Origin of the sequence: Streptomyces sp. NPDC005017 (assembly GCF_042873115.1) — a bacterium.
Taxonomy (GTDB): domain Bacteria; phylum Actinomycetota; class Actinomycetes; order Streptomycetales; family Streptomycetaceae; genus Streptomyces.
In genome coordinates this window covers 173,015-229,017 of the sequence record NZ_JBIALD010000006.1, presented here as the reverse complement: position 1 = coordinate 229,017, position 56,003 = coordinate 173,015, and the positions used below count along the sequence as shown (strand labels likewise).

The following is a 56,003-nucleotide window of genomic DNA, read 5'->3' as shown; positions in this document are numbered from 1 at the left end:
GGCGGGCGTGGACGTCACGTCCGTCCGGGTGGCCGGCATGGTCCACGACTTCCTGCTCCTGGACAGCCTGCGCGACACCCGCGCCGCCAACGTCGCCCGCAAGCTCGCCGTCGACTTCCTCAGGACGGCACTCGAGGACGGCTGAGCCGTACGAGTGCGCACACTCGCGTGCGCTGGGACGATGCCGGGTCCGCCCGCGCCCTGCACGGCGCGGGCGGACCCGGCTCGTGGCCGGTGAAGCGGCGCTCTGTACGGCGCGGGTGGCCTCGGCTCGTGGCCGGCGACGTGGCGACCGGCACCACAGCCGCCTGCGGTCGGGCAGGGGCCCGGGGCGGCGGGCGGTCGCGGGACTACGCGGTCTCCCGGGTGGGCAGCCACGCACGGTAGCGGCGCAGGGCCCTGCGCTGCCTCCGCTGCTCGGCGAGCAGGGCGATGGCCGGGTGGGTGCCCGGCCTGGTCCTGCCGCCGCGGGCGAGGCGGCGCAGCTGGTGGCGGACCTGGGCCATGCTCGCGGCTGACGCGAGGGCCTTGTCCGACCAGGTCACGGGCCGCATCCGCCCCTCGGCCTCCCGCCCCTCGCGCCAGCGGTCGGGCAGGTCGGGGGTGACGGCCAGGGCGGTTCCCATCCCGATGATCGCCACGTCGCTGTCCAGGACCCGCTCCGCGGTCTCGCGACGGGTGATGCCGCCGGTCAGCATCAGCGGCAGCGGGCTGGTCCTGACCAGGTCCTTCGCCAGGTCCAGGAAGTACGCCTCGCGGGCCTGGGTGCGCGAGTCGGTGCGGCGGCCGGTCATCGCCGGGCTCTCGTAACTGCCGCCGGAGAGTTCGACCAGGTCGACGCCGAGCGGTTCGAGCATTCCGATGACCTGCCGTGCGTCGTCGGCGTCGAAGCCGCCGCGCTGGAAGTCGGCGGAGTTGAGCTTGACCGCGACGGCGAAGTACGGGGAGACGGCGGCGCGGACGGCCCGGACGACGTCCAGCAGCATCCGGGCCCGGTTCTCCAGCGAGCCGCCCCAGGCGTCGGTGCGCTTGTTGACCAGGGGCGACAGGAACTGCGACAGCAGATAGCCGTGCGCGGCGTGGATCTCCACCCCGTCGAAGCCCGCCTCCTGCGCACGCTGGGCGGTGACCGCGTACCGGGCCACGGTGGCGGAGATCTGCTCGGGGGACATGGCGACCGGGCGGCCGAAGCGGCTGCTGTGCCTGCCGAGGTCGACGCCGACGTCGGAGGGGCCCCACACGACGCCGGGCATGTCGGATCCGATCTGCCGGCCGGGGTGGTTGATCTGCATCCAGATCGCCCCGCCGCCGGCCTTGCCGGCCTCGGCCCACTCGGTGAACGGCTGCAGCGGCGCCTTCTCGTCGAGCACGACGCCCGCGGGGCCGGTCAGGGCCTCGGCGTGGACCATGACGTTGCCCGTGATCAGCAGTCCGGTGCCGCCGGCGGCCCAGCGCCGGTACAGGCCGAAGAGCTCCTGCCCCGGGAGTTGGCCGTCGGCGGCCATGTTCTCCTCCATGGCCGCCTTGGCGATCCGGTTGCGCAGCACCTGCCCGGAGCGCAGGGCCAACGGCGAGAACAGCTCGCTGGTCATCCGAGTTTCCCTCTCGATCTCGCACCACTTACGATGTGTGCGGTGTCTACATCGGGGTCCACGTTAGGGCAAAGATGTAATCACTGTAAACATGGGAGGGTGTGTTCCGTGGCACAGAGACTCGGCTGCTTTCGGAGGCGTTCTGCGTGAGGGTGCGCCCGCGCGCTGGGCGCCAGGCGGGGGAAGGAGGTCCAGAGGCGCACGTCCGACGCGTCACGGCCGTCGCGCCGCGCAGCGCGTAGGGGACGGTCTCAGGCCAGGGGGCTGCGTGCCAGTGCGGCGAGCAGGTCGGCCGGGTCCTCGAACACGGCGTCGGCACCCGCCTCTTCCAGGTCCGCGCGGGCGATGCCACCGCACAGCAGCGCCACGCACCGAACGCCGGCCCGGGTACCCGCCAGCATGTCCCACACCGTGTCCCCGACGAACACGGCCCGTTCCGCCGGTACGCCGGCCAACTCCAGTGCTCGTTCGACGGGTTCGGGCGCCGGCTTGCCCTCGTCGACGTCGTCGGCGCTCGCCGTCGCCGTGATGGCCTCGTCCGCGTCGATCGCACGACGCAGCGCGGACAGTTCGTCGTCCCCGGCCGAGGTGGCCAGCACGACCGTCCAGCCGTCGTCGGCCAGTCGGCGCAGCAGGCGTCCCGCGTCCGGCAGCGCGGTGAGCCGCTCGAAGTACTGGGCGTACAGGGTCTTGTGGGCGGCGCTGAGGGCTTCCGTGTCGCCGACGTTCGGGGCCTGCTCGCCGTCGCCGGTGAGCAGGCGGGCGACAAGGTCCTCGGAGGCGAGCCCGATCGCCCGGTGGATCGCATGCGTGGTCACCGTGTGCCCGGCCCGGCGGAACGCCTCCCACCAGGTGACCACGTGCAGATGGTTGGTGTCGACGAGGGTTCCGTCCACATCGAACACGGCGGCCCGTTCCATGGTCCTCAGTCCTCTCGCCTCTCCAGCGGGTGGACCGCGGGGCCTTGGACACTGCGGCCGTCCGGAGCGACGTGGGAGCCGTGGCACGGGCACTCCCGGATCCGGCCCGCCTCCAGCGCGGCGACCTGATACCCGCGCTGGGAGAGCTCCCATACCGTGCCGGGGCCCGCCATCCCGACGTCGACGGTGGCCTCGGGCGAGAGCGGGCCGACGGGCTCACCGCCCGGCGCGGCCTCGATCCGGTACGGCCCCCGGGGCGGTTCCTGCGCAGCGTTCATGGTCGCCGGGTTCCCGTCCCGCGCGATCGCACGCGCACCGAGACCGATCCCTTATGCGGTGTTTCGTGCGCCTCGGGCATGGGACCCGTCCAGCACGGCACCAGCGCGCGCTGAGGGCGGAGCGGCCATGGAGGCCGTCCACGAGCCCGCTCCGGCGTACAGCGGGGCGCCGGACCGACGCACCACCGGACCCGCCGAGCGAAGGAAGCCGCCATGAACGTTCCGACACGCCACCAGGCGCCGGCCCGGCACGTCAGCTCCTCCCTCCTGGGCATCTACCTCAACGATCACCTCGCGGGCGCCACCGGCGGCACCGAGCGCGCACGCCATATGACGCGGTCGTACGGCCGCACCCAACTCGCCGCGACGCTGGAGCCGATCGCCACCGAGATCGCCGAGGACCGGGCCACACTGCTCGCCCTCATGGACCGCCTCGACATCCCCGCGCGCTCCTACAAGGTCTATGCGAGCCGCGTCGCCGAGCGGCTGGGACGGCTGAAGAGCAACGGCCGCCTCGTACGGCGTTCCCCGCTGAGCCCGCTGCTCGAACTGGAGGCCCTGCGGGTGGGCGTCGAGGGCAAGACGGCCCTGTGGCAGACGCTGCGTGACCTCGCCGACCACGAGAAGCGCCTCGACCCCGACCTGCTCGACCACCTCGTCGCACGTGCCCGGCGGCAGCAGGACGTACTGGAGAAGCTGCGACGCCGCCAACTGGGGACAGCGCTGCTGACGAAGTGAAGCCGCTCCCTCACACATCGGGCGGCGCCTGCCTCCGAGGGCTGCCTATGCCCGGCCCTCCGCGGAAGCCCCGTCGGCCTTCTTTTCCGAGACGAGCGTTCCCACCTTGTCGATGCGGTGCTCGGGATTGTTCCGGTCGTCCCGCCAGTGGTTCCCCGCCGCGTTGTCCTCGGGGGTGGCGCAGGTCGAGATCGTGATCATGGCCTGGGTGGGAGTCTCCCCGGGCTTTCCGGGCACCGCGGCCCGCTGCTCCTCGAGCGAGCGCTCCGACCGGAACGACGTCCACCGCGACTCCGTGATCCGGTAGGTGTAGACCGTGTCGCCGAGGCGGATGCGCACGGTGTCGCCCTTGTCCAGATCGGGCAGGTCGCGCAGAGGTCCGCCCGCGCTCAGCCGGTGGGCGGTGACCAGGTAGTTGCCCTTCTCGCCGGGGCCGACACCGCCTCGCTCCCCGTGGGGACTCGCGGCCACACCGAGGTCCTGGATCCGTGTTCCGGGCCAGTCGTCGGTCGTCCCCTCGTACGGCACGACCTTCAGGTCACGCACGCCGATGTCGGGGATGGTCAGGGATGCCGGTGTGGTGCGCGGGTCGACCGCGGGCCGCGGAGCGGGGGAGGGGAGGGACGGGGTGGCCTGCGCGCTGTGCCGCGGAATCCCGTCAGGGGGCGGCGCCGACGCCGGCGACGTGTGAGCCCGTTCCGCGTGCGGCGTGGGCGCGGCGGTGTCCGAGTCTTTCGCCGCGCATCCCACGACGAGGCCGAGCAGACCGGTGGCCAAGGCTGCGAAAGAAGCGCGTGTGCTGATCATGGGGCTCCCGACCGGCGGCCGGATCTGGAACGGGGTGCGAGGAACCGGCTGCCTCTCAGGAAGAACGTACGGGCCGCCACCCGTGTTCCCCGCCCGCCGGAACCCTTGCCCGGGCAGGGCGGGGAACGGGCAGGTCAGCGGCGTCCGGACCGCTTGGTCAGGCGCTCGAGGACCGCGCTCGCCGAAGCCTCCATGCCCTTGGCGTTGGGGTGCGCGGGGGCGGCGGGCGCGGCGGGCTGGAGGGGCTCGACCCAGCGGTCGGCGGGCGCCTTGCACATGTCGTGTCCGACGGACGGACCGTAGGTGTCGACGAACTCGGCCCGGTTCAGCCACGCCACCAGGCGGAGCATCTGGTTCAGACGCCTGCCCGTGTCCCGGAGGTAGGGGAAGTCCTTCGCGGCGAAGGGTACCGAGGGGTAGCAGCCGCTGCCGTCGTCGGGCAGCAGAGCGGGATAGCCGACGACGATCACGCGTGCGTGCGGTGACCGTTCGTGCACCGCGCGCAGCACACGGGCGACCTTCGGGGCCGTCTCGAGGATGTTCAGTGCGAGGCGGTCGATCCCGGAGGACGTGTAGTGCTGCCGGCACGGGTCGCCCGTGAGGTCCTTGGAGCTGAGCGTGGCGCAGGTGCCGATGATGGGGCCGAACCCGATGTCGTTGCCGCCGATCTGGAGGGTCACCACGTCGGTGGTCCGCTTCAGGGCGTCCAGCTGGGGCCCGTTGGTCCCCTGGGCCTTCCACATCTCGTCGGTCTTGGCGCCGCCGCAGCTGACGTCCGTGAAGGAGGCGACCTTGTACCGGGCCGCCACGAGCGAGGGGTAATTGTGGTCCGAGCGTGCGCAGTTGGCGTCGACCTGCCGCGGAATCAGCGGGCCGGACGTGTACGAGTCGCCCAGCGCCACGTAGTCCACCGGACGCGGGGAATGCTCCTCCCCGGCAGTGGCGGGAGCCGAGGCGCCGACGCCGGCGACGAGCGCGCAGCTGCTCAGCGCCGCGCCCAGCGCCATGGTGCGGCGCCGTCTCGAGACGTCACCCTCCGGACGCGTGTGATGGTTCATCATGCCCCTCTCCGCTGACGCCCGGACGGCCCGTGGCGCCGGACCGACCGTCGAGGCGCACGGGGGGACGGCGACACCAGGACAACCGGACACGCTCCTGTCCCACAGGTTCGACATCGCTTGTATACCGGCCAGTAGGCTCGCGGAACAGACTCTGGTCGACGCGGACTTGTTCAACTTTCGCCCAACGGGCCGGGCTGTCGGGGCGACCGCATGTCCGTTCCGACGCGCTTGTCGTTTTCGGCGGGGTGCGGTCGTGGCTGGACGGCTGTGGAGCGCTACGGACCTACGTGGACATAGCAGGCCCAGTTCAGGGGCGAGGCCTGGGTGGGGTCCCGGCGGAGGCGTTGGACGGCGTCGTGGAGCGCGCGGGCGCTGTCGCCCGTGCCCTGGTCCGAGGCCTTCAGGGCCTGGTAGAAGTCGCGCGTGACGCCGGGCGCCGGTCCGTCGGCGAGGCTCCAGAGCGTGCCGACGACATGCTGGAACCCGGCGAGCTGGAAAGCGGCGGCGAGATGGATCGCCTCGTCGGCGAGGGCGCTGGTGCCGCGGGCGGTGTGACATGCGGAGAGGAAGGCGAGCTCGGCGCCGGAGAGGTCCTGCTCGGCGATGCCGGTCACGGAGAGGGGGCCGTCGCGCAGGAGCAGGTGGCTGTCGGCGGGGTCGTCCGGGTCGTGCGTGCCGTGGCAGGCGAAGTGGACCCAGGGATGCGAGGGCAGAGCGGACAGGACGGCGGGCAGGACGGCCTGGTCTCCTGCCCGGAGGGTGTGGCGGTCGCCGAAGAGGTCGCCCAGCATGGACAGTTCGGCCCGGACGCCGGGCAGGTCGGCCAAGGGTGCGGTGTCTTCCGGTGCGTCGGCGACTCCTACCGCGAGGAGTCGCGGCTGCCGGGAGGGTCGGTGCGATCTGGCCCTGATGAGTGAGCCCAGGGTCGGGGTGTAGGAGGAGATCACCCGGTCGATGACCCGCGGGCCGTTCGGGGGTCCGGCGGCGTGCAGCGGGAGGAGCGCCAGTGGGCCGGTGGGGCACCACCACAGGCGTGGCAATGTCGGGCCGGGCTGGTCCAGCCGTGGCGCCGTCGGGCCGGGCTGGTCCAGGCCGAGCACGGAGAGGACGGGTTCGGCGATGTCCCTCCACAGCCGGTGAAGGGTGTCGGTGATCCGGGTCGCCAGAGCGTGGGCTTCGAGGGGGCCGAGAGTGAGTCCGGGCTGGTTGAGCCGGCTGATGGCGTCGAGGAAGCCGGCGGTGGCGAGTTCGATGTCCTCGGCGGTGACGCGGGGCAGCCTGACGAGTCTGATCGGGTCCTCGCCCGGGGTGCACGTGAGCAGGAGGGCGTCACAGCGGTGGCTGCTGATGTTGACGATGGCGACCGGACCGTCGTCGGCGGCGTGGTGCAGGTGTTCGAACGACGGCGGCTCGAGGAAGTCGGCGAAGCCGGGGAGACTACGGATCCGGGCCAGGACGTCGTCGAATCTCTTGCTGAGCCCCCAGCGCCGCGAGGCGTTTCCGGCCGACCCGGTGTTCTCACCGTCCAGGCCCGGTCGTCCGCCTTCCATGCCCGGTCGTGCGCCGTCCAGGCCTGGTCGTCCGCCTTCCAGGTCGGCGCAGATCGCGTCGAACTCCGAGGCCAGGGCCGGGTGTTCGGCGCGCAGTGCACCGCGGTCGGTGCGGGTCTGCATCAGCTGGGACCAGATCACCGAGCGCCCCTGCTCCAACAGCCGGACGGCACCCGGCAGGTCGCCGGCCGCGATCGCGGCCGCTGCGGCATCCCCGGCCAGCAGGGGCAGTTGCGCGATCTGGGCCAGCCGGGATGTCCGGGGGATGCCTCGGTCCGCCAGCCGGGGCAGCAGGTCCTCGATCGCCGTACGGTAGCTGGCGAGCGCGCCCTCGGCGTCGCCGGTCAGCATGCTCAGCTTGCCCGAGTAGAACGCCGAGAACAGGCGGGTTCGTGTCGTGGCGGCCGGGCTGGCGGTGGCGGCTCGGAAGGCCGCCAGAGCCTCGTGGGCGGTCTCGGCCGAGCCTCCGGCCTCCAACCGTCTGACGAGGGTGGTTCCGAGCTCCGACTGCAGGTGGGCCAGGTTGGCGTCGTCGGGACTGTGGGCGCGCAGCTCGCGGGCGGTCTGGCGGAGGATGTCGGCGGAGGCGTCGAGGTCGGCCGGGTTGCCGCTGTCGCGAAGCGCCGCGGCGAGTTTGAGCCGCATGACGGGGTGGTCGACGTGGGTGGGCGGGGTGGCGGCGGTCGCCGCGCGGAGGGCGGTGATCGCACCGTCGAGATCCTCCCGCCGCCCGAAGACGCCGTGGCGGGAGTGCAGGGCGGCGGCCAGGTGGGTCAGCGCGCGGCCGGTCTCGGCGCCGGGCGGTGCGATGCCCACCGCCGTGCGGGCGGCGGCGACGGCGTTGTCGATGTCCTCGCGGTGTCTCAGAGTGACGAACCGGGCGAGCAGGAGGCCGCTGAGGACGGTCGGTGCCGTGTGCTCGGCGGCACCTCGGAGGTCGGCGAGGCCGACAGCGTCCTCGGCCGCCTTGATCGCGGCGGTGAGGTCCTCCAGGTCTCCCACGGTCTCGAATCGGACGCGCAGGACGAACGCGAGGGCGGCCAGCCGGTCGACGCGGGCGGGATCGTCGTCGGGGGTGGCCGCGAGCGCGGCGGAGGCGGTGTCGAACGCCTCGGCCAGGTCGACCGGGTCGGCCTTGAGGCGAAAGCGGTGGAACAGCGCGGCGGACTGTGCGGACAGGGCGGGTGCATGCCCGGGGATCGCCTCGAGCGCCTCACGGGCCAGCCGCAGCGCCGCCTCCATGTCGTCGGAGTCTCCGAGCCGGACGAACTGGCCCAGCAGACTCGTGGCGAGGGCGACGAGGACGTCCGGCTCGGGCTGCTCGATGCCCAACCCGTCTGCCTTGGGCTGGGGTTGGCCACTCAGGGCCAGCGCGTAGCGTTGCCGCAGGGCGTGCACGTTCTGGTGCAGCGCCGCCCGCTGCGGATCGTCGGGTGGCGCGATGCGTTCGCCCTCGGCCGTGGCGGCAAGGGCTGCCGTCAGGTCGTCGAGGTTGCCGGTGAGGGTGTGGCGGGCGAGGAGCATGTTCCCGAGGCTGCCCAGCACTCCGGGCAGGCCCGGGTGCTCGCTGGGCATGATCTTCGCCTCGTGGGCGGCCGCGTCGATCGCCTCGTCGAGATACTTCTCGATCCGGGTGTACTGGTACCGCTTCCAGTGCAGAACCGCGAGCTGGAACCACCAACCGGCCTCGGGGGAAGTTGCGTTCACCGACTCCCGACGGGCGCTGATCGCCCGGTCGAGGTGGACGATGTCATGCTGGTGGTCGAACAGCGTGTCCTGGACGTTCGCGAGGCGGTCCCACATCCGCGGTCTTTCCGGATTGCCTTCCGCCGCGTTCGCCGCCAGTTCCATGTGGTGGGCGGCGATCTTGAGCCCGTCCGGTGCGCCCACGGCCTCGGCCAGCTGCATCCAGGAACTGCCCAGGTTGAACCGGAGCGCAGGCTGCTCCTCCTCGGGAGCGGTCCGCAGCGCGGCTTCGAGCAGGGCGATGGCGGTACCGGGGACCTCGGGGTCGTCGCTCCGTCCGCAGGCGTCGAGCAACAGCATGCCCATCGAGCTGAGCAGGTCGTGCGGTTGCGGCACCGGGGGAGGCGCGGCGGCGAACGCCTCGGCGAGGCCCTCGTGAACGGCCGTGGGGGCGATCGTGTGCAGGAGGCCGAACACGGACAGCCATGCGTGGTAGTCGAACGGGCCCTGTGCCCCGCCGAGCGCCTGGAGTCGAATGTCGAGCAGTGCGGCTACCAGGCGGGCGAGCGTCATGTCGTCCTCGGCCACGGAGTCCGCGTAGAGCCGCTCGCCGATCTCATGGATCAGTGAGCCCGCGGCGCACAACGGAGCAATGTCAAGCGCGAGTTGTGGGTCCCGCGCGTCGAAGTAGGCCTGGATGCAGTGCTGTAGCAGCCCGGCAGGTCCCACCGAATCCTCGTCCGGTAAGCCCTCGGTGCCTGCCTGACCTGCTTCCACCGGTTCTCCCGCCCCCGAGGCCGCGTCCTCCGGCTCAGGCTAGCCAGGAGACGGCAGGAGAGGGGCCGATTGCGGCAATGGCCCGACGCCGGTGGCGGCCCGGTGCGACGATGGCCGCCGGCAGGGGACGGGGAGGCCGGATTGACGGGCAGGGACGCGGCGGGGCTGGCGTATGTGTGCGCCCACTACGAGGAGTTGCGGGCACTGCTCGGCGACGACGGCACCGATCCGTCGACGCCTCTGGCACGGCTGCGCTCGGCCTGCGGCGGCGAAGTGGCATCGCTCGTAAGGCTGTTGGGTGAAGTCGACGCGGCGCTCAGGGCCGCGACCGGCGATTTCGTGAGCATCCGCGGTGTCGGTGAGAGCCGTCCCGGACAATCGAGCGGGCTGGAACCGCTGGAGCACGTCTTCCGGTGCCCCCTGCGACAGTGCACCGGACGGCACGGCAGCGAGGTGGCTGAAGCCCGGCCGGTCTGCTCGCTCAGCCGACGGGAACTCATCCGGGAACGGCTGGTCTGAGATGGGCGGCCTCTGGGTCGAACTGGGCAAGAAGCTCGCCGACCGCTGGGTGTCACTGCTGGTCCTGCCCGGGCTGCTCTACCTCGGCGTGGCCGCTGCCGCGTACACCCTGGGCCAGCGACACGCCCTCGATGCCGGGAGACTGATCCAGGAGGTCACGGCCGCCGCCGCGCAGCCGGCCGTGACCGGAGTCGGCGGGCAGATCGTGCTGGTGGGGGCGATCATGGTCGCCGCAGCCGCTGCGGGACTCGTCGCCGAGGCGATCGGCGCGCTGGTCGAACGACTGGTGCTGGCCGTCGGCTGGGCGGCATGGCCCCTGGGTCTGCCGGTCCTGGCCGGTGGGCGGGTACGGCGCCGGCAGGAGCGCTGGGACGACGCCCACAGCGTCTACCACGAGCAACGGCGACTCTCCCTCGCGCCCGAACCCGCCGACCGGCCCAGTCCCGCGGTGGGACGCGTCGCCCTCGCGCGGCGCGCCCGTATCGCCCTGGAACGGCCCGAGCGTCCGACCTGGAGCGGGGACCGCGTCCACGCCGTCGCCCTGCGTCTGGACCGAGAGTTCCGCCTGGACCTGGCCACCCTGTGGCCCTACCTGGAATCCGTCCTCCCCGAGGCCCTGGGTGCCCGGATCACCGAGACTCGAGCCGCGCTGGCCCGCGCCACCACCCTCGCCGGCTGGGCCGCGCTGTACGCGCCGCTCACCCTGTGGTGGTGGCCCGCCGCCCCGGTGACGCTGGTCCTGGCAGTGGCCGTCCGGCACCGCACCCGCAGCTGCGTGGACGCATACGCCGGCCTCCTCGACGTCGCCGCCCGCCTCCACACCGCCGACCTGGCCACCCAGCTCGGGTTCGACCACACCGGCCCCCTCACCCCGGAGCTCGGCGCCCGCCTCACCCACCACCTCCGTACCGAGCCCCCGCCACCGCCCGCCTCGGTCGGCGGCTGACGAGGCCGATCGCGCTCGACGGCCGGGGGCATCCGAGGCCCGCCGCGCTCGACGCCTCAGAGATCGGTCTGGTGCGTCACCGCTGATGCGCCACCGCGTCCCTGTGCAGTTCCACGGCAGCCAGCAGGCTCAGCCCGCGTTCCGCCTTCCGCAGGGCCTTCACCGCGGCGACCGAGGTGATGTCCCCGGTGAAGCCGACGGCGTCCAGCCGGGTACGGACCCAGCGGGCGCGCAGCTCGGACTCGGTGGCGGCGGCGCCGGTCTCGACGAGGGCGACGGCGCGCTCCAGGCCGGGGCGCTCCTCCGGGGGTGCGGCGGCGAGTGCCCGGCGCAACGCGGCGGCGACCACGTCCGCGTCACGGACGAGGATCACGTGGTGTTTCGTCATGCGCTTCACCTTGATCGCCAAGGCCTGTGCGGGACAAGCGACTTGAGGAGGCTCAGAGGGTGGGGTCGTGGGGGTCCAGTTCCTCGGCGGGCTCCCCTCCGCCCGGAGCCGGGCACCCGCTCAGTGCGGTGGCGGTAGCGGGTCCAGGGCGTTGCCGACGGAGCAGCCGCCCTCCCCGGGCATCCGCTGGATCCGAGGCGGCACCCACACCTCGGTGGCGCCGGGGCCCACGCGTGCGAGAAGGCAGTCCTGCGCGTCGTAGCCGTTGCCCTTCACCGACAGGAGAACGCCGACCTGTCCGCCGTCCGCCTTCACCTCCGTACGGATCGCCGGATCCAGGTCCAGGGCGGTCAGCGCGCGGCGCACCTCGGCCTCGTCCGCCCGGCCGCCCTCCGGCACCCGCGGCAGCTTCTTGCGGAGCTCCTCGTAGGGCAGTTCGGGCGGTTCGGGTGGCGGGGCGAAGGTCATCGGAGGGCCGTCCGGGCAGTCCACGTCACGGGGAGGCTCACCCCACTCCGACTTGGGCGAGACCCGCGCCTCGAAACAGCGCTGGACGACGACCTCCTGCGGGTCGAGCCAGTCGCTGTACGCTGAGCCGGACGTGCGGATGACCACGTCGATGCCGTCACCGTCGTGTGTCGAGGTCCCGGTCACCCGCAGTACCTCCACCCCGTCGATACCGGCGGCGGAGCGTCCTACCTCCTCCGCCGTGCGCGGACGCTGGCCGTAGAGCCGCTCGCCGGCCGTCCTGGCCCTGTCCCGTGCGGAGTCCGCCGCCTCGTCCTCGGAGGACTGCACCACGCCGCAGCCGACGGTGAGCAGCAACAGCGGTGGGAGTAGCAGCAGTTGGCGCATGCGCCCACCCTTTCCGGCGCCGCGCGGCACGGGCGACCGCTCACCTACTCAGACCGGCGTAGGCGATCGTACTCAGGCGGTGCGGTGATCGTCTCCCGCGGCCCCACTCAGCCGTCGAGCCCCTGGGCGGGTGCCGAGTCGCTGGGCGCGTCGCGGGCGTGCGTGACACGGAATCGCAGATGCGTGACGTGCGGCGAGGCGAGGAGCCTGGTCCGTTCCAGCTCGATGTGTTCCGTCCCCAGCTGGTCGAACAGCCGCCGGCCTTCGCCCATCAGCACCGGCGCGATCTGCAGGTTGATCTCGTCCAGGAGTCCGGCCCTGAGCGCCTGCCGGGCGATGTCCGCACCCATCAGCGTGACGTCCTTCCCGTCCGCCGCCGCTTGTGCCTCCCGAAGTGCGCTGCTGACATCACCGGTGAGGAACGTGAAGGACCCGCTTTTCATGGCCAGTCGGCTGCGGGGGGTGTGGGTCAGTACGAAGCACGGCACCGGGAAGGGCGTGTCCTGCCATACCCCGACGCCGACGTCGAATGTTCTTCTGCCCAGGACGACGGCCCCGGTCGAAGCCGAGACCTCCCGCGCCACCGCGGTGTCGACGTCGTTCGTCGATGCGTTGAAGATCCATTCGTGCAGCCGCAGACCGCCCCGGCCCATGGGGTGTTCGACGCCGATGTCCGGACCGGCCATGAAACCGTCGAGCGACATTGTGCAGTTGAGGACCACCCTGCTCATGGACGAGCACCTCTCTCCGGGGATTGTTGCCTGGCATCCACCGAAGTCGGACCGCTCGACGGAGCCGAACTCATCGGCCTCCAGACGCCGAACTCATCGAGCTGCAGAATCCGAACTCATCGGCCTCCCCCAGGGCGGCCCGGACCCTCGGCCCACGAGTCCCGATCCACCCTGGTGAGCGACCCGCCCGGCACTTCCCGGTCCTACCCGTGCTGTCCGTATCCCGGGCGGGCCGCGGCCGGCGGGACGGCGAGGCCTGTCGGTGTGTTGAGGCCGGTGAAGGCGAGGGTCACCTGTCCACCGCCGGTCTCGCGGACGCGCACGACCCGGTTGTTGAAGCCGTCGGCCACGTACAGGTTGCCGGTGCCGTCGAGCGCGAGCCCGAGCGGGGAGTTGAGGCCTGTGGTGGGTACGACGCTCTGCCGGCCCGTGCCCGCGGCCAGCTTCACCACTCGGTTGTTGCCGCTGTCGGCGACGTAGAGGTCGCCTGTGGTGCTCAGGGCCAGTCCGGTCGGCTGGGAGAGGCCCGTGGTGGGCACGGTGCTCTGGCCGCTCCCGTCCGCGGCCACCCTGACGACCCGGTCGTTGACGAAGTCGGAGACGTACAGATGCCCGTCGGGCGCCCACGCCAGCCCCCACGGGTGCAGAAGTCCCTGTGTGGTGACGGTCGTCTGGCCCCCGCCGTCGGCGGCCACTCTCACGATCCGGTCGTTGAAGCTGTCGGCGATGTACAGGTTCCCGACCGGGTCGACGGCGAGTCCCAGCGGGCGCGACAGGTCGCTCGTCGGTACGACGGACTGTTCCCCGCCGTCCGGGGGCAGGACGACGACCCTGTTGTTGCCGGTGTCGGAGACGTAGAGCCGGCTCGCGGCGTCCCAGACCATGCCGCTCGGCCGTACCAGGCCCGTCAGCGGGACGGTGATCTGCTCGCCGCCGTCCCTCGACAGGGTGATTACCCGGTTGTTGCCGTAGTCGGACACGTACGGGGGTGAGCCGAGGGGTGACCGTGCGTCACCGGGCTGCGGGGCGCTGGTCGCCCCCGCGGGGAGGGCGCAGAGCAGCACCAGACCCACCGCGGCGCCCAGCCGCCGGGTCCACCTCCGGGCCGCCGGACCGCGGTCGCCCGCGACGGGGGGATCGATCGTGGTCGACTCGGCCGGCATCCCTGCCATGACTCACCTGCCTGTGCGCTGGACGGTCGGCCCCGTGCCGTACCCCCGCCGACCCTAGGAAGCGCGGCCCGTCCGCACGGGAGCCACGCCACCGGGCCGCGTGCCCGCCACTCCAATGCCCCGCGGAGCGCGTCGGGCCGTCGCGGCCGAAGCCGGAGCGGCCGGTGTGCTACGAGCCGACGGGCGCCGATCCGTCGTTGCACGCGCGTGGACGCTGCCACGTCCGCGAGCGGCGGAGAGCGGGGTACGGACCGAGAGGGCCGGGCGGAGGCGCCCAGGTCACGGCGCCCCGGAGGCGGCGTTCCGGCCGCCTCCGGGGCGTCGCGTGTCAGGCGATGCCGGTGTCAGGCGATGCCGGGGATACCCCGTCCCTGGAACGCGGCGCGGACCGCGTCCGCCGCGCCCTTGCCGTACATCTTCCGGGCCGTCTCGACCGTCGTGTTCGCGGCCGCCGCGAAGCCGGTGTCGGCGGCGAAGCCGAACTGGGCGTTGACGATGATCCGGTCGGCGACGCGCGGGCCGAGTGCGGTGCGGATGTCGAGCAGCGCGCGGGACCAGATCTCGCCGTCGGCGTGGACCTCGCCGACCCGGTCCGCGTACGTCTTGTCGGAGTCGATGCGGCGCAGACAGTGCGGGGCGTCGCTGTACGTCACGGAGTCCCAGTCGGCGACGCAGGCGGCGTCGGCCTTCAGCGGCCAGCCGTACCGTGCTGCGGCGTGCTCGCCGACGGCGACGGCCAGGTAGTCGCCGAACGCCTCGCCGATGGAGCCGGCCTCCACGGAGGTGCCGAAGCCGGGCACCTGGGCGTGGTGCACGGCGTGGCCGTACTCGTGCACGACGACCTCGGCGTCCTCGGCGTCGTCCACGCCGCCCTTGCCGAAGCGGATCTCGGCCTTCTTGTCGGTGAAGAAGGAGTTGTCGGCGCCCCACTGGTTGATGCGGACCGGCTGCACCCTGTCGTTGGCGCCGGGCAGCTCGCTGCCGAAGCCGAGGCCTTGCAGGTACTCCTGTGCCTCGTTGACCCAGAAGTACGCCATGACCTGCTCGAACTGGTCGTCGTGCCGGTCGTACGAGGCGGTGTCGGTGAGTCGTGCGGAGGCGCCGGTGTCGGAGCGGACCGAGGCCCAGCGGCCGGAGAGCCCTCCGCTGCCGTCCAGGTTGCGCAGCGCGACGGTGGCGTAGGCGGTGGCGGGCACCGCGTCGGCGGCGTCCTTGCCGTCGGTGAGGGTCTGGTCACCCGAGGACTGGACGGGGTTGACCATGAAGACGCGGGCCTGCGGGCCGGGCGCGGCGGGGGCGGCGCCCGTGGCGGTGGCCTGGCCGGCCGTGACGATCAGGGCCACGGTGGCGGTGGCCCCGGCGATCAGTCCGCGGGGTGTGCGGCGAGCCATGTACATCCTTCCGTTGCGGATGGCGTCAAGCGGCGGTGTGGTGCGGGCGTGATCTTCGCGCACTGTCCCGCTTTTGACCAGGTGCATGGCAGGCCGCGTGCCCCGCGGGGGTGTCCGGCTGGTCGGGCCCGGCGACGCGGGCCCGGGAACGGCCGGGTGTCCTCACTCTCCGAGCGTGGCGACGGCCTCCTCGTACCCGCCCGTCGGTGGTGCGGTGTCGGGCCCGTACACGAGGTTCAGCACGCCCGTGGCGAAGGTCTCCGACGTGAGCAGCTTCAGCGGGATCGACGGCTCGCCCTCGTCGAACAGGCGCATGCCCTTGCGTACGGCGACGGGGTGGACCAGGAGATGCAGCTCGTCGAGGAGGCCTGCGGTCAGCAGCTGTCGGACGACGGAGACCGAGCCGCTCAGCGAGATGTCGCCGCCCGGTTCGCTCCTGAGCGCGGCGGCGACCTCGGCGACGTCACCCGACGCCTGTTCGGAGTTGCGCCATGGCAGGTCGAGCTGCCGGCGTGAGAACACGATCTTGCGCATGTCGCCGAGCTGCTTGGCGAAGCCCGCTTCCTGACCGCCCGCGGCCTCCCGCTCGGGCCAGGCGCCGACGAAGCTGTCGTACGTCCTGCGGCCGAAGAGCAGGATCTCCGTGCTGTTCATGCCCGCGCTGACGGCGGCGCCCATCTCGTCGTTGAAATAGGGGAAATGCCACTGGTCGGGCGCTTCGACGACGCCGTCGAGCGAGATGAACAGGCTGGCGGTGATCTTCCGTGACATGGTGTCCTCCGTATCCGGGTGCCGGTACCGGATACGACCGTGCCACCCGCCGGAAGTCATCGGCGGGCGGCACGCTGGTGACGACCCCGACGGCGGGTGTGGTCACCCGCCGTCGGTGCCTGGACTCGTCGGCGTCAGCAGTAGAGGTTTCCGCCGGGGCCCACGCCGAGGATCTGCGTGAACTGCTGGTACTTGCTGACGCGGCTCTGGACCTGCGCGGGGTTCTTCCCGTCGCACTCCAGGGAGCCGTTGATGGAGCGGATGGTCTGGCCGAAGCCCGCGCCGTTGACCATCGCGTTGTGCGGGGTCATGGAGCCCGGGCCGGACTGGGTGTTCCAGTACCACAGGGCCGTCTTCCAGGCCACGGCGGCGTCGTTCTGCACCAGCCACGGGTTGCGCAGCAGGTCGATGCCCAACGCGTCGCCCGCCGCCTTGTAGTTGAAGTTCCAGCTGAGCTGGATCGGACCGCGTCCGTAGTAGGCGGCCTGACCGGCCGGACAGCCGTAGGGCTGGCTCCAGTCGCAGTAGTGCGGGTAGTTGGCGGTGTTCTGCTCGACCACGTGCACCAGTCCGCCGGTCTCGTGGCTGACGTTGGCCAGGAAGGCGGCGGCCTCCTGCTTCTTGGTCGTGTCGCTGCCGGTCTGCGCGAAGCCGGGGTAGGCGCTGAGCGCGGCGGTCAGACCGCTGTAGGTGTAGAAGCCGTTCCGGTTCGGGAACATCTGGTTGAACTGCGCCTCGGTCACCACGAAGGTGCCGACGGGAGTGCCGGGCCCGTTGTCGCAGGCGTACGGCTCCCAGTACCAGGTGCTGATGATCGGGTCGTAGCCCGGGTTGTCGTGCTCGGCGATGTACGCCCTGCCGTCCGTGTAGCGGACGATGTCGCCGGTGCGGTACGCCTTGCCGGCCACCCAGCTGGGATAGCTGGAGCAGGAAGCCGCGGAGGCGGTCGCGGCGGGCAGCAGCATCGGCGCCGCACCGGCTATCAGGAGGGCGGTCACGGCGGCGGCCAGGGGGCGTCTTGACATGGAGTCAGCTCCTTCGTGCGGCACGGCCGCCCTCCGGCAAGGAGAGACGGAGCAGACCTTGCACGCACGTACCGACGAAGCCGGACCGGCGTGGGGGGCCGCCGTGGTGGGGGGTGTGAGGGACACTCAACCGCTTTGGTCTGTACCAGTCAAGGGTGTAGACCAATTCGGTCCCCACGGCGAGTGCCGGTGAACTCGCCTGCAGGTGAACGGAGTCGGGCCGCAGCGATCGCCTCGACGGCGAGGGACGCATCGGGCGAGGCGCCCCTCCAAGTCCGTCAGTCCGGCGTCGGCAGCACCCTCGCCACCATGGCGGTCTGTCCGTGGCGGTTGAAGTGCGGGAGTTGTCCGGGTCCGTTGACCACGACGACGCCCTCCACCCGGTGTTGGTCGCCCAGGGCGTCGCGGCACCGGGCCCTGGCGAGGGATGCCAGGGCCCTTCTCCCGCTCACGCGGGCCTGGACGCCGATACGGCCGTCGAGGGCTGCGCCGCCTCGGATGTGTCGGCCGACCGGATCGCGGGGGTCCGAGGCGGCTGTGTCTTCCTGAGCCCGGCGAGGGCGACGAGGGCGACGAGGACGAAGGCGGCTCCGGCGATGGCGAAGCTCAGGGTGAACTGGCTCTCCCGGGGGAGGGCGGGCATACCGGCGGGCAGTTCGACGGTTCGCGACGCCAGCAGCGAGGTGACCACCGCGCTCGCGACCGCGCTGCCGACGGAACGGGAGATGGAGTTGATGCCGTTGGCGATGCCGGTCTGCTCGGCCGGGACGCTGGCGACGATCAGCGCCGGCATGGAGGCGTAGCCGAAGCTGATCGCCAGACCGATGAGCATGCCCGCGCCGATCACGGAGGCGCTGGTGTCGTGCGCGAGCGTCAGCCAGGTGAAACCGAGCACGCCGAAGCAGGCGCCCGCGGCCAGCGTGACGCGCGCGCCGAGCCTGCCCACCAGGACGCCACCCGCCTGCGCGCCCGCGAGGGAGACGATCGTGGTCGGCAGCAGATAGACGACCGACGCGGCGAGTACCGAAGCGCCGAAGCCGTAGCCGACGAGGTCCTCCGGCATCTGCACGAGGTACGAGACGCCGATGAAGTGGGTGAACATCGCGAAGCCCAGCAGCAGGCCCGCCAGGTTGGTGAGCAGCACGGACCGGTGCGTGAACATCCGCATGTCCACCATCGGCTCCTTGACCCGCTTCTCGGTGAGGACCCAGACACCGGTCATGACGACGGCGCCGGCGAAGGAGCCGAGCGTACGTCCGGACGTCCAGCCCCACTCGTGCCCCTGGGAGAGGGGCAGCAGCACGAGCACCAGCAGCATGCCCAGGGTCAGTGCGCCCAGCCAGTCCGTGCGGCCGCCCGTCTTCGACCTGGAGGCGGGCACCACGAACAGGACACCCGCCAGCGCCACCACGGCGAGCACGGCCGCCAGCCAGAAGACCCGGTGGTAGTCGGGGTGGGAACCCTGGGTGAGGAGCCCGGCCCCGACCAGGGCGAGCCCACTGCCGAACGCGAGTGTGCCGCTGACCAGGGCCATCGCCCCGTGCAGCTTCTCCGGCCTGATCTCCTCGCGCAGCACGGAGAGGGCGAGCGGGAAGATCGCGGTCGCCGCGCCCTGCAGCACCCGCCCGACGATCAGCCAGGTCAGCGAGGTGGTGGTGGCGGCGAGCACCGAACCGGCGATCATCACGAGCAGTACGCCCACGAGCGTGGGCTTCTTGCCGTGCTGGTCGCCGAACCGGCCGAGCAGGGGAGTGAACACGGCGGCCGACAGCAGTGTCGCCGTGGTCACCCAGCTGACGCCGGCCGTGGTGGCCTTCAGGTCGCTCTGGATGATCCCCAGGATCGGCACGACCAGGGTCTGCATCATCGAGACGACCATGGCGGCGAGTCCGAGTACCAGGACCGTCCCGGTCTGTCCGGAGGATCTCGACGACGCCACGGTCTGTGAGTGAGACACGGAAGTTCTGCCCTAACTACTTGAGGATCGCGATACTTGAGAACGTCAAGCAACTCGGCAGACGGTAGACCTCAATATTTGAGATGGTCAAGCTTCCTGGCGTAGGGTGATTCACATGACAGCAACCCGCGGTACCGGAACGGCTCGGCTCATGGAGCTGCTCTCGGTGTCGCTCGCTGCCTACTACGGCGACTTCACGGCGGCCGCGGCGGGCGAGAACCTCACGGCCAGCCAGGGCAAGACGCTCAACGTGCTGCGCCGGGGCCCCGCCGCCATGCGCGTCCTCGCCACCGTCCTGTCCTGCGACGCCTCCAACATGACGGGGATCGTGGACCGCCTGGAGAAGCGCGGCCTGGTACGGCGCGAGCCCAGTCCCACCGACCGCCGCGTGAAGAACGTGGTCCTCACCGCCGAGGGCGAACGTGTCATCGACGTGATCCGCGGCAAGATGCACACCACACGCGCCGGGCTGGACAGGCTCAGCGACCAGGAGCAGGCCACGCTCTACGAGCTCCTGGAGCGCGCTTTCTCGCCCGATCCCGCGGTGGCGCCGGCCGAACCCCAGGGGGACGCTTCCGCCGCTCAGGCGTGAGAGGCCGACCGGCCCGGAGCGCCGGCTGCCCCGTACTCGGGCCGTTGTCGGCCGGGACGCCGTGGAGGGCGGGTGCCGTCGACAGGACTACTCGTCCAGGCCGATGGACGGGTCAGCCGATCGTCAGCCGCCACCTGACCTCTCCGTCGTGCCACTCGTCGGTGCTCGTGAGGCCGATGGCGGCGGCGACGGCGGCGGACGCCTCGTGGCCCGGGTGGATATGGGCGACGACCGTGTGCACCCCGTGCTCCCGGAGCCAGGCGACCAGTCCGCGGGCCGCTTCGGTGGCGATGCCGCGTCGCTGCCACGGGGTGCCCACCACCCAGGCGATCTCCGCCACGGCTCCGTGCTCGTCGGCGGTGACCGTCGCCTGGAGCGTGCCGGTCAGGCAGCCCGCGTCGTCGAGCCGGATCGCCCAGTTGCACCAGCTCTCGGCGGGGTCGGGCGAGCCGACTGCCCAGCGTTCGTAGCGGGCGCGCAGGGCCTGTGCGGTGTCCGGAGCGCCGCCGATGAATGTGTGCAGGGCGGGGTCGGACAGCACCGTGGCCATCTCGTCGGCGTGCGCGACCTCCAGGGGCACCAGGGTCAGCCGGTCGGTTCGGAAGGTTTCCGGCCTGATGCTGATCACGCTGCCTCCTGGGTGGAACATGCGACGAGTATGCCGCGCCCGAAGCGGGCACCGGCCGACGGCCCACCCTCCGTTCCGTCCGTGGACAGCGGGACGACACGGAGACGATCATGACAGGCATGGTGATCCGAACCGGGGCCCAGGCGCGGAACGTGCAACACCTGGGCCCCGGGCGGCTGTTACGGCTTCCCCGTACCGCGGCAGGCGCGGGCGTCATGGGCGTGGGACGCCCGGACGGCGGTCACTTCCCTTCGCCTGGTCCGGCATTCCGGAGTCGACCGCGGCGATGGCCGGGCGGGCGGCGGCACGGCGGGGGCCCAGGGCGAGGATGGCCGCGGCGGTCACGGCCAGGAGCGACGCCGACACCAGGTAGGCCACGGCGTACCCGTCGACGAAGGCTTCGACGGCGACGCGGCCGAGCCGTTCACCGCCGGCTCCGAGGCGCTCGGCGACGGCCTGGGAGGCCGCGAGAGACTCCTGGGCCGCTTGGACGGCCCCGGGCGGCAGGCCGGCCGGGGCGTTGTCGCCGATGCCCTGGCGGTAGCCGTCGTTGAGGACGCTGCCGAGGACGGCGATGCCGAGCGTCCCGCCGACCTCGCGGGCGGCGTCGTTGACCGCGGAGGCCACCCCCTGCTTGTGGGCGGGCAGGGAGCTGACGATGGAGGTGGTGGCCGGGGTGGTGGCCAGGGCCATGCCGGCGCCGATCGGCAGCAGCCCGGCGAGCACCAGCCAGTACGAGGCGCCGGCGTCGAGGCGGCTGAGGACGAGGACGCCCGCGGTGAGCAGGCCCAGCCCGATCCCCGCGGCGCGGCGGGCGCCGATCGTTTCGACGAGGTGCGGCGCGCGCCGTGAGATGCCGCCCAGGACCAGCCCCATGGGGGTCATCGCGAGACCGGCCTGGAGCGCCGTGTAGCCGAGGATGAGCTGGAGGTACTGGAGGACGATGAAGACCATGCCGAAGAACACGAAGAACTGGACGGTGATGGACAGCACGCCGGTGGCGAAGCCGCGCAGCCGGAACAGTCTCGGGTCGAGCATGGGATCGGTCGTGCGCAGGCTCCAGGCCAGCCACAGGGCACCGCACAGCACGCCCGCGGCGAACGCGCTGAGAGTGACGGTGTCGGTCCAGCCGCGGTGCGGGCCCTCGATGGTCCCGTAGACGATCCCGGCGAGGGCGAGCGAGGACAGCAGTCCGCTGACCGCGTCGACGCGTGGTGCGCCGCTCTCTCGCGTGTCGGGGATCACGGCGACCGCGGCGACGAGCGTGAGCACGGCGAGGACGCCGCCGAAGACGAAGATGGACGGCCAGGAGAACCACTCCAGCAGCAGACCCGAGGTCAGCAGGCCGAAGACGGCGCCGGCGCCGGCCACACCGATCCACGCGCCGACCGCCTTGGTGCGCTCGGCCGCGGGAAACGAACTGGTGATGATCGACAGGGTGGTCGGCATGACGAGGGCCGCGCCGATACCGCTGATCCCGCGCAGCGCGATGACCGCGGCGGGCTCGTCGACGGCGGCCGCCGCGAACGCTCCCGCGGCGAACAGCGCGAGTCCGGCGACCAGGAGGGGCTTGCGGCCGAAGCGGTCGCCGACCGCACCCGCGGGGAGCAGGAGTCCGGCGAAGGCCAGGGCGTAGGCGTCGACGATCCACTGGAGCTGGGTCTGGTCGGCGCCGGTGTCCCGTGCCAGGCCGGGCAGGGCGACGTTGAGCGAGGGGACAGCCGACACCACGACGGCGAGGGACGACAGGACGACGGCGAGCACCGCGTGGCGGCGGCCGGCCGTCAGTGCGGGCGGCGACGTGCGCGGGACGGTGGACACGATGCATCTCCCGGGCTGGTTGGAGGGGCGGTCGGGCGGGATACGTGGGTGCGCGGGGCGGCTCAGTAGTAGTCGCGCATCAACTCCGTGGCCCACTCGGGCTGGCGGACCTCACCGAGCGTTCCGAACTCGGTCATGTACGGCTTGATGTCCAGCACCGGCGAGCCGTCGACCGCGTCCAGCCCCGCGACGTGGACGTCGAGACCGTCGACGGAGATCAGGCGGCAGCGCGAGACGCCGAGGCGGTTGGGGCGGTTCTTGGCGCGCTGGGCGAAGATGCCGACGCGCGGCCAGTCAGGGTTGCCACGGGGGTGCCGGGCGCCGGTACGCACCTCGTCGGCGGGTACGAGGTGGAACGCGAAGACCACCTCGATGTGCGAGAAATCCGCCAGTCCGAGCAGGGATTCACGCCCGAACGCGTCGGCGTCCAGCCGGATGGCCGCGCGCTCCACGCCCCAGTCGTCGTCGTACGGCTCCGGCCGGCCTCCCACCACATGGCCCACGGGCTCCACCAGCATGAACTCCTCCTCGGGTTCGACGAGTTCCGGCACCGCGACGGGACCGGCCGACACGCTCGACGCTAGAGACCGGGCCGGTGGGGCGGATCTGTCATGCGTACCGGGATCGACGAGGGCGGCGCCCGGACGTCCCGCCGGGATCGACGGACCGGGCACCCGGACGTCCCGGCCGGGGACGGCGTATGTTGGCCCGGTGATGCACGGGCGCGAGGCGGAGCGGGCGCACCTGGCGGACATGCTCGCCGCGGCGACCGCGGGCCGTCACCAGGCGGTGGTCGTACGGGGAGAGGCCGGAATCGGCAAGTCCGCGCTGCTGGACCACGCGGCGCGACTCCACGGGGCGCGGCCGATGCTGCGGATCACCGGCACGGAGGCGGAGGCCGACCTGCCGTTCGCCGCGCTGCACGCCCTGCTGCACCCTGTCGGGCACCGGATCGACGGCCTTCCCGCCCCTCAGGCGCTCGCGCTGCGGGCGGCGCTCGGCGAGGGCTCCGCGCGCGGCGGCGACCGCTTTCTCGTGGGACTCGCCGTGCTGACGCTGCTCGCCGATCTGAGCGAGGGCGGGCCACTGCTGTGCGTGGTCGACGACGCGCAATGGCTGGACCAGGCATCCGCCGACGCGCTGCTGTTCGCCGTCCGGCGTCTGAACGCCGAGCGGATCGCCGTCGTGTTCGGCGCCCGCAGCGGAGACCGCCCGTTCCCCGCGGCCGGAATCGCAGAGATGGTCCTCACGGGACTGGACGCCGAGCGGGCGGCGGCCCTGCTGGCCGAGCGCTGCGGCGAGATCGCCCCCGCGGTCCGCGACCGGGTCATAGCCGAGGCGGAGGGCAACCCCCTCGCGCTGATCGAACTGTCCGCCATGCTCGGCCCCGAGGAACAGGCCGGGAGACTGCCCGCCCTGACCCTCTACACCGAGAGCGCCACCCCGGCGGGCCGCGTCGAGACCGCCTACCGCGAACGCATCGCCGCGCTCCCTGAACGCACCAGGACCCTGCTCGCCCTCGCGGCCGCCGACGGCACGGGCGCGCTCGACCTCATCCTCCGGGCGGCGCACCGGCTCGCCACCGGCGCCGAGGACCTGGAGCCCGCCGAACACGCCGGCCTGGTCCAGGTCGGCGCCGCCGTACTGACCTTCCGTCACCCGCTGGTCAAGGCCGCCGCCTATCGAGGCGCCCCTCTGACGGTCCGCCAGGCGGCCCACCGGGCACTCGCCGACGCGCTCGGCGACTCGGGTGACGCCGAGGACGACCGGGACGGCGCGCAGGACCGCCGCACGCATCACCTGGCCGCCGCCGTCACGGGCGTGGACGAATCACTGGGCTACCTTGTGGAACACGCCGCCGACCGCGCCCTGCGCCGTGGCGCGCCGGCCCTCGCCGCCTCGGCGTTCGAGCGGTGCGCGCAGCTCAGCGAGGACCGTGAACTACGGGCCCGGCGACTGGCCGCCGCGGCCGAAGCCGCCTTCGCCGCCGGGCAGTTGGAACGCGCCGGCCGCCTCGCCGGCCGCGGCACCCGGCTCACCGGACAGCCGGCCGTGTCGGCGCGGCTGGCCGCCGTGACAGCGGCCCTGGAGTTCGAGCAGGGCAACGCCGCGAGCGCCGGCCGGATCGCCGTGGACGCCGCCGAGGCCACGGCCTCGACGTCGCCGGAGCAGGCGGTCGACCTGCTCGGCGCCGCCGCCGGATACGCCTGGTTCGCGGGGGACGGTGAGACGCTGCGCCGCTCCAGCCGCCTGACGGAGATCGCCCAGCGGCACAGCGACGTACCGCTCGGGCAGATCCCCTCGGTCGTACGCGGCACCGACCTGCTGCTGTCCGGCGACCATGCCGCAGGACTCGACCTGCTGCGCGTCTCGCTGACCTCCACCGGAACCTCGGTGTCCGGCGACGTCCTCGCCGCCACCTACGTGGTCTTCGCGGGACTGCGCACCGGCGCGGACACCGAGACACTCGCCGCCGCCGACGAACTGACCCGGATCTGCCGGGCCCAGGGCCGGATCAGCGACCTGCCCCACGCGCTTCAACTGAGAACCCAGGCCCGCATCTTCCTCGGCCTCTTCCCGGAGGCCGAGGCGGACGCGGCCGAAGCGCTCCGCGTCACCGAGGCCATCGGGCACACACAGCGGGCGCGCAGCGTCCAGGGCGTGCTGTCCCTCGCCGCGGCGACCCAGGGCGACGTGACGCGCTGCGAGGAACTGGCCGGCACCGGAATCGACGGCGGCGTGGCACCGGGCGCCTCCTGGGGCGGCTACGCCCTCGGGCTGCTCGCCCTGGGCCTGGGCGAGCACCGCCTGGCCGTGGACCGGCTGACCGCGCTGCACGCCGGACCCATGGGCCACACGGTGATCGTCCGCTTCGCACTCCCCAGCCTGGTCGAGGCAGCCGTACGGCTCGGTGAACCGGACCGCGCGGCGGCACCGTCCACCCGCTTCGACGACTGGGCCCGCGGCAGCACCCGGCCATGGGCGCTGGCGGTCGCCGAACGCTGCCGCGCCCTGCTGGGCACCCCGGAGCACGCCGAACGGCACTACCTCGCCGCGCTGGAGCACCACGAGCACGCCACCCGTCCTTTCGAACACGCCCGCACGCTGCTGCTCTACGGCGAATGGCTGCGGCGCGCCCGCCGCCGCAACGACGCGGCGACCCGGCTCCGGGCGGCGGCCAGGATCTTCCACGGCCTCGGCGCGGTGCCGTGGTTCGACCGCACGACGGCGGAACTGACCGCCATCGGTGCCGCACCGCGCGGCAGCGCCCCCGCCGCAGCCATCGACGAACTCGCCGCGCTGACAGCGCAGGAACGGCAAGTCGTCCTGCTCGCCGCGACGGGCGCCAGCAACCGCGAGATCGCCGCGCAGCTGTTCCTGAGCCACCGCACGGTCGGCTACCACCTCTACAACGCGTTTCCCAAACTGGGCATCGCGTCGCGCGGTGAACTGTCCCGCTTCCACCGCGCGTCACCGCGCCCGGCCGCGCCGGGGGAGCGGGACGAGCCGGCGGTCGACGGCCGGACCTGACCGGCGACTCGCCCGCCGCCGAACCCTTGGCTCGGCGGCCCGCCGGTCCACGGCCTCACCCGTACGCCCGTCAGCGCAGTCCGGCGAAGAGGTCGTTCTCGGGCACGGCCGCGCCGGTGGTGTCCTGGACCCGTACGAAGGTCTCGACGCCCATCAGTTCCGTGAACCTCTCCTGGCCCATCCTGAGGAAGAAGATGTTCTCGCCCTGGCTGGCGTGCGCGGCCAGCGCGTCGAACTTCTGGCCACCGAACGCGGAGGTGTCCACCCAGGTGGTGATCTCCTCGTCGGGGAGTCCGATCTCGGCCAGCGCGGCCGCCTCGGCGGGATCCGGCTCCGGCGCCTCCTCACCGAACTCGCGCATGACCTCCCCGAACCGCGCCATCATCGAGCGCGGCGCCGTCGTCCAGTACACCTTCGGCGTCAGCTCGGTCATCGCCAGCGCCGCCATCGTGATGCGGTTGGCCTGGATGTGGTCGGGGTGGCCGTAGAAACCGTTCTCGTCATAGGTGACGACCACATCGGGCCGGTAGTGCCGCAGCAGTTCCGCGAGCCGGGCGGCACCTTCCTCCACGGGGGTCCGCCAGAAGGAATCGGGGGCCTCGTTGGTCGGCCAGCCCATCATCCCGGAGTCCGCGTAGTCCAGCGTCTCCAGGTGACTGACCTTCAGGATGTCGCAGCTCGCCCCGAGTTCCTGCCGCCGCAGCGTGGCGACGGCCGCGGGGTCGTGGCCGGGGTCTCCCGGCTTGACACCTCCTGGTCCGTCGCCGCAGCCGCCGTCGGTACATGTGACGAGGACCGTGCGCACGCCCTCCGCCGCGTACCGGGCGAGGACGCCTCCCGTTCCGGTGGCCTCGTCATCGGGGTGGGCGTGCACCGCCATGAGCGTCAAGGGCCGGTCATTCATGAAAAGCCTCCTGTGTGCAAGGTTTCGGTCCGAGTTCGCGGCGGGCCCATGCACGGTCGTCCCTCGGTATCGGTTGCCGGACGACCGGGCGTACGCGATCCGTAGGGCCAGGGACCGAGTCGGTCCGTGAACCCCGCCCGCGCGGAGCCGCCTCTCTCTTGATCGATACAACGGCGCCGCTCGGACCGGATGTTCCCGTGGCAGGACGGCCAAGTCGGCCGGCGGCTCGGCCGGGTTGGTGAAACCTTGGTGAACCGCTGGAGCAATGATCACGTGCTGCATATCATCCGCCCATGTCGAACGGGATGTCCGGCGGGCCCGGAGACCATGCCGGCAGCAGGCGGTACCACGGCCCGGTTCAACGGCACACGACCGCGGATCGTCCGGTGCGAGACGACATGGACCGTGCCGGTGCGGGCCCTCGGGGCGGCGGAGCTGACGTGGGCCGCGACGACCGGCAGAGCCGAGGCCTGGCCCTGGCCGTCGGCTCGGCCTGCTACAAGAAGCTGGCCGACGCCCCTGGAAACTGACCGCTCCTTCAGATTCGTTCAGCATCCGTTCAGGGGGCCGGGCGCATCATGAAGGCGTCAGCCCGGCCGCAGGCGGCGGCCGGGGACGCGGCGAGAGGACTCGCCATGAAGCGCAGAAGCAAGTGGATCGTCGGGGCCGCGTTCTCCGCCCTCCTCATAGGCGGTGGCACCGGCATCGCTCTGGCGACGAGCGCCGGGGACGACAGCGAGAAGCCCATCACGGGACCCGCACTGGAGAAGGCGAGCGCCGCCGCCCTTGCGTACACCGGCGGAGGCGAGGTCACGGACTCCGAGGTCGGCGACGAGGAGGGCTACTACGAGGTCGAGGTCACGCTCGACAACGGCAAGCAGACCGATGTTCACCTCGACCAGGACTTCAAGGTCCTCGGCAGCGAGACGGACGGCGCGGACGAACCGAACGACGCTGATTGATCCGGCGCGCCGGGTCGTGGAGAGGCCGGGGGCCGGGGCGGCGTCGGCCCGGCCTCCGTCACTCCGTGTGCGCGAGCGGTTGCGTTTGCCACCGAGGAGGGCTTCCGTAGCGTGGACCGTATGCGGGTGCTGGTCGTCGAGGACGAGGAGCGGTTCGCGGCCGGGCTGAGGGACGGGCTGGAGGCCGAGGGGTTCGCCGTGGACGTCGCGCTCGACGGAGTGGACGGCCTGTGGATGGCGCGTGAGAACACGTACGACGCGATCCTGCTCGACATCATGCTGCCGCGCCTCAACGGCTACCGGGTCTGCCGGACCCTGCGCGGTGAGGGCGACTGGACGCCGATCCTCATGCTCACCGCCAAGGAGGGCGAGTGGGACGAGGTCGAGGGCCTCGACACCGGTGCCGACGACTACCTCACCAAACCCGTCTCGTACGCCGTGCTGCTCGCCCGGCTGCGGGCACTGCTGCGGCGCGAGGCGCACGAGCGGCCCGCCGTTCTCATGGCCGGCGATCTGCGGCTGGATCCCGCCGCCCGCACGGTGACCCGGGCCGGACGGCGGATCGAGGTCACGGCACGGGAGTTCGCCGTGCTGGAGTTCCTGATGCGGCGGACGGGCGAGGCCGTGACCAAGCGGACCATCCTCGACCATGTCTGGGGCGACGACTTCGAAGGCGACCCGAACATCGTCGAGGTGTACGTGCGGCGCCTGCGCAACAAGATCGACCGCCCCTTCGCGCGAGACTCGTTGCGGACCGTGCGCGGGCACGGGTATCGGCTGGTGCCGGATGGCGGATGAGCAGCGGCGCCTGTGGGCGGTGCGCGTACGGACCACGCTGATCGCCGTCCTCGCGGTCGGCCTCGCGCTGATCGCCGGAGGCACCGTCCTGGTGCTCCTGCTGCGGATCGAGCTGAGCAACGACGTACGGGACGCCGCGCGGACCCGTGCCCGGGAGGTGGCCCAGGTCATCGAGGAGGGCCGGGGGGTGCCCGCCGTCACCGTCACCGACCCGGACGAGGAGTTTCTCCAGGTCGTCGACCGGCAGGGGAAGGTCGTCGCGGCGAGCGCGAACATCCAGGGACTGCCGGCCCTGGCCCGGCTGGGGCACGGCGGCAGTACCCAGGTCGACACCCCGCTCGACGAGGACCCTTTCCTGGTCGTGGCCGTGACGGCACAGGACGGGGACCGGAGCCTGACGGTACTCGACGGCCGTACGCCCGCCGGGGTCGCCGAGGCCACGTCCACGGTCACCCGGATGCTGCTCGTCGGCCTGCCGGTCCTGCTGGTGCTGGCGGCCGCCTCGACCTGGGTTGCGGTGGGCCGGACACTGCGGAGGGTCGCCCGCGCCGAGGCCGCGCAGCGGCGCTTCGTCTCCGACGCCTCCCACGAACTGCGGTCGCCCGTCGCCACGGTCCGGCAGTCCGCCGAGGTCGCCCTCGCCCATCCGGGGCGCACCGATGCCACGGCACTGGCCGGCACGGTGCTCGACGAGGCGGTGCGCATGCAGCGTCTCGTCGACGATCTCCTTCTCCTCGCCCGGGCCGACGAGGACGCGATCAGGCTGTCGCGGCGCCCCGTCGACCTGGACGATCTGGTCTTCGAGGAGGCCCGGCGGCTGCGTGAGCGGCAGGACGGTCCGCGTGTCGACAGCACGGGGGTCTCCGCCGGGCGGGTGCTGGGCGACGAGGACGCCCTGCGCCGGGTGGTGCGCAACCTCGGTGAGAACGCCGCCCGGCACGCCCGTTCCCGCGTCGCCCTGACCCTTGGCACGGCCGGCGCCACCGTACGGCTCGACGTGGACGACGACGGTCCCGGGGTGCCGGAGGGCGAGCGGACCCGGGTCTTCGACCGTTTCGTACGGCTGGACGAGGCCCGCGCGAGGGGAGCGGGCGGGGCCGGCCTGGGGCTCGCGATCGTGGCGGAGCTGGTGGCGGCGCACGAGGGCACGGTGACGGTGGGGACGGCGCCGGAGCTGGGCGGTGCACGCTTCACGCTGGTCTTGCCGGCCGGCCCTTGAACGGCTCGGCGCGCGGCACCAGCCACCACGATCCGCGCTGAATTCCTCCGTCCCGGACCGCCTGACGCCGCGTTCAGGTGCGTTCAGCGCCTGTTCAGAGGGTCGGTGGGACGCTCGTCGCAGGCCACGTCCCAAGGAGGCACCCATGGACACCGACCGTCACCTCCTGCTGACCGGAGTCTGCGTGTCCGCCGCCGCGCTCCTCGCCGGCGCGTGCTCGCAAGCCGCCGACACCGCGGAAGGCGGGGCCGGGCGAAGCGAATGTGTGCGGGTCGTCGACGAGGACACCGGCCGCACGGGAGACGCGTGCCTGCCCCTCGCCCCGGCCGAGGAGCGTGTCGACCTCGCGGAGCCGCGCTTCACACACCCCACCCGGATCACCAACCCCCTCCACCCCACCGGTGAACTGCGACAGATCGTCATGGGCGGACAGGTGGACGACAAGCCGTTCCGCACCGAGGTCAGCCTGCTGCCCGGCACGAAGAAGATCGCGTACGACGGCCGCTCCGTCGAGACGCTGGTCAGTCAGTACGTGGCGTTCTCCGACGGCCGGATCCAGGAAGTGGCCCTGGACTGGTACGCCCAGGCCGACGACGGGTCCGTCTGGTACTTCGGCGAGGACGTCTTCAACTACGAGAGCGGCGTCGTCGCCGACATGGAAGGCACCTGGCGGGCGGGCCGCGACGACGCGCCACCGGCGATGATCATGCCCGCGGCTCCCGAGAAGGGAGACGTGTACCGCCCCGAGAACCTCCCGGGGAAGGTGTTCGAGGAGGTCACCGTACGAGCCGTGGACCAGCCGGTCGACGGCCCCTACGGCGAGGTCGACGGCGCGATCACCGTCCGCGAACTGCACATGGACGGGTCGACCGAGGACAAGGTGTTCGCGCCGGGGTACGGGGAGTTCTCGACCGGCGCCGAGGGCGGTGACCTGGAGGCGGTGGCTCTCGCGGTGCCCACCGACACCAAGCCCGGGCCGCTGCCGGACCGGCTGACCGCCCTGGAGCGTGCGGCCGTCGCGGCGCACGAGTCGCCCGGGAAGGCCACCGTCCGTGAGGTCCGTGCCGCGTGGGACGCCTACCGGGCCTCGGACACCGTTGCCGAGTTGCTGGAGCGGCAGACGGAACGGGACCTCGTCGCTCTGGAGAGGGCCGGGGCGGGGGCGCGGGCGGTGGGTCCCGCTCTGCGCGTCGCCCAGGACGTGACGGATCTGCGGCTCCGCTACCAGTCCGTGCCGACGGTCGACAGGGACCGGCTCGCCCTCTGGACACGGCAGTTGGGCATCGACACGGACGCCGGTGACGAAGGCGCCGTCGCCGGTGACGTGACCGCACTGGAGCTCGTGTGGGAGCGGCTGCGGGACGAGGTTCCCGACGCCGCAGCCGTGGACACCTACCTGAGGAAACTGCGCGTGGCGGCCGACCACGAGGATCTGGCGGAGATCCGGCGTCTCGCGCCCGAACTCGCGAGTCTGCTTCCCGCTCAGCACCCGTGACGGAGTGCCTCGTCCCTATATCGCCCGCCGGAGTCTGCGTGTCGCGCGGGTCACGACGGCCGCGTAGCCGACGCCGAGCGCGAGGGAGGCGAACAGGGCGGTGAGGGGGAAGCTGTCCTGAAGGTAGGGGTAGACCTGGTAGTGCGTCAGGTAGATGAAGAGGGAACTGCTCGCCAGGACACCGGCGAGGGCGCTGAGGGGGCCGACGCTGGGCAGGGTCGGCACCCAGATCAGCAGCCCGAGCCCGGCGACGACGAGCGCCGTGCGCAGCGGCTGGTCCTGGAACAGGCCGGGGACGGTGAGCAGCAGCACGGCTGTGAGCAGGGCGCGTTGGCGTACGGTGCCGGCTCTCGCGGCCGCCCATCCCAGGGCGAACAGCCAGAAGACGACCGAGGGGCTCAGCTGGGGGCGGGCGGATGCCAGCCCGAGCAGGTCGTAGCGGCCGACCAGGGCCAGGCCCATCAGCGCCATGGGCACTCCGAACGCGTACCGCCGCTCCAGCCGGTCCAGCCGCGGTACGGCCAGCAGGACCGCGAGGGCGACGAGGTAGTAGACCAGCGCCTCCACGAACCAGTAGGCCCAGTCGAAGCGGTCGTTCCCCTGGGAGAGCAGGCTGTTGAGGAGTACGGCGTTGGCCGGGTCGTAGAAGTCGGTGAGGACCACGGCCCCGGTGATCCACACCATGCTCGGTACCGCGATGCGGGCGATGCTGCGCCACAGATGCCGGACCCGTTCCCGACGCGCGGTGTCGTTGAGCTGGAAGCGGGCGAAGTTGTAGCCGGCGACGCCGATGAGGATGTGGGCGAAGCCCTTGATGCTGAAGAGCTGGATGTGGGAGCCGACGATCAGGACGATGCCGACCGCGCGCAGGGCGATGCCGGTCTCCAGGGTGCGGCGGGTCCGCCAGACCTGAGGGCTCGTCCAGCGGCGCAGCGCGTGCAGCGGTCCTGCGGTCCGCCGGGCCTGTGGTGTCTGCGGCTCGTCGCGTCTTCCTTGCCCGTGCGGTCTTCGCGTCGTGGGTGCCGCCAGGGTCCGCAGTTCACCGATGGTCCTGGTGTGCCAGTCGGTGGGCAGATGGCCGAGGGTCTCTTCCAGGCGCAGGGACATTTCGACGTAGCACAGTGAGTCGCCGCCCAGGCTGACGAAGGTGCTGTCCTCGGTGGCGTCGGGGCGGTCGAGGATCTCCGCGAAGAGACGGCCGAGGTCCTCGTCCGTGCCGGACTCCTCCGGTGCCTCCGGCTCGGGCCGGGTGAGTCGTCGTACTGCTTCGTAGTCGGGCTTTCCCGTGGCCAGGCGGGGGAGTTCGGGTAGGACGCGGACACGGATCGCGCGGGCCGGCAGGCCGCACTGCCGCGCGATCAGCCGTCGGATCCGGGGCGCGTCGCCGTCCTCGGCGAGGGCGGCCACCGCCAGCGCTTCTCCGTCGCCCGTGCAGTACGCGGTGACCTGGTGGTTCCTCAGCAGTGTCTCGACCTGCTGCGGGTCGACGCGCAGTCCGAGGATCTTCGCGAAGCGGCTGCGGCGGCCCACGATCTCGTAGAGCCCGTCGGGCGTGTGCCGGGCGAGGTCTCCGGTGTGCAGTTCCCGCACGGTCCGGCCGAGGGCGAGGGCGGCCGGGCTGTCGGCGTAGCCGAGCATGACGTTCGGCCCCGAGTAGACGAGTTCACCGACGTCCGGACCGTGGCCGTCGACCGGCTGGAGCCGGAAGGACCCTCCGGGTATCGGTACGCCGATGGTCTCGGGGCGTTCGGCGGCGAGGTGCGGCGGGAGGTAGGCCATACGGGCCGTGGCCTCGGTCTGGCCGTACATCACGAACAGCTCCCAGCCGGAGCGGCGGCCCAGTTCGGCGTAACGGGTGACGCGTTCGGGCGCCAGCCGTCCCCCGGCCTGGGTGACGCGGCGCAGATGCGGCAGCGGCATGTGCTCGAAGCCGGCCCGGTCGAGCAGGTCGAAGGTGTACGGCACGCCGGCGAGGGAGGTGCCGCGTGCGGCGCGGAACTCGTCCCAGAAGGCGGCTTCGGACACCGACCACTCGGTGAGGATCAGCCCGGCTCCGCGCAGCAGATGGCTGTGGATGACGGACAGGCCGTAGCAGTAGTGCATGGGCAGCGTGGTGGCCGCGCGGTCGGTGTCGTCGATGCCGAGGTAGGTGGCGATGGACTCGGCGTTGGCCTGGAGGTTGTCGTGGGAGAGCCGCACGAGTTTGGGCGAGCCGGTCGAGCCGGAGGTGCTCAGCAGCAGGGCCAGGTCGGGGTGGAGGGTGTGGGCGCTCTCGGGGTGCCGTTCGTCCAGGGTCCAAATTCCGTCGGCGCCGGGGCGGGCCACGACGTCGGGGGCGTACGCCTGGGTCAGTGAGCGGATCGTGGTGTCGTTGTCGCCGGGTACGAGCAGGACGGGGTGGCCGGCCGACAGGGCGGCGAGGTACGTGACGAGCGCGTCGGTGCGGTTGGCGCCGGCCAGCAGCACCAGCCGTCGTACCGGTCCGAGGCGCTCGGCGGTGGCCGTCACCCGTTCGGCCAGATCGCGGTAGGACAGTTCCCCGTCCGGCGTGAGGAGCGCGAGCCGGTCGCCGTGGGCCGCGAGACGGCGTGCGAAGGGCACCGTTTTCGGCCATGTTGCGGGTGGTGTGTAGGGGGCGGCAGGTGCCGGGAGGGATCCTGAGAGGTGGATCACGGGGCGCCCTTTCCACGGTAACGTCCGCTGCGGACTCAGAGCCCTTGACGATTAGGTAAGCTTTACCTTATTCATAGCATGGTCAGAAACAAGCCACAGAAACCTCACAGGATCGCTTCGCCGCGAGCCTCGTAGGAAGGCACACACCATGCGACGCCCCTCGGTCCGCCGGATCACCGCGCTGTTCGCGGCAGGTCTGCTGCTCCCCGCTCTCGCCGCGTGCGGCGCGGACGACAAGGACAGCGGGGGCGAGGGCGGCGACGCCCTCGTCATCTACTCCGGCCGTAACGAGAAGCTCGTCAAGCCGATCCTCGACAAGCTGGAGAAGGCCGTCGGCACCAAGGTCGAGGTCCGCTACGGCGAGAGCGCCGAACTCGCCGCGCAGATCCTGGAGGAGGGCGACCGCACCAAGGCAGGCCTGTTCTTCTCCCAGGACGCCGGCGCGCTCGGCGCCCTGTCCCGGGAGGGCATGCTCCAGAAGCTGCCCACCGCCACGCTCGGCAAGGTCGACGAGGCGTACCGCGGCTCCGGCGGCGACTGGGTCGGCCTCTCCGGACGCGTCCGCGTGATCGCCTACAACCCCGACCAGGTCACCGAGGACAAGGCCCCCGACAGCGTCTTCGACGTCGTGAAGCCGGAGTGGAAGGGCAAGGTCGGCTTCGCGCCCACCAACGCCTCCTTCCAGGCCTTCGTCACCGGCATGCGGGTCCTCAAGGGCGACGACGTCGCCCGCAAGTGGCTCGAGGACCTCAAGGCGAACGGCGCCAAGACGTACGCCCACAACCTCGCCACCCTGGACGCCGTCGAGGCCGGCGAGGTCTCACTCGGCCTGGTCAACCACTACTACTGGTACGAGCGAGTGGCCGAGAAGGGCGAGGACAAGGTCAACTCCCGGCTGCACTTCCTGCCGGGCCAGGACCCCGGCGCGATGATCAACGTCGCCGGCGCGGGCATCCTCAAGGACAGCGGGCAGAACGCGACCGCCCAGAAGGCGGTGGACTTCCTGCTGTCGCAGGAGGCGCAGACCTACTTCGCCGACACCACGAAGGAGTACCCGCTGGCCGCGGGCGTCACCAGCAAGGTGGAGGGCCTGCCGCCGTTCGACTCGCTCGAATCACCCGACATCGACCTCGGCAAGCTCGAATCGCTCCAGGAGACGCTGGCCATGCTCCAGGACGTCGGGCTGGTCTGACCCCACCGTGCCCACCCCACCCACCACTTCACGCCGGACCGCAGCCCCCGCCCCACCCGGGCGCGGGGGCCGGTCCGCGCGCGCGGTGCCGCGCCCGTTCGGCGCGCAGGGCAGGACCAGGCCGCCCCTGGTCCTGCTCGTCCCCGCCTGCGTCGCGGCCCTCTTCGCCCTGCTGCCGCTCGGCTACCTCGGCGTCCGCGCCCTGGAACGCGGCCCGGCCTTCGCCTGGGACGTCATCGCCGACGAGCGCACCCTCGACCTGCTCGGCCGCAGCCTCGGCCTGACCGCCGTGGTGGTCACCGCCTGCCTGGTACTGGGCGTATCACTGGCCTGGCTGACCGTGCGCACCCAACTGCCCGGCGCCCGTGCCTGGTCGGTACTGGCCACACTGCCGCTCGCCGTCCCGAGCTACGTGGCCGCGTTCGCCTGGCTCTCGGCCGAGCCGGGCCTCGCCGGGTTCGGCGGCGCGGCACTCGCCCTCACCCTCGTCAGCTTCCCCTACGTCCACCTGCCGGTCGCCGCCGCACTGCGCGGCATCGACCCCGGCCAGGAGGAAGCCGCCCGCTCCCTCGGCCACGGCCCGCTGCGGACCTTCCTCCGCGTCACGCTCCCGCAGCTGCGGCCGGCGGCCGCGGGCGGCGCACTCCTCGTCGCGCTGTACGTGCTCTCCGACTTCGGAGCGGTCTCCCTGATGCGCTACGACACCTTCACCCGGGCCATCCACACCTCCTACCGGGCCTCCTTCGACCGCACCCCCGCCGCCGCCCTGAGCGTCGTCCTCGTGGTCATGACGGTCGCCCTCGTCGCCGCCGAAGCCCGCACCCGCGGCCGCGCCGGCCACGCCAGGACCGGAACCGGCACCGCCCGGCCGCCCGCCCGGCTCGCCCTCGGCCGCTGGCGGCCCCTCGCCCTGCTGTGGTGCGCGGCGGTCACCGCCGTCGCCGTCGCCTTCCCGCTGGGCACCCTCGGCTACTGGCTCGCCGTCGGCAGCTCGGCGACCTGGGACCTCGGCGGCCTCGCGGAGACCGCCTGGGCCACCTTCGGAGTCGCCGCCGCCGGCGCCGCCCTCACCACAGCTCTGGCGCTCCCCGTCGGAGTGATCGCCGCCCGGTACAAGGGCCGCGGAGCACAGCTGCTGGAACAGGCGGCCTACGCCGGCCACGCCCTGCCCGGCATCACCGTCGCCCTCGCCCTCGTCTTCTTCGCCGTCCGCTACGCCTACCCGCTCTACCAGCAACTCCCGCTGCTGGTCTGCGCGTACGCCGTCCTCTTCCTGCCCGTCGCCGTGGCCGCGACCCGCGCCGCCGTCCTCCAGGCACCACCCGTCCTGGAGGACGTGGCCCGCTCCCTCGGCCGCCGCCCGTGGCAGGTACTGCGCGAGGTGACCATGCCGCTCGCCGCGCCCGGCGTGGCCGCCGGGGCCGCCCTCACCTTCGTGGTCTGCATGAAGGAACTCCCCGCGACCCTCCTGCTGCGCCCCACCGGCATGGACACCCTCGCCACCCGGCTCTGGACCGAGACCGGCGCCGGATCCTTCGCGGCCGCCGCCCCCTACGCCGCCGCCCTGATCCTGCTGGCCGCGATTCCCTCCTACCTCCTGGGCAGGCACCGGAAGTGAACGAACTGCACATCCAGGGACTCACCAAGTCCTACGGAACCGGCGAACCGGTCCTGCGGGACCTGGAACTCACCGTCCCGGCAGGGGCGCTGGCCGCCGTGCTCGGCCCCTCCGGCTGCGGCAAGACCACCATGCTGCGGATCGTCGCCGGATTCCTGCGCGCCGACGCGGGCACGGTCCGCCTCGGCGACCAGCTCCTCGTCGGCCCCGGAGTCCACCTGCCGCCCGAACGCCGCCGCATCGGCATCGTGCCCCAGGAAGGCGCCCTCTTCCCCCACCTCAGCGTCGCCCGCAACGTCGCGTTCGGACTCACCCGCACCGACCGGGCCGAACGACGCCGCCGCACCGGGGAGATGCTCGACCTGGTCGGCCTCGCCGGCTACGGCGACCGCATGCCCCACGAACTCTCCGGCGGACAGCAGCAACGCGTCGCCCTCGCCCGCGCGCTGGCCCCCCGCCCCCAACTCGTGCTCCTCGACGAGCCGTTCAACGCCCTCGACAGCGCCCTGCGCACAGGGGTACGCGCCGACGTACGCGCGGCCCTGAGCGCAACCGGCGCCACCGCGCTGCTCGTCACGCACGACCAGCAGGAAGCCCTGTCCACCGCCGACCTCGTCGCCGTCGTCCGCAACGGCCGGGTCGCCCAGTGCGACACCCCCCAGGACCTCTACAGCCGCCCCGCCACCCCCTGGATCGCCGACTTCGTCGGCGACGCCGTCCTGCTCCCCGCCACCGTCGACAGCGACGGCACCGCCCGCACCGCCCTCGGCCCCGTACCGGTCACACCCCCGCCCAACGGCCTGCGCACCGGCACCGTGCTCCTCCGCCCGGAACAACTGCGCCTGGCCGACGCGGACTCCGAAGGCACGGTACGCGGCACGGTCACCGACATCTGCTACTACGGCCACGACGCCATGGTCACCGTCGCCGTCGAGGGCCACGACACCCCGGTCGGCGTCCGCGTCGCCGGCCCCGTCTCGGCCCGGCCGGGGGAGAGGACGGGCATCCGCGTGGTGGGGGAGGCGGGGCTGCATCCGGAGGCGATCGCAGCCGAGTGAGGTTTCGCCGCGGTACGGGACTGTTCCTCGACGATGTGGCAGACAGCTGCCGTCATGGCGGCGAAGGCCGGCCGGTGGCTCGCACGGACAGTACTCGCCCGCCCGGAACCCGGGCCTCGCACCACCCCCACCTGGGTGAAACCCTCAGGTCGGCTCGCAAGCGGCCGACACCGAGGTCTCTCAGGGACATCGCCCGGCACCCAGAAGCGGGCAGTCGCCTGGTCCGGGCCGGTCCAGGCCGGCCGTGGGCCGACGAGATCGTGAGCCTCGCGGATGACGCAGCAATGAGCGCGGCCCGTCCTGGGCACCCGGTACGGGCACAGGGGGCCGGTCGGCATGGGCACGCGCTGCCGGTGCCCCGGTCCACCGCGAAGGGAGGTCCTGGCATGGCAGCGGACTACAGTTTCCTGGCCGGTCTGGTGACCCGCTCGCAGTTGATCTCCGGCCGTGAACTCGCCGGGCTCGTCTTCGACACCGGCCGGAGCATGGGTCTGACGGGTACCGGCGTGTACGTCACCGACCTCCAGCAGACGCGGCTCGTCGCCCTGCCACAGCCGGTGCCCGCCGCGGAGCCCAGCCTGGAGATCGACACGTCCCTGGCCGGACTGGCCTACCGGATGGAACGTACGTACCTGACACAGGACGGCACCACCGCGTGGATCCCGATGGTCGACGGCGTCGAGCGCCTGGGCGTGCTCAAGGCCCACGGACCCGACCTGTCCGTCGCCGGCTGCGAGGCCCTCGCGGGGGTGACCGCGCTGCTGCTCGTGTCCAAGTCCTCCCACAGCGACCTGCTGGTCGAAGCGGAGCGACGGCGGCCGATGACGGTCCAGGCCGAGCTGCTGTGGGCGTTCCTCCCGCCACGCACCATCGGCACCGCCCAGGTCACCTCGACCGCCGTGCTGGAGCCGGCCTACAACGTCGGCGGCGACGCCTTCGACCACAGCTTCACCGACAACGGCCTGCACCTCACGCTCCTGGACGCCATGGGGCACGACCTCGCCTCCGGCGGAGCCAGCGCGGCCGCTCTGGCGGCCTGCCGAGCCGCCCGCCGCTCCGGCGGCCGGCTCACCGACATCGTCACCGACATCGACGAGATCCTGGACGAGTGGTTCACCGACCGGCTCATGACCGCGATCATCGCCGACCTCGACGTCACCGACGGCACCCTCACCTGGGTCAACTGCGCCCACCCCCAGCCCCTGCTGCTGCGGGACGGGCAGATCCTGCGGATCCTCGAACGGCCCCCCGACCTGCCGCTCGGCTGGAACTTCCACAGCAGCACGCCTCCCACCACACACCGCGCCCGCCTCCAGCCCGGCGACCGCATCCTGCTGTACAGCGACGGCGTCACCGAAGCCCGCTCGCCCGAGGGCGACCTCTTCGGCGAACAGCGCCTCGCCGACACCGTCATCCGCGCCACCGCGGCAGGCGAACCCGCCCCCGAAGCCCTGCGCCGCCTCCTGCAGCAACTCATGCGCCACCAGCAGCACAAACTGCTCGACGACGCCACCATCCTGATGGCCGAGTGGCACCCCGACCCCCAGCGGTAGCCGGCCGTCCGCCACCGGCCGGGTGACTGTCGGCGGGCCGGACGGCGTGTACGGGGTGGAGGCCAGAACGGCCGGGCGAGGATGCCCGGGTCTCAGTCTCGCTTCGTCTACGGGAGTCCTCGGTGCTCGAACGCAAAAAGGTCAAGGGCCGTACGCAGGTCACCTTCGTTCTGCCGGCCGACAGCCCGGCCGGGCCGGTCAGTGTGGTGGGGGACTTCAACCACTGGAACCCGGCCGCGCACCCGATGCAGGCCCGTGGTGACGGCATGCGCGCGGCCAAGGTCGTCCTGCCCGTGGGCGGCAGCCACGCCTTCCGTTACCTGGCGGCCGGCGGCCACTGGTTCGACGACGATCAGGCCGACGGCCACGACGGTGCCAACAGCCGCGTCCACACCTGACGCGGGGCTGTCGAGGGAAGCGGTCGCGCCGGTGGCGCCGGCCCCCTGGGCTTCGGGGCGGATGCGTCAGGGGAGCGGGGTGCCGCCGGTGGCGTTGAGGATCTCCGCGGTGATGAAGGTGGCGTTCTCGGAGGCGAGGAAGACGTAGGCGGGTGCCATCTCGGCGGGCTGGGCGGGCCGGCCCAGCGGTGCCTGCTTGCCGAACTCCTTGGTGTCCGGGAGCGTTGCCGGGATGAGCGGCGTCCACACCGGCCCGGGCGCCACCGCGTTGACGCGGATGCCGTCCGAGACGACCATCTGCGCCAGGCCCTGGGTGAAAGTGACGATCGCCCCCTTCGTGGTCGCGTAGTCGAGGAGATGGGGACTGGGCTTGTACGCCTGCACCGAGGTGGTGTTGATGATCGAGCCACCGGCGGGGATGTGCGGCAGAGCCATCTTGCACAGCCAGAACATGCCGTAGAGGTTCGTGCGCACGACCCGGTCGAACTGCTCGGTCGAGATGCTCTGGATGCCTTCCGGCTGGGACATCTGATAAGCCGCGTTGTTGACCAGGACGTCTATCCGGTCGAACTCGTCGACGGCCCGTTCGATCAGTGCACGGCACTGCTCCTCTTCCCGGATGTCGCAGGGCACCGCGATCGCCTTGCGGCCCGCGTCCTCGACGAGGCGGACCGTCTCCCGCGCGTCCTCGGCCTCCTCCGCCAGGTGAGTGAACAGGACGTCCGCGCCTTCCCGGGCGTAGGCGAGGGCGACCGCGCGTCCGATACCGGAGTCGCCTCCGGTGATGACGGTCCTGCGGTCCTGGAGCAGCCCGCTGCCGCGGTAGGAGTCCTCTCCGTGGTCCGGAGGCGGGTCCATGGCACCCGTCCAGCCAGGGGGCTCCTGATCCTGACTGCGAAAGTCCGGCTGGGGGTGCCGCTCGACCGGGTTCTGTCGCTTGTCGTCCTTCATGAGGCAATCCTTCCTGGCATGACGGGGGCACGGTCGCGTGCGGCGTGGGCACCGAGTGCCCTCGCCGATCGGGTCCATACGCGGCGTCGCGCCCCGAGGGGCGGCTCCGTCGAGGCGCGCCGCCCGCCGGTGATCGACGACCACCACCTGACGGCCCCTGCCCGCGCGCCCCGCGGTGATCAGGATTGGCCACCGGTATTCGGGGCACGCAGCGGAAGTACGGAACGTGGCACTCCGGCGACCAGGAGGTTCCCATGCTGATGGCACACCCAGCCGTGCTGCAGAACCTGATACGACAGTACGAGGCCTTGCGTCTCCTGCACGCCGAAGAAGGGAGCGAAGCCGTCCGGCAGCGCATGGAGGACGTCGCCTACACCCTGTGCGTGTCGACCGGCACCAGGGACGTGGACGCCGCCCTCATAGCGGCACGCCATCGACTGCCCGGCGCCCGGCCCGAGGACGACTCCCTCCTCACCACCCCGTAAGACGCCCGCAGCGGTGGCGGTTGCCCGGCGCAGGTGGGGTACCCGGTGACGATTCCCGGTGCTTGGGAGGGAACGAAGCGGGCACGCCCCCGCGACGGCCACGGACACGTCGTGGTCGCCGCCGCGTTCGAAGCCGGGGCGCACGGCCCGCCCCATCCGGTTCCCTTCCGCACTGCGCAGGAGCTACCGGAAGGGTCTACGAGCATGTCGCAGAAGGTCGCCGACCATATTCTCCAGCGGTTGCGCGAGTGGGAGGTGGAGCATGTCTTCGCCTACCCGGGCGACGGCATCAACAGTCTGCTCGCGGCCTGGGGCCGCGCCGACGACGAACCGCGGTTCATCCAGTCCCGCCACGAGGAGATGTCGGCCTTCGAGGCGGTCGGCTACGCCAAGTTCTCCGGCAGGGTCGGCGTGTGCGCCGCCACCTCCGGGCCCGGCGCCATCCACCTCCTCAACGGGCTGTACGACGCCAAACTCGACCACGTACCCGTCGTCGCGATCGTCGGGCAGACCGACCGCAGCGCCATGGGCGGCTCCTACCAGCAGGAGGTCGACCTCCTGAGCCTGTACAAGGACGTCGCCTCCGACTTCTGCGAGATGGTCACGGTCCCGGAGCAGCTGCCCAACGTGCTGGACCGGGCGATGCGCACCGCCCTGGCCCGCCGTACCGTCACCGCCGTGATCGTCCCCGCCGACGTACAGGAACTGGACTACTCACCGCCCGGGCACGCGTTCAAGATGGTGCCCTCCAGCCTCGGCATGTCCGTCAGCGCCCCGGTGCCCGGCGACGAGGACCTCGCCCGTGCCGCCGAGGTGCTGAACGCGGGTGAGAAGGTGGCGATCCTGGTCGGACAGGGCGCCCGCGGAGCCCGGCAGGAGGTCATGGCCGTCGCCGACCGGCTCGGCGCGGGCGTGGCCAAAGCACTGCTGGGCAAGGACGCCCTCGACGACGACCTGCCCTACGTCACCGGCTCCATCGGCCTGCTCGGCACCCGGCCCTCGTACGAGCTGATGATGCGCTGCGACACCCTGCTCGTCATCGGCTCGTCCTTCCCCTACACCCAGTTCCTGCCGGAGTTCGACCAGGCACGAGCGGTGCAGATAGACATCGACCCGCACATGGTCGGCCTGCGCTACCCCTTCGAGGTCAACCTGGTCGGCGACGCCCGCGAGACGCTGACCCGGCTGCTGCCTCTGCTCGAACCGGCGAAGCACCACAGCTGGCGCAGGCAGACCGAGAAGAACGTCGCACGCTGGTGGGAGGTCATGCAGCGGCGCGCCGCGGTCGACGCCGACCCGGTCAACCCGGAGTACGTCGTCCACGCGCTCAGCGATCTGCTGCCGGAGAACGTGATCCTGTCCGCCGACTCGGGTTCCGCCGCCAACTGGTACGCCCGGCATCTGAGGCTGCGCGGCGAGATGCGAGGCTCACTGTCCGGCACGCTCGCCACCATGGGCCCCGCCGTGCCCTACGCGATCGGCGCCAAGTTCGCGCACGGCGACCGGCCCGCCGTAGCCCTCGTCGGCGACGGGGCGATGCAGATGAACGGCATGGCCGAGCTGATCACCGTGGCGAAGTACTACCCGGAGTGGGAAGATCCCCGGCTCGTCGTGGCGGTGCTGAACAACCGGGACCTCAACCAGGTGACCTGGGAGATGCGCGCCATGGAGGGCGCCCCGCAGTTCCTGCCCTCCCAGTCGCTCCCCGACGTCTCCTACGCCGACTTCGCCCGCCTGGTGGGGCTGGAGGGCATCCGGATCGAGAAGCCGGGCGACGTCGTCGGAGCGTGGCAGGCGGCGCTGGCCGCCGATCGGCCCGTCGTCCTCGACTTCGTGACCGATCCCGCCGTGCCGCCGATCCCGCCGCACGTGAGCCTCGACCAGATCGAGGCCGCCGCCACCTCGGTCCTCAAGGGCGACAGCGACCGGGCGGGCATGGTCCGCCAGGGCCTCAAGGCCAAGGTGCAGGAGCTCCTGCCGGGTCACCGCCACCGCGCGGACCGCCCCGGCGCATAGTCGCGCGGACCGCCCAGGCGCATAGGCATCGACGCGCGCTGATCCGCGCTGACAGTCGCCTGGGTGCGATGCAGAAGGTCAACGTGCGACAGGCACCTGGCGGGGCGGCGAGGCCTCTGTGCCATCGGGGGAGGCAGCGGTTCGCAGTGTCTGGCCGACGGTGCCAGGGTGCGATAGGTAGTGCTGGTCGTCAGGAGTTCCTCGTGCCGGCGCGGGCGGCGACCCGGCCGTCGTCCAGGACGATGATGTGGTCGGCGTGCTGGACGATGGAGAGCCGGTGGGCGATGACCAGCACGGCGCACTCCCGGCTGATCTCCCGCAGGGCCGCGATGAGTGCGGCCTCGTCGGCGGCGTCCAGATGGGAGGTCGGTTCGTCGAGCAGGAGGAGGGCCGGGAGGGTCAGCAGAGCACGGGCCAGGACGATGCGCCGGCGCTCCCCGTCCGACAGGCCCGATCCGCGCTCGCCGACCGCGCCGTGCAGGCGGGTCAGACGGGGGACCGCGTTGCAGGTCCTCGTCCGTCGCGTCCGGTACGCCGTAGGTGATGGTGTCGTGCAGGGTGCCGTGGAGCCGGGATTCGTCGGCGGTGTGCGGCGACTCGGCGAGTGTCCAGGCGCGGTACGAGAGCCGGGACGGAGCGGTGGACACCCCGCCGGGCTGCCCCTGCACCAGCGCGGCGAACCACCGCTCCACCAGGCCCGGCCAGGAGGAACTCCTCGCCGTGAAGCGCAGGCGGACGCAGGGACGCGCCCCCGCTCACGGCTCGCAGCCGGTCCCGCTCGGAGTGCGGCCGTACTCGCGGGACAGCCTCGGTGATGAGTTTTCGCGCCCCCGCCCGTCACACGTACGAAGGGACACGACGAGGCGGAAGGATGACGTGATGAGTGCGGAGACGCTGCTGGAGGAGCTGGGCGTGAGCGGTCTGGGCGAGGCCGACGAGTCGGCGTTCTCGGGGCTGGCGGAGCGGCACCGGCGGGAGCTGCACGTGCACTGCTACCGGATGCTCGGTTCGTTCGAGGACGCCGAGGACACCGTGCAGGAGACGTTCCTGCGGGCCTGGCGGCGACGGGAGACGTTCGAGGGACGGTCGACGTTCCGGGCCTGGCTGTACCGGATCGCCACCAACGCCTGCCTGGACCTGCTCGCCAGATGCCGTCCGGAGCCCGCGACCGGCGGCGAGGTGCTGTGGCTCCAGCCCTACCCGGACCGCCTGCTCGACGAGCTGCCCGCGGGCGACGCGGACGAGCCGGAGACCCTCGCCGTCGCGCGGGAGACTATCGAGCTGGCGTACCTTGTCGCGGTCCAGCACCTCGCGCCGCGCCCGCGGGCCGTGCTGATCCTGAGGGACGTGCTCGGCTGGCCGGCGAAGGAGGTCGCGGGGCTCCTCGGGGACTCCGTCAACTCCGTGAACAGCGCGCTGCAGAGGGCCCGCGCCGGCATGCGCGAACACCTGCCCGCCGAACGGCAGGACTGGACCGACGGCGAACGGGACGCGGGGACGCGTGAGCTGGTGCGCCGCTACACCGACGCCAGCGTGGCCACCGACGTCCCGGCGCTCGCCGCGATGCTGCGGGACGACGTCCGGAGCTCGATGCCGCCCACGCCGGGCCTGCACATCGGCCGCGACGCGGTGGTGAACGACTGGGTCGAGGGCGGCTTCGAAGGCATGAAGGGCCTGCGCGGCGTCCCCACCTCCGTGAACCGGCAGCCCGCCGTCGCCTTCTATCTCTGGCGGGAGCGGGAGGACGCGTACCTGCCGCTGACGATCGACGTCCTGCGCGTCACCGGCGGGGCGATCACGGAGATCGTCACGTTCCACGACGACCGGTTCCCGAGGCTCGGGCTGCCGGAGCGCCTGCCCGCGGACGGCACGGAGTAGCCGGTGCGGACGCTCGCGCTGCGCGGCGGCGAGCGTGTGCCGGTGGCCGCGGCGGAGTGGTGCGACGCGTTCGGTGTCCTCACCCACGGGCGGGTGCCGCTGGAGCCGCGCGACGGCTCGCCCGGGCCGGTCCTGGGGCGCGACGCGGGGTTCTGGCTCCGCGGCCTGGGCGTTCGCGCCCTGCGCAACCCCGGCCGTCGCACGGCGAGGGTGCGCGTCGTCACCCCCGGTGCCAGAACCGTCACCCGTCGGCGAAGGGGCAGGCGCCGGGCCGGACCGTGCGCCGCCCCTGCCAACGCCTCCGCGGGCTCGTCGGCACCGGACTGGTCGCCACACTCGCGGCGATGGTGGCCACCACCCTCGCCGCGGTGCTTGCCCGGTCCGCCGGCGTCGACTTCGAAATCCCCGACGGCGGCGAGACGACTCCATTGCCCGGATTCGCCGTCGTGACCGGCTTCTTCTCGGTCGCGGGCATCGTCATCGCCGCCGCTCTCCCTCGCCGGAGCGCTCGACCCGCCGACCGATTCGTGTGGACGGCCGTGTCGCTGACCGCGATCTCGCTGCTCCCGTGCGGACCGGGCTGAGACGCAGTTCGTGGGGCCCGAAGCGGTCGGCGCGAGCGTCGTGGCCTTGGCGCCGCAGGGGGAGGCCCGGTTGAGCCCCTCGTCGCCTGCCCGTCCGCAGCACCCGTTGCTGTTCTCCCGGTGCGGCGTGCGGATCAGGCGTGAGCCCGCAGTCGGACCCCTCTTGGTGATCGCATCCGTGCGCGAGCCCCTGCGCGGGGCGCGCGAACGGGTGGTGCTGGGAGTTCTGGCAGGGCGGCCGGATCCCGGGAACGACCGGCTCAGCCACCGCTCTTACGCCGGAACGAGCGCTGGCTCGCGGCCGGGCCGTGCGCCGCGCGCACCTTCGAGGCGTTGGGGTTGGTGGCGGCATCCGCCGAGTCAGCCTGCGCGCCGCGCTTGCGGGCCAGGGCTTCTCGGAACTTGCGCTTGAGGTCGTAGTTGCCGTCGCTGTCCGGCGCCACAGAGGGCGTCTCGGGGGCCGCCGACTCCGAACCGTCCGTGGATACGGGCTCTGCGGGCTCTGCGGTCATGGTGACCTCCTGGAATCGGGGGTGGGCACGCACAGCTTGTCACGCCGGGCGTCGGCGACAACATCCTTTTCCGTGTCGCCGCGTATCTCGTGCGCGCCAGGGCGTTCGCGTCGTGCAGGCCTCACCCGTGCTCACCGATAGGCCTGCTCACCGATGAGCTGTGCGACGTCTTCCGGATGCGTCAGCTGGGGGTGGTGCCCCGCCTCGGCGACGACCGTCACGGTGGCGTGCGGGAGGGTGTCCAGCAGGGACCGCCCCTCTTCGGAGAGCGGATCGTGGGAGCCCACGACGACGTGGACGTGCCCGGGGTAGCGCCGCAGCTTGTCCCGCAGTTCCGCGCGCCACCGAGGGTTCGCGGTGGCGGCCAGGAGCCGGGCGGTGGTGGCCGCGACAGCGCCGCGGCGTAGGTCGGCGACCGCCGGTCGGAGCGCGTTCGCGGGGCCCGTGGTGCCGGTCAGTCGCCCGGCCAACGCGGCGGGAGTCGTCCGGCTCAGATATCGGCGGGTCAGGTGTGTCCACCCGACGCCGCGGGGCGGGTGCGCCTGGAGGAAGAACGGTGATACGAGGGTGAGTCGTTCCACGGCGGTGGGGTGGGTGCTCGCGGCCTCGACGGCGGCCGCGGCGCCGATGGAGTGGCCCACCAGGTGACGGGCACCGGCCCCGGTCACCAGTGCGGTCAGCCAGGACGGCCAGTCCCCGTGGCGCCCGGCGCTCATGCCCAGGCCGGGCAGGTCGACGGCGCGGGCGTGCCCGGCCGCCGCGACGACCGGTGCCCAGGTGTCGGCGTTGACCGGCAGTCCGGGCAGCACCACTGTGGGTGCGTCCGCCTCACCCAGTTCGAACGTCCGTATTCCGCCCGGGTTCGTGAACCGTCTGTCACCTGAGGGGGCGTCGCCGAAGCGGTGGGCCGCCAGATGGTCGGCCCAGCGGCGCACGGTCGTGGCCGTGTCCGGCATGGTCAGCCGGTTGCGGGCGGCGAAGGCATGGGCGGACTCGGTGGGATAGCGGTCGGCCGACAGGAAGGTCAGGGTCTCCGGGTCGGCCCTGGTGAGCCGGCGGGGAAGCCGCTTGAGCAGGGACACCGGCACCCGTGCCCGAGGCGCCTTGACGCCGTAGTGCTGCGCCACGAGCGTGAGCAGGTCGGGCAGCGCGGGCGTGTCGTCGTCCAGCAGCCAGTACGCGGCGCGCTCGGTGGCCGCGTCCAACGGCAGCAGAGCCATGAAACGGGCGAGGTGGTCGACCGCGACCACCGGGACGAACGTCTGCCCGTTGCCCGGTAGCGCCGGGAGCGAGCCGTGCCAGAGGTCTTTCACATTGGAGGCGAGTCCCAGGTACTGGTCGGACTCCCCGGTGGCGCTGTCGCCGATGACGCTGGCCGGGTTGACGATGGACCAGGGAACGCCCAACCGCGTTGCCAGGTCCCGGAAAACGGCGTCCGCCTCGACCCTGGACGCCTCGTAGGCGCCGAGCGCCCGGTAGGTCTCACGTCGCCGTGCCTCGCTCCACGGGCCGCTGTCCTGCCCGCCCACGCGATAGCCGGAGACCTGAACCAGGCGGCGCAGACGGGGCAGCCGAGCCGCGAACTCGACGACCGTGCGGACGCTGTCGACGTTCGCGTGACGCGCTTCGTCCACCGACATGCCGAACCGGAAGGCACCGGCGCAGTTGTAGACCTCGGTGACGCCGTCGCACTCGTCGTCGATCAGTGAAGCCTTGGCGAAGTCGACCCGGAGGTCGGCCGGGACCTGGTCGTGTCCGCGCCCGGCCAGCCACCGGGCCAGCCGCTGGTAGGACTCACGGCTGCGGTTTGCCGTACTCACTCGAACGCCGGCCTGGCCGAGGGCGAGCACCAGGTGGCGCCCGATGAAGCCGCTCGCGCCCAGCACCAGCGCGTGTCTGTCGTCTCTGCTCACGCCGAGGCCTCCGTAGGCTGCTCCAGCAGCACGGTGATCGCCTGGGCGGCGCAGCGCAGCGGCTCGACGGACCGCTGGGCTCGCGACACGATCACCGCACCTTCCACCATGCTGACCGCGGCCGTCGCGAGGGCGCGGGCCGCCGGCCGAGGACGGCCGTGCTCGGTGAGCAGGTCGCTCACCGGTGCGATCCACGACTCGAAGGCGTTGGCGCACGCCTCCCGCAGCCGTTCGCTCTCCGCACCCATCTCCAACGTCACCACGGAGACAGGGCACCCCAGTTGGAAGTCGCTGCCCTCGAGCATCCCGGCCAGTTCGTCGATCACCTGACTGAGCACCTCACCCGGCCTGGCCGACCTGAGGGCCGAGGCGGCGACGAGGGAGCCGAATCGCTCGGCCGCGAGTTCGACGGCCCGTTCCCCGAGCGCCTCTTTCCCCTGAGGGAAGTGGAAGTAGAGCGACCCTTTCGGGGCACCCGCGTGCTCCACCACCGTGTTGAGCCCTGTACCGCTGTACCCGTGCCGCTGGATCAGTTCCAGCATCGACTCCGCCAGCCGTGAGCTGGTCCGGGCCCCCTTGTTTCCCACCATGAACTGAATAATAGACCGGTCTATATATTTTTCAAGGGCGCCCGGTCCCGTCACGGTGAGGTACGGCCCGGTCACCGTGGAGGTCCGACGAACTCGCGTGCGGTGCAAGCTCGTTGGCCACGCCGTCGCGGCTCGGCCGTCCGCGGCCTCATCGACCAGTGGGCCGACATCTCTGCTGCCGGCACCGAAGGTTCCCCGGGACCCTCTGGAGTCACCGCCTGGCCGACGTGGTGTGCGAGCCGTGGCCGTCCGCCGGATCGGCACACGGGTGATATCTGCCCGGGACCTGGACGCCGACGCCCGGGCAGGTGCCGCTCCGCCTGTTTGATGAGGTCACGCACGACCGAATCGAGGGAGCATGGCCCGCGAAAGCACGGACGCCCGTCCGCCCGATGGCTTGAAGGCCGACGCGATCGGGTTCCTGGACGCGATGGTCATCGGCCTCAACTCCACCTCCCCGGCGTACTCACTTGCCGCCGCCATCGGCCCGGTCGTGGCACTCGTGGGTGTCTACGCCCCCGGTGTGATGGTCGCGTCGTTCGTACCGATGCTGCTGATCGCCTCGGCGTTCTACTACCTCAACAAGGTCGACCAGGACTGCGGCACGACCTTCTCGTGGGTCACACGCGCGATGGGCCCCTGGGCGGGGTGGCTCGGCGGCTGGGCCATCGCGATGACCGGTGTCCTGGTGGTGGGGTCCCTGGCGGACGTCGCGGTGACCTTCGGCCTGCTCGCCCTCGGCCTGGACAGCTGGGCCGACAACGAGTTCGTACGCGAACTGCTGACGGTGCTGGTCATCCTCCTGATGACGGCCGTGTGCGTCATCGGCACCGAACTGTCGGCCAAGGTCCAGAACGTCCTCATCCTCGCGCAGGTGGCCTGTCTGCTCGCCTTCGCCGTGGTGGCCCTCTACCGGGTCTACGCGGACACCAGCACACTCGACTCCGTCAACCCCTCCCTGGACTGGCTGAACCCCTTCGGGGCCGGTGGCGCGTCACTGACCGGGGCCCTGCTGCTGGGCGTGTTCATCTACTGGGGCTGGGAGTCGGCGGTCAACCTCACCGAGGAGGTCGAGGACTCCGCCACGGCTCCCGGCAAGGCGGCCATCTGGTCGACCGTCATCCTGCTGGTGACCTACGTTTCCGTCGCGGTCGCCGTCGTGGCCTACGCCGGAACGGAGTACCTGGCCGAGAACGCCGCGGAGGAGGAGTTCGTGTTCGCCCTGCTCGCCGACGAGGCGATGGGCGGCTGGGACTGGGTCGTCCTGCTCGCGGTCTCGACCTCCGCCCTCGCGTCGACACAGACGACGATCATTCCGGCCTCCCGCACTGCCCTCTCCATGGCACGCCGCCGTGCCCTGCCCACGCACTACGCGCACATCAACCCACGCTTCCGCACCCCGGACGTGAGCACCTGGTGGGTCGCCGGCATCGCCATCGCCTGGTATCTCGTCGTCCGGCAGATCAGCGAGAACGCCCTGTTCGACTCGCTCACCGCGCTGTCCCTGCTCATCGCCTTCTACTACGCCCTCACCGGCATCGCCTGCGCGGTCTACTACCGCCGCCATCTGACCGAGAGCGTGCGTCACTTCGTTCTCATCGGCCTCGGACCGCTGGCCGGCGCGGGGCTGCTGGTATGGCTGCTGGTGGAGTCGATCGGGGACATGGCCGACCCCGCGAACTCCTACAGCGGCGACTCGTGGTTCGGGCTCGGACCCCCGCTGGTCATCGGGATCGGCATCACCGCCGTGGGCGTGGTGCTCATGGTCGTACGGCGATTCGTGTCGCCCGCCTTCTGGTCGGAACGCCCTCAAGTGGCCGACCCCGATCTCGTCCACGGTGACAAGGAGCTGTGACCATGTCGGTAGTCCTCGGCTACGACGAGTCCCCGGGCGCGGTGCACGCGTTGCGTGTCGCCATCGAGGTGGCGGCCGCCTTCGGTGAACCCCTCGTGCTGGTCTACGGAGCGGCGCCACCGGGCAGCGTGGGCGAAGAGGCTGCCGCCCATCGCGAGGTCCTCCACGAGGCCGGACGCACCGCGCTGGACCACGCCGTGAGCGTGGCCGACAAGGCGGGAGTGACGACGACGGTGGAGATCATCGACCGTAAGCCCCCGGACGCGTTGATCGACGCCGCGGAGCGGCACGCGGCCCGGTTCATCGTGGTCGGCAGCTGGGGCGAGAGTCCCCTGCGGGGAGCTTTGCTGGGGTCGACTCCTCACAAGCTGCTGCATCTGTCCCGCACCCCGGTGCTGTGCGTGCCCACCGAGGACTGACCTCAGCGGCTCGGAGGTCGACGGCGTCGACGGTCACCCAAGCGGAGGCGGCACGGCGAAGGTCCGGAAGCAGGCCCGACGACGTGTCAGGTCGTCTCGGTGAAGTGCTCGAGGAGTCGTTGCTGGAGCGCTTGGAGAACCAGGCTCGGTTGCTTGAGCATCGACAGGCGTCTCACCGCCGTAGCGGCGTACTCTGCGGTCTCACCCACAGCCGCCGCGATCACGTACCCGTTCAGGGCGTCCATGTTCGACGCCGCTCCGAAATCATGACCCGCCGGAAGCAAGGACCGGTCCAGGGGACTTTCGTCGCTGGTGACGACGTTTGCGACGACCGACGGCTGCCAGTCCTCGGCGTTGGTGAGCGAATGGTGCGTGTCGAACCGGACGGTGACCGTTTCACCTGCGGCGATCGCCACGCTGTACCGGCCTTCTTCGTCGGTGAAGACGTGATCGATCTCCGTCAGATCACCGCGATAGACGCTGACCTTGATCATAAAGATCGGACTGCTGTCCGGAACTGCTCGCACGTGCCCGAACACCTGAGTCTCCTCCCAGGTCGGACTACTGCTGGACGCCACCCCTGATTCCAGTCTGTGCGTGCTCCGTGGCTGCCGCCAGTCGGATGGGGCGCCGATCGGTACACACTCCCCGGCACTCCGCGTGGCATGCGCCGAGGTCCGGCCCGATGGGGTCAAGGCGGCAGTGTGCGGTGCTCTGTCCAGGGGGAGCCGGTCGCGGGCGGGGCCGGGGTCGAAATGGCCGATGAACTGCTCGAGGTGAGCCGGGAGGTTCTTGTGCCGCCTCCCCTCGCGGATCTCCGCGAGGGGGAGCTCGCGCCAGTTGTGCGCGCGGGCTGCGGCGTCCGACGGCGAGAGCGTCAGCACGGCGAGCGTGTCCGCCGCCAAGGCCTCTGGACTCCAACGGGGGTTCTCGTCCTGGGGACGGAAGCGGTCGATCACCCACATCCGCAGCGCGAAGTCCTGCCGGTCCTCGCGTGCCGAACCGTCGGCGCCGAGTCCGCGCATGCGCCGGTTGGCCAGCAGCGACAGCTCCGACCGTGCGGAGGAGATCCGTGAGGCCCGCCGCGCTGTCGCATGGCGCGACGGGCCTTGTACGGGTGTGCCGGACTCGCGGCGGCGAGGCGGGTGGGCGCCGTCCCTGGCCCGGGCCGCCGGTGGCCGCACGCCCCTGGCGGGCTACGGGAGCGAGTCGTGCAGCGCGGGCCGGACGCGGAACAGCTCGTTGCCGATCTGGCCGACGAGGGTGTGCCCGTAGACCATCAGCTCCGGGGCGACACCTGACACCACGGGGGTCTCCGACGGCATCTCCACCAGGCCACGCCAGCGCACCTCGCCGGTGTCCAGGTCGAGGCCCACGAGGTTCCCGGACGGATCGGCGTAGTAGGCCGTCCGGGTGTCCGGGTCGACCGCGGCGTCGGACGCCAGCTCCGTCATCTCCGGCATGTCCGGGTCCCTGCGCAGTTCCAGTCCCAGGTCCCGGGTCCACAGTCGCTTGCCGTCGGTGGCCGAGTAGGCGGCCGCGCGGCCTGCGTCGCCGAAGAAGCTCACGACGATGCCGTCCGCGACCACGCCGGCCGGTACACCGTCGACGGGGTGCCGCGACACCTTGCCCGAGCCGAGGTCGACACGGATCAGGGTGGCGGGGCCGGGCGCGCGGAGGTACTTCCGGCCTTCGGCCGGGGCGGCCAGCAGCGCGGCCTTGCCGTCCGTGCCGAGGTAGACCGCGACGCCTTCGAGGGTCGCCACGGTCCGCGGCGCGCCGGTCTCGGGGTCCAGTCGCACGACGGTGCTCCGCTGCGGGGCCTTCTCGCTGTCCGGAGTGCACATCAGGTGGGGGACCTTGCCGATCGCGACCCGCTCGCAGTCGGCCTGCTTCCAGGCGTACGACCACAGGGCTCGGCCCGTCGTGTCGTCCAGCGCGACCACACTCTTGTAGGTCGGGGCGTTGACGAGGACGCCGCCGCCGAACAGTACGGCCGAGGACCGGTTGCGGCTGTCGTCGGCCAACTGGTGTTTCCACAGCACCCGTTGCGTCTCGACGTCGAGGGCGACCAGGTCGGTGCCGGCGCGTGAGGCGCCGGGGGAGTGGTCGGCGTATGTGTACAGCACGCCGTCGCGCACACCGGGCAGCGATCCCGCCGGGGCGCTGTCGCCGTCGGAACCACGGGCCTCCCGCTCCCATGTGATCTTTCCGTTCTCGACGTCCAGCCCGATGCCGTCGTAGGACGTGCCCCGGCAGTAGACGGCACCTGGGCCGGTTGTGCAGGCGTCCCAGGAGGTGCCGGGCAGCGTGGTCCGCCACAGCAGGTCGGTGTCCCTGCCCAGCTGCGTCGCAGGCTCCCGTGATCCCCCCTCGTCGCCGATGCCGGCGGCGAGGGTTCCGCCGAGGACGACGCCGGCCAGGGCGAGGGCCGCGCCGGTGACGCGTGCGACGTTGCGTCGCCGTCGGCGGCTTACGATGCGGTCCGCGATGCCCTGGGGAACGCCGGGGCTGTCGGGGGTCCACCTGTGCAGGACGTCCCGGATGGCTCGGTCCAGCTGGTCGGCGTTCATGTGTGAGCTCCCTTCGGTACGTTGGGGCCGGCCGCGGGTTCCCCGGGCGGGGTGGGGCCGGCCAGTTCGGGCGCGAGACCGCGCAGCCGGGCCAGCGACCGATGGGTGGTGCTGCGGACCGTGCCCACCGTGCAGCCGAGGACGCTCGCCACCTCCGTCTCGGACAGGTCCTCGAAGTAGCGCAGGACGAGCATCGTGCGCTGACGTGGGGTCAGCCGGGCGAGCGCCTGTGCGACGGTGATGCGCAGGTCCGCGGCGGATGTGCCGTCGGCGACGCCCAGGAACTCCGGCGGCGCGGCGAACGTGGCCTCGCGGTGCGGGCGGCGCAGTCGCCAGCGGCTGATCTGGTGCCGGTACATCACCTTGCGCACGTAGCTCTCCGGGTCGTCGATGTGCCGCCAGCGGCCCAGCGCCTTCATCAGGGCGATCTGCACGACGTCCTCGGCCTCGTGCCGGTCGCCGCCGGTGAGCAGGTTCGCCAGGCGCAGCAGGGTGCTCCACCGGTTGTCGACGAAATCCCGGAAACTCTCCTGGTCCTGTGGGTCCATGGGCCCTCCCGTTCTTCAACGCACACAAGGACGCGTGGGCCATGGGCGATCTATGTCTGCGATTCCGATCTTCTTTTTCCGACCTCGCGCCGGGGCGCGGCGCGGCGGAGCAGGGTCGTACCGCTGACGCGCTCTCCGGACGCGGGCGGTGCCGCCCGGTGGGTCTCAGTCAGGCTGCCGGACCGGCCCGGCGGCTTTCTGAAGTGCCGTCAGCAGATCGCGTACGGCGGGCAGGTTCAGCGAGGACTCGCGCACCGCCGCGTGGATCGAGCGGACCGGTTCCGGGCCCCGGACCTTGCGGACGACCACGTTCGGGTGGCGGTTGCCCAGGCCCAGCAGCGGGATCAGGCTGAGGCCGAGCCCGGCGGCGACGAACCCCTGCGCCGCTCCGTACTCCTCGCACTCGACGGCGATGTCCGGGCTGAACCCGGCCGCCGCGCAGGCCTCCAGGACCGCGTCGAGACAGGGGCCGGGCCGCTCGCTGCCCACCCAGGGCTCGGCCGCCAGGTCGGCCAGGTCGACGGCGGCGCGGCGGTCGGCCAGCGGGTGTCCCTTGGGCAGGACGACCCGGTAGGGGTCGTCGACCAGCGGGATAAGCCGCACTCCGTCGGCGGACGGGTCCGGCGCGGCGTTCCGCGATCGCACCAGGAGCGTGAGGTCCGCCTCCGTGTCGGGGCCGCCGTCGGTGATCCTCAAGTCGACCCGGACGCCTGGGTGTTCGGTCTGGAAGCGGGCCAGTGCGGGGGCCACGAGGCCGGCCCCGGCCGTGGCGAAGTACCGGACCGCGATCCGGCCGGTGCGGCCCGCCCGCAGGTCGGACAGCGCCGTCTCGGCCTCGGCGACCTGGCGGCCGATGACGGCGGCGTACTCGGTGAGCAGCCTCCCCGCGGCCGTCGGCCGAACGCCCCGGCCGAAGCGCTCCAGCAGTTCGATGCCCGCCTCCCGTTCGAGCACGGCGATCTGCTGGCTCACCGCTGACGGGGTGTAACCGAGGCTCGCCGCGGCGGCGGTGACGGAGCCGCTGGTGACGACGGACCGGAGTACCTGCATACGCCTCACATCAAGCATGTAGCAGAGCTTAACGCTGGATGCATGATTCTTCGCTTGTCCTGAAACAGGGGCCTGGAGGACGGTGGACCCATGACATCGGCGACACGCGTGGCGGTGCTGGCCCTGCTCTGGGGCTCGGGCTTCCTCTGGATCAAGATCTCCCTCCAGCAGGGCCTGAGCCCGGGCTGGATCACCTTCGTCCGGTGCCTGCTCGGGGCGTCGGTGCTTCTCGCGCTCGCCCACAGGGCGGGGCAGCGGCTGCCGCGGGATCGCCCGACCTGGCGGCGGCTGGCCGTCGCCGCCTTCTTCTGCAACGCGCTGCCCTTCCTCCTCTTCTCCGTCGGCGAGCAGACCGTCGGCAGCGGGGTGGCGGGCGTACTCAACGCCACCACGCCTCTGTGGGCACTCCTCATCGGCTGGGGTACGGGAACGGACCGCCCGGCCCATCCCACCCGGCTCGGCGGGCTGGTTCTCGGCTTCGCCGGCGTCCTGCTGATCTTCGCGCCCTGGAGCGCGGGTTCCGGGCTGATGAGCCTCGGCGCGCTCGCCCTGGTCGGCGCCAGTGTGAGCTACGCCGTGGCCTTCGCGTACATGGCCCGCAGGCTCACCGGGCGGGGCACCGCCCCGCTGGCGCTCTCCGCGGCCCAGCTCCTCACGGCGACGTGCCTGAGCGTGCCGGCCCTGGCCGGCGGTGGTCCGGCGCGGGTGACCTGGGCGGGGGTGTTCGCGGTCGTCGTCCTCGGCGTCTTCGCGACCGGGGCCACCTTTCACCTCAACTACCGGATGATCGCGGAGGAAGGGCCGACCAGCGCGGCCACGGTCGGCTATCTCCTGCCGGTGGTGTCTGTGGCGCTGGGCGCGCTCGTCCTCGACGAACCGCTCAGTGCTCGGGTGGTGACCGGCATGGCGGTCGTCCTGGTGGGGGTGGCGCTGACCCGCGCGAAAACGGGTGGGATTGCGGACGCGAAGCCGCTCCTGGAGCGTTCCCGGCAGGACCCGGAGCGGTCCGCCGTGCCGGGGAGC

General features: G+C 72.0%; 50 protein-coding genes and 1 pseudogene (2 of these 51 running past the window's edge). 22 read left to right on the top strand and 29 right to left on the bottom strand.

The window, feature by feature from the left end:
• Positions 1-145, top strand: partial view of an alpha/beta hydrolase gene (locus ACFYR0_RS11885; protein WP_389325149.1) — the 3' end only. Its footprint begins 830 nt before the window's first position; 145 of the gene's 975 nt are visible here — the last part of the coding sequence; its start codon lies beyond the left edge, outside the window; the stop codon is at positions 143-145.
• Positions 146-350: 205 nt separating this feature from the next.
• On the opposite strand, the gene ACFYR0_RS11880 is transcribed toward ACFYR0_RS11885, so the two are convergent.
• The 3 genes from ACFYR0_RS11880 to ACFYR0_RS11870 form a co-directional block, all read right to left on the bottom strand.
• Positions 351-1,592 carry an NADH:flavin oxidoreductase/NADH oxidase family protein gene (locus ACFYR0_RS11880; protein ID WP_389325146.1) on the bottom strand — a complete coding sequence of 414 codons (1,242 nt, stop codon included), beginning with the start codon at positions 1,590-1,592 and terminating at the stop codon, positions 351-353.
• Positions 1,593-1,843: 251 nt separating this feature from the next.
• Complete coding sequence (locus tag ACFYR0_RS11875) at positions 1,844-2,512, bottom strand: HAD family hydrolase (RefSeq protein WP_389325143.1); 669 nt, start codon at positions 2,510-2,512, stop codon at positions 1,844-1,846.
• A gap of 5 nt (positions 2,513-2,517) precedes the next feature.
• Positions 2,518-2,790: a hypothetical protein gene (locus ACFYR0_RS11870; protein WP_389325140.1), complete on the bottom strand. Its 273-nt coding sequence runs from the start codon at positions 2,788-2,790 to the stop codon at positions 2,518-2,520.
• A 213-nt stretch (positions 2,791-3,003) separates the two neighbouring features.
• Here ACFYR0_RS11870 and ACFYR0_RS11865 point away from each other — a divergent pair, with 213 nt between their 5' ends.
• Positions 3,004-3,528, top strand: coding sequence for a hypothetical protein (locus ACFYR0_RS11865; RefSeq protein ID WP_389325137.1), 525 nt, complete (start codon positions 3,004-3,006; stop codon positions 3,526-3,528).
• A 45-nt stretch (positions 3,529-3,573) separates the two neighbouring features.
• Here the strand turns inward: ACFYR0_RS11865 and ACFYR0_RS11860 are convergent, their stop codons facing one another.
• From ACFYR0_RS11860 to ACFYR0_RS11850, 3 genes are all read right to left on the bottom strand, one after another.
• Entirely contained in the window at positions 3,574-4,335 is a 762-nt protein-coding gene (locus ACFYR0_RS11860) for a class E sortase (protein ID WP_389325134.1), read from the bottom strand.
• A 134-nt stretch (positions 4,336-4,469) separates the two neighbouring features.
• Positions 4,470-5,393 carry an SGNH/GDSL hydrolase family protein gene (locus ACFYR0_RS11855; protein WP_389325469.1) on the bottom strand — a complete coding sequence of 308 codons (924 nt, stop codon included), beginning with the start codon at positions 5,391-5,393 and terminating at the stop codon, positions 4,470-4,472.
• 278 nt (positions 5,394-5,671) lie between these two features.
• On the bottom strand, positions 5,672-9,361 hold the full coding sequence (locus ACFYR0_RS11850; RefSeq protein ID WP_389325131.1) for a CHAT domain-containing protein: 3,690 nt from the start codon (positions 9,359-9,361) through the stop codon (positions 5,672-5,674).
• 189 nt (positions 9,362-9,550) lie between these two features.
• Between ACFYR0_RS11850 and ACFYR0_RS11845 the strand changes: the two genes are divergently transcribed.
• A complete protein-coding gene (locus tag ACFYR0_RS11845) occupies positions 9,551-9,928 on the top strand; it encodes a hypothetical protein (protein WP_389325128.1) in 378 nt (125 codons plus the stop codon).
• Position 9,929: 1 nt separating this feature from the next.
• Entirely contained in the window at positions 9,930-10,874 is a 945-nt protein-coding gene (locus ACFYR0_RS11840; RefSeq protein ID WP_389325125.1) for a hypothetical protein, read from the top strand.
• A gap of 76 nt (positions 10,875-10,950) precedes the next feature.
• Here the strand turns inward: ACFYR0_RS11840 and ACFYR0_RS11835 are convergent, their stop codons facing one another.
• The 9 genes from ACFYR0_RS11835 to ACFYR0_RS11795 all read right to left on the bottom strand — a co-directional run bounded on the left by ACFYR0_RS11835 (position 10,951) and on the right by ACFYR0_RS11795 (position 19,086).
• The gene (locus ACFYR0_RS11835; protein WP_389325122.1) at positions 10,951-11,262 is read right to left on the bottom strand and encodes a hypothetical protein; all 312 of its coding nucleotides are present in this window, start codon (positions 11,260-11,262) and stop codon (positions 10,951-10,953) included.
• A gap of 120 nt (positions 11,263-11,382) precedes the next feature.
• Positions 11,383-12,117 (bottom strand): translation initiation factor IF-2, encoded by a 735-nt coding sequence (locus ACFYR0_RS11830; RefSeq protein WP_389325119.1) that lies wholly within the window; start codon positions 12,115-12,117, stop codon positions 11,383-11,385.
• 107 nt (positions 12,118-12,224) lie between these two features.
• Positions 12,225-12,848, bottom strand: a complete 624-nt coding sequence (locus ACFYR0_RS11825; protein WP_389325116.1) for a dihydrofolate reductase family protein — start codon at positions 12,846-12,848, stop codon at positions 12,225-12,227.
• Between the two features lie 203 nt (positions 12,849-13,051).
• The gene (locus ACFYR0_RS11820) at positions 13,052-14,020 is read right to left on the bottom strand and encodes an SMP-30/gluconolactonase/LRE family protein (protein WP_389325113.1); all 969 of its coding nucleotides are present in this window, start codon (positions 14,018-14,020) and stop codon (positions 13,052-13,054) included.
• 344 nt (positions 14,021-14,364) lie between these two features.
• A complete protein-coding gene (locus ACFYR0_RS11815; RefSeq protein ID WP_389325110.1) occupies positions 14,365-15,411 on the bottom strand; it encodes a M4 family metallopeptidase in 1,047 nt (348 codons plus the stop codon).
• Positions 15,412-15,573: 162 nt separating this feature from the next.
• Complete coding sequence (locus tag ACFYR0_RS11810; protein WP_389325107.1) at positions 15,574-16,182, bottom strand: dihydrofolate reductase family protein; 609 nt, start codon at positions 16,180-16,182, stop codon at positions 15,574-15,576.
• A gap of 134 nt (positions 16,183-16,316) precedes the next feature.
• Positions 16,317-17,207, bottom strand: a complete 891-nt coding sequence (locus ACFYR0_RS11805; protein WP_389325104.1) for a glycoside hydrolase family 19 protein — start codon at positions 17,205-17,207, stop codon at positions 16,317-16,319.
• A 278-nt stretch (positions 17,208-17,485) separates the two neighbouring features.
• Entirely contained in the window at positions 17,486-17,659 is a 174-nt protein-coding gene (locus ACFYR0_RS11800) for a hypothetical protein (RefSeq protein WP_389325101.1), read from the bottom strand.
• Complete coding sequence (locus ACFYR0_RS11795) at positions 17,656-19,086, bottom strand: MFS transporter (protein WP_389325466.1); 1,431 nt, start codon at positions 19,084-19,086, stop codon at positions 17,656-17,658. Before ACFYR0_RS11795 ends, ACFYR0_RS11800 begins: the two co-directional genes overlap by 4 nt.
• Before the next feature lie 229 nt (positions 19,087-19,315).
• Here ACFYR0_RS11795 and ACFYR0_RS11790 point away from each other — a divergent pair, with 229 nt between their 5' ends.
• Complete coding sequence (locus ACFYR0_RS11790) at positions 19,316-19,756, top strand: MarR family winged helix-turn-helix transcriptional regulator (RefSeq protein ID WP_389325463.1); 441 nt, start codon at positions 19,316-19,318, stop codon at positions 19,754-19,756.
• Between the two features lie 112 nt (positions 19,757-19,868).
• Here ACFYR0_RS11790 and ACFYR0_RS11785 read toward each other — a convergent pair whose 3' ends face one another.
• From ACFYR0_RS11785 to ACFYR0_RS11775, 3 genes are all read right to left on the bottom strand, one after another.
• Positions 19,869-20,405 (bottom strand): GNAT family N-acetyltransferase, encoded by a 537-nt coding sequence (locus ACFYR0_RS11785; RefSeq protein WP_389325098.1) that lies wholly within the window; start codon positions 20,403-20,405, stop codon positions 19,869-19,871.
• A 192-nt stretch (positions 20,406-20,597) separates the two neighbouring features.
• Complete coding sequence (locus ACFYR0_RS11780; protein WP_389325095.1) at positions 20,598-22,205, bottom strand: MFS transporter; 1,608 nt, start codon at positions 22,203-22,205, stop codon at positions 20,598-20,600.
• 62 nt (positions 22,206-22,267) lie between these two features.
• Positions 22,268-22,723 (bottom strand): SAM-dependent methyltransferase, encoded by a 456-nt coding sequence (locus tag ACFYR0_RS11775; protein ID WP_389325460.1) that lies wholly within the window; start codon positions 22,721-22,723, stop codon positions 22,268-22,270.
• 196 nt (positions 22,724-22,919) lie between these two features.
• Between ACFYR0_RS11775 and ACFYR0_RS11770 the strand changes: the two genes are divergently transcribed.
• A complete protein-coding gene (locus ACFYR0_RS11770) occupies positions 22,920-25,736 on the top strand; it encodes an ATP-binding protein (protein WP_389325457.1) in 2,817 nt (938 codons plus the stop codon).
• Between the two features lie 70 nt (positions 25,737-25,806).
• Here ACFYR0_RS11770 and ACFYR0_RS11765 read toward each other — a convergent pair whose 3' ends face one another.
• Positions 25,807-26,640, bottom strand: coding sequence for a PIG-L family deacetylase (locus ACFYR0_RS11765; RefSeq protein ID WP_389325092.1), 834 nt, complete (start codon positions 26,638-26,640; stop codon positions 25,807-25,809).
• 635 nt (positions 26,641-27,275) lie between these two features.
• Between ACFYR0_RS11765 and ACFYR0_RS11760 the strand changes: the two genes are divergently transcribed.
• The 4 genes from ACFYR0_RS11760 to ACFYR0_RS11745 all read left to right on the top strand — a co-directional run bounded on the left by ACFYR0_RS11760 (position 27,276) and on the right by ACFYR0_RS11745 (position 31,114).
• Complete coding sequence (locus ACFYR0_RS11760) at positions 27,276-27,602, top strand: PepSY domain-containing protein (RefSeq protein ID WP_389325089.1); 327 nt, start codon at positions 27,276-27,278, stop codon at positions 27,600-27,602.
• A 120-nt stretch (positions 27,603-27,722) separates the two neighbouring features.
• Positions 27,723-28,400, top strand: a complete 678-nt coding sequence (locus ACFYR0_RS11755; protein ID WP_389325454.1) for a response regulator transcription factor — start codon at positions 27,723-27,725, stop codon at positions 28,398-28,400.
• On the top strand, positions 28,390-29,619 hold the full coding sequence (locus ACFYR0_RS11750) for a sensor histidine kinase (protein ID WP_389325086.1): 1,230 nt from the start codon (positions 28,390-28,392) through the stop codon (positions 29,617-29,619). Before ACFYR0_RS11755 ends, ACFYR0_RS11750 begins: the two co-directional genes overlap by 11 nt.
• A gap of 145 nt (positions 29,620-29,764) precedes the next feature.
• A complete protein-coding gene (locus tag ACFYR0_RS11745; protein WP_389325083.1) occupies positions 29,765-31,114 on the top strand; it encodes a hypothetical protein in 1,350 nt (449 codons plus the stop codon).
• A gap of 15 nt (positions 31,115-31,129) precedes the next feature.
• On the opposite strand, the gene ACFYR0_RS11740 is transcribed toward ACFYR0_RS11745, so the two are convergent.
• Positions 31,130-33,715 (bottom strand): AMP-binding protein, encoded by a 2,586-nt coding sequence (locus ACFYR0_RS11740; protein WP_389325080.1) that lies wholly within the window; start codon positions 33,713-33,715, stop codon positions 31,130-31,132.
• A 220-nt stretch (positions 33,716-33,935) separates the two neighbouring features.
• Here ACFYR0_RS11740 and ACFYR0_RS11735 point away from each other — a divergent pair, with 220 nt between their 5' ends.
• The 5 genes from ACFYR0_RS11735 to ACFYR0_RS11715 all read left to right on the top strand — a co-directional run bounded on the left by ACFYR0_RS11735 (position 33,936) and on the right by ACFYR0_RS11715 (position 39,606).
• Positions 33,936-34,979: an iron ABC transporter substrate-binding protein gene (locus ACFYR0_RS11735; RefSeq protein ID WP_389325077.1), complete on the top strand. Its 1,044-nt coding sequence runs from the start codon at positions 33,936-33,938 to the stop codon at positions 34,977-34,979.
• A gap of 85 nt (positions 34,980-35,064) precedes the next feature.
• Positions 35,065-36,597, top strand: a complete 1,533-nt coding sequence (locus ACFYR0_RS11730; RefSeq protein ID WP_389325074.1) for an ABC transporter permease — start codon at positions 35,065-35,067, stop codon at positions 36,595-36,597.
• Complete coding sequence (locus ACFYR0_RS11725; protein WP_389325071.1) at positions 36,594-37,655, top strand: ABC transporter ATP-binding protein; 1,062 nt, start codon at positions 36,594-36,596, stop codon at positions 37,653-37,655. The genes ACFYR0_RS11730 and ACFYR0_RS11725 overlap by 4 nt, the downstream gene beginning before the upstream one ends.
• Before the next feature lie 386 nt (positions 37,656-38,041).
• Positions 38,042-39,208 (top strand): PP2C family protein-serine/threonine phosphatase, encoded by a 1,167-nt coding sequence (locus ACFYR0_RS11720; RefSeq protein ID WP_389325068.1) that lies wholly within the window; start codon positions 38,042-38,044, stop codon positions 39,206-39,208.
• Positions 39,209-39,330: 122 nt separating this feature from the next.
• On the top strand, positions 39,331-39,606 hold the full coding sequence (locus ACFYR0_RS11715; protein WP_389325065.1) for an isoamylase early set domain-containing protein: 276 nt from the start codon (positions 39,331-39,333) through the stop codon (positions 39,604-39,606).
• Between the two features lie 66 nt (positions 39,607-39,672).
• On the opposite strand, the gene ACFYR0_RS11710 is transcribed toward ACFYR0_RS11715, so the two are convergent.
• Positions 39,673-40,557, bottom strand: coding sequence for an SDR family oxidoreductase (locus tag ACFYR0_RS11710; RefSeq protein WP_389325062.1), 885 nt, complete (start codon positions 40,555-40,557; stop codon positions 39,673-39,675).
• Positions 40,558-40,811: 254 nt separating this feature from the next.
• Between ACFYR0_RS11710 and ACFYR0_RS11705 the strand changes: the two genes are divergently transcribed.
• Positions 40,812-41,042 (top strand): DUF5133 domain-containing protein, encoded by a 231-nt coding sequence (locus ACFYR0_RS11705; RefSeq protein ID WP_389325060.1) that lies wholly within the window; start codon positions 40,812-40,814, stop codon positions 41,040-41,042.
• A gap of 204 nt (positions 41,043-41,246) precedes the next feature.
• Positions 41,247-43,058, top strand: a complete 1,812-nt coding sequence (locus ACFYR0_RS11700) for a thiamine pyrophosphate-requiring protein (protein ID WP_389325057.1) — start codon at positions 41,247-41,249, stop codon at positions 43,056-43,058.
• A 421-nt stretch (positions 43,059-43,479) separates the two neighbouring features.
• On the opposite strand, the pseudogene ACFYR0_RS11695 reads toward ACFYR0_RS11700, so the two are convergent.
• Positions 43,480-43,899, bottom strand: a pseudogene (locus tag ACFYR0_RS11695) (hypothetical protein); the annotation flags it as partial.
• A 38-nt stretch (positions 43,900-43,937) separates the two neighbouring features.
• On the opposite strand from ACFYR0_RS11695, the gene ACFYR0_RS11690 reads away from it, so the two are divergent.
• Positions 43,938-44,936 (top strand): RNA polymerase subunit sigma-70, encoded by a 999-nt coding sequence (locus ACFYR0_RS11690; RefSeq protein ID WP_389325054.1) that lies wholly within the window; start codon positions 43,938-43,940, stop codon positions 44,934-44,936.
• 344 nt (positions 44,937-45,280) lie between these two features.
• On the top strand, positions 45,281-45,520 hold the full coding sequence (locus ACFYR0_RS11685; protein WP_389325051.1) for a DUF6069 family protein: 240 nt from the start codon (positions 45,281-45,283) through the stop codon (positions 45,518-45,520).
• Between the two features lie 260 nt (positions 45,521-45,780).
• Here the strand turns inward: ACFYR0_RS11685 and ACFYR0_RS11680 are convergent, their stop codons facing one another.
• The 3 genes from ACFYR0_RS11680 to ACFYR0_RS11670 form a co-directional block, all read right to left on the bottom strand.
• Positions 45,781-46,032: a DUF5302 domain-containing protein gene (locus ACFYR0_RS11680; RefSeq protein WP_389325048.1), complete on the bottom strand. Its 252-nt coding sequence runs from the start codon at positions 46,030-46,032 to the stop codon at positions 45,781-45,783.
• 131 nt (positions 46,033-46,163) lie between these two features.
• Complete coding sequence (locus ACFYR0_RS11675) at positions 46,164-47,945, bottom strand: alpha/beta fold hydrolase (RefSeq protein ID WP_389325045.1); 1,782 nt, start codon at positions 47,943-47,945, stop codon at positions 46,164-46,166.
• On the bottom strand, positions 47,942-48,535 hold the full coding sequence (locus ACFYR0_RS11670; protein ID WP_389325042.1) for a TetR/AcrR family transcriptional regulator: 594 nt from the start codon (positions 48,533-48,535) through the stop codon (positions 47,942-47,944). Before ACFYR0_RS11670 ends, ACFYR0_RS11675 begins: the two co-directional genes overlap by 4 nt.
• 358 nt (positions 48,536-48,893) lie before the next feature.
• On the opposite strand from ACFYR0_RS11670, the gene ACFYR0_RS11665 reads away from it, so the two are divergent.
• Positions 48,894-50,390 carry an APC family permease gene (locus ACFYR0_RS11665; RefSeq protein ID WP_389325039.1) on the top strand — a complete coding sequence of 499 codons (1,497 nt, stop codon included), beginning with the start codon at positions 48,894-48,896 and terminating at the stop codon, positions 50,388-50,390.
• A gap of 2 nt (positions 50,391-50,392) precedes the next feature.
• A complete protein-coding gene (locus tag ACFYR0_RS11660) occupies positions 50,393-50,809 on the top strand; it encodes a universal stress protein (RefSeq protein WP_389325037.1) in 417 nt (138 codons plus the stop codon).
• An 86-nt stretch (positions 50,810-50,895) separates the two neighbouring features.
• On the opposite strand, the gene ACFYR0_RS11655 is transcribed toward ACFYR0_RS11660, so the two are convergent.
• From ACFYR0_RS11655 to ACFYR0_RS11640, 4 genes are all read right to left on the bottom strand, one after another.
• Positions 50,896-51,834, bottom strand: a complete 939-nt coding sequence (locus ACFYR0_RS11655) for a hypothetical protein (RefSeq protein ID WP_389325034.1) — start codon at positions 51,832-51,834, stop codon at positions 50,896-50,898.
• A 171-nt stretch (positions 51,835-52,005) separates the two neighbouring features.
• Positions 52,006-53,382, bottom strand: coding sequence for a PQQ-binding-like beta-propeller repeat protein (locus ACFYR0_RS11650; protein WP_389325031.1), 1,377 nt, complete (start codon positions 53,380-53,382; stop codon positions 52,006-52,008).
• Positions 53,379-53,930: a SigE family RNA polymerase sigma factor gene (locus ACFYR0_RS11645; protein WP_389325028.1), complete on the bottom strand. Its 552-nt coding sequence runs from the start codon at positions 53,928-53,930 to the stop codon at positions 53,379-53,381. Before ACFYR0_RS11645 ends, ACFYR0_RS11650 begins: the two co-directional genes overlap by 4 nt.
• Before the next feature lie 165 nt (positions 53,931-54,095).
• A complete protein-coding gene (locus ACFYR0_RS11640; protein ID WP_389325025.1) occupies positions 54,096-54,998 on the bottom strand; it encodes a LysR substrate-binding domain-containing protein in 903 nt (300 codons plus the stop codon).
• Between the two features lie 72 nt (positions 54,999-55,070).
• Between ACFYR0_RS11640 and ACFYR0_RS11635 the strand changes: the two genes are divergently transcribed.
• A protein-coding gene (locus tag ACFYR0_RS11635; protein WP_389325022.1) for a DMT family transporter crosses the window boundary here: on the top strand, positions 55,071-56,003 show its 5' portion. It continues 15 nt past the right edge of the window; 933 of the gene's 948 nt are visible here — the first part of the coding sequence; its start codon is at positions 55,071-55,073; the stop codon falls past the right edge of the window.

Coding starts and splice junctions, on each gene's coding strand:
- ACFYR0_RS11750 (WP_389325086.1), top strand. CDS start 28,390: ATGGCGGATGAGCAGCGGCGCCTGTGGGCGGTGCGCGTACGGACCACG.
- ACFYR0_RS11645 (WP_389325028.1), bottom strand. CDS start 53,930: ATGGACCCACAGGACCAGGAGAGTTTCCGGGATTTCGTCGACAACCGG.
- ACFYR0_RS11865 (WP_389325137.1), top strand. CDS start 3,004: ATGAACGTTCCGACACGCCACCAGGCGCCGGCCCGGCACGTCAGCTCC.
- ACFYR0_RS11835 (WP_389325122.1), bottom strand. CDS start 11,262: ATGACGAAACACCACGTGATCCTCGTCCGTGACGCGGACGTGGTCGCC.
- ACFYR0_RS11660 (WP_389325037.1), top strand. CDS start 50,393: ATGTCGGTAGTCCTCGGCTACGACGAGTCCCCGGGCGCGGTGCACGCG.
- ACFYR0_RS11640 (WP_389325025.1), bottom strand. CDS start 54,998: ATGCTTGATGTGAGGCGTATGCAGGTACTCCGGTCCGTCGTCACCAGC.
- ACFYR0_RS11685 (WP_389325051.1), top strand. CDS start 45,281: ATGGTGGCCACCACCCTCGCCGCGGTGCTTGCCCGGTCCGCCGGCGTC.
- ACFYR0_RS11830 (WP_389325119.1), bottom strand. CDS start 12,117: ATGCGCCAACTGCTGCTACTCCCACCGCTGTTGCTGCTCACCGTCGGC.
- ACFYR0_RS11765 (WP_389325092.1), bottom strand. CDS start 26,640: ATGAATGACCGGCCCTTGACGCTCATGGCGGTGCACGCCCACCCCGAT.
- ACFYR0_RS11820 (WP_389325113.1), bottom strand. CDS start 14,020: ATGGCAGGGATGCCGGCCGAGTCGACCACGATCGATCCCCCCGTCGCG.
- ACFYR0_RS11755 (WP_389325454.1), top strand. CDS start 27,723: ATGCGGGTGCTGGTCGTCGAGGACGAGGAGCGGTTCGCGGCCGGGCTG.
- ACFYR0_RS11855 (WP_389325469.1), bottom strand. CDS start 5,393: ATGAACCATCACACGCGTCCGGAGGGTGACGTCTCGAGACGGCGCCGC.
- ACFYR0_RS11655 (WP_389325034.1), bottom strand. CDS start 51,834: ATGCGCGGACTCGGCGCCGACGGTTCGGCACGCGAGGACCGGCAGGAC.
- ACFYR0_RS11710 (WP_389325062.1), bottom strand. CDS start 40,557: ATGAAGGACGACAAGCGACAGAACCCGGTCGAGCGGCACCCCCAGCCG.
- ACFYR0_RS11795 (WP_389325466.1), bottom strand. CDS start 19,086: ATGGTCGTCTCGATGATGCAGACCCTGGTCGTGCCGATCCTGGGGATC.
- ACFYR0_RS11785 (WP_389325098.1), bottom strand. CDS start 20,405: ATGTTCCACCCAGGAGGCAGCGTGATCAGCATCAGGCCGGAAACCTTC.
- ACFYR0_RS11670 (WP_389325042.1), bottom strand. CDS start 48,535: ATGGTGGGAAACAAGGGGGCCCGGACCAGCTCACGGCTGGCGGAGTCG.
- ACFYR0_RS11815 (WP_389325110.1), bottom strand. CDS start 15,411: ATGGCTCGCCGCACACCCCGCGGACTGATCGCCGGGGCCACCGCCACC.
- ACFYR0_RS11875 (WP_389325143.1), bottom strand. CDS start 2,512: ATGGAACGGGCCGCCGTGTTCGATGTGGACGGAACCCTCGTCGACACC.
- ACFYR0_RS11680 (WP_389325048.1), bottom strand. CDS start 46,032: ATGACCGCAGAGCCCGCAGAGCCCGTATCCACGGACGGTTCGGAGTCG.
- ACFYR0_RS11805 (WP_389325104.1), bottom strand. CDS start 17,207: ATGTCAAGACGCCCCCTGGCCGCCGCCGTGACCGCCCTCCTGATAGCC.
- ACFYR0_RS11860 (WP_389325134.1), bottom strand. CDS start 4,335: ATGATCAGCACACGCGCTTCTTTCGCAGCCTTGGCCACCGGTCTGCTC.
- ACFYR0_RS11775 (WP_389325460.1), bottom strand. CDS start 22,723: ATGCTGGTGGAGCCCGTGGGCCATGTGGTGGGAGGCCGGCCGGAGCCG.
- ACFYR0_RS11665 (WP_389325039.1), top strand. CDS start 48,894: ATGGCCCGCGAAAGCACGGACGCCCGTCCGCCCGATGGCTTGAAGGCC.
- ACFYR0_RS11870 (WP_389325140.1), bottom strand. CDS start 2,790: ATGAACGCTGCGCAGGAACCGCCCCGGGGGCCGTACCGGATCGAGGCC.
- ACFYR0_RS11700 (WP_389325057.1), top strand. CDS start 41,247: ATGTCGCAGAAGGTCGCCGACCATATTCTCCAGCGGTTGCGCGAGTGG.
- ACFYR0_RS11720 (WP_389325068.1), top strand. CDS start 38,042: ATGGCAGCGGACTACAGTTTCCTGGCCGGTCTGGTGACCCGCTCGCAG.
- ACFYR0_RS11690 (WP_389325054.1), top strand. CDS start 43,938: ATGAGTGCGGAGACGCTGCTGGAGGAGCTGGGCGTGAGCGGTCTGGGC.
- ACFYR0_RS11770 (WP_389325457.1), top strand. CDS start 22,920: ATGCACGGGCGCGAGGCGGAGCGGGCGCACCTGGCGGACATGCTCGCC.
- ACFYR0_RS11705 (WP_389325060.1), top strand. CDS start 40,812: ATGCTGATGGCACACCCAGCCGTGCTGCAGAACCTGATACGACAGTAC.
- ACFYR0_RS11745 (WP_389325083.1), top strand. CDS start 29,765: ATGGACACCGACCGTCACCTCCTGCTGACCGGAGTCTGCGTGTCCGCC.
- ACFYR0_RS11650 (WP_389325031.1), bottom strand. CDS start 53,382: ATGAACGCCGACCAGCTGGACCGAGCCATCCGGGACGTCCTGCACAGG.
- ACFYR0_RS11825 (WP_389325116.1), bottom strand. CDS start 12,848: ATGAGCAGGGTGGTCCTCAACTGCACAATGTCGCTCGACGGTTTCATG.
- ACFYR0_RS11790 (WP_389325463.1), top strand. CDS start 19,316: ATGGAGCTGCTCTCGGTGTCGCTCGCTGCCTACTACGGCGACTTCACG.
- ACFYR0_RS11735 (WP_389325077.1), top strand. CDS start 33,936: ATGCGACGCCCCTCGGTCCGCCGGATCACCGCGCTGTTCGCGGCAGGT.
- ACFYR0_RS11760 (WP_389325089.1), top strand. CDS start 27,276: ATGAAGCGCAGAAGCAAGTGGATCGTCGGGGCCGCGTTCTCCGCCCTC.
- ACFYR0_RS11810 (WP_389325107.1), bottom strand. CDS start 16,182: ATGTCACGGAAGATCACCGCCAGCCTGTTCATCTCGCTCGACGGCGTC.
- ACFYR0_RS11880 (WP_389325146.1), bottom strand. CDS start 1,592: ATGACCAGCGAGCTGTTCTCGCCGTTGGCCCTGCGCTCCGGGCAGGTG.
- ACFYR0_RS11840 (WP_389325125.1), top strand. CDS start 9,930: ATGGGCGGCCTCTGGGTCGAACTGGGCAAGAAGCTCGCCGACCGCTGG.